The organism is Selenomonas sp. oral taxon 137 str. F0430 (assembly GCF_000183625.1).
Lineage (GTDB): Bacteria > Bacillota > Negativicutes > Selenomonadales > Selenomonadaceae > Centipeda > Centipeda artemidis.
Genome location: NZ_AENV01000014.1, coordinates 57,672 through 115,342 on the forward strand (window position 1 = coordinate 57,672; position 57,671 = coordinate 115,342).

A 57,671-nucleotide genomic window follows, 5' to 3' on the forward strand; every position below is an offset into this window, starting at 1 on the left:
CGCTGTGCTCGTTGACTCCGTGCACATGGCGGGGCTTTGTACGTTCCTTGCGGAGGAGCTGGGCATGGAGGTCGCCCTTTCGAGCGACGGGCGCGGCGATATGCGGGAGGTGTACGACGCGGTGCGGGCGTCCGACGCGGTCGTCATATTTGGAAGTTCCTATGAAAAGGAGCTCTGCGCCGACGAGGGGCGCGTCCTCGTCCGCATTTGCTATCCCGTATTTGACCGACTGCAGCTCGTACCGCGCGGATATTTGGGCGCGGAAGGACTTGCGCATCTCATTGAGGAGATCGTCAGCGCCGTTCTGCAGCATGAGTACAGCCCGACGGAGTACGGAGAGATTCGTGTTCGCTAAAATTTATTTTTGCAGAAAAAAAGATATGCCGCATCGGTATGGATGCAGCACACCTTCTTACGTTAGAATGTTCACTCCTCTGCGGGCGTCGTTTGGAAATGAGAGACAATGAACCCGACGAGTGCACCGACGATTGCGGGGCAGACCCAGCCCATCGTGATGTCGTAGAACGGCAGATGCGCCGCGAGCAGCGCATCGAGTGCCGTGCTGCTGATGCCTGCGACACGCAGACCGTCGATGACGGAGAACACGAGCGTGAAGCCGACGGCATATTGGTAGATCACTTTGTGCCGCCCGGTATAGAAATCAAACAGCGAGATGATGACAAAGACGATGACGAGCGGATAGATGGCAATGAGGAACGGAATCGTGATGGCGATGATCTGCGTCAGACCGATGTTCGAGATTGCAAAGCTGACGAAATTGAAGAGAAGGAGCAGACGCTCGTAGGTGATGCGCCCGTCAAAGAGCCGGTTGAAGTACATCGCCGCGCTCGAGTTGATGCCGCAGGTGGTCGTCAGACAAGCGAGGCCGATGATGACGGCGAGGAGCAGATTGCCGCCCGCACCGAAGAAGATGCCGACGGCATTGGACAGCAGCTGACCGCCGTTCTCCGAGTGACTGAGGACGGCGGTGCTCGTCGCACCGAGGTAGGCGAGTGAGCCGTAGACAGTAGTCATGAGGATGACTGTCATGAGACCTGAGCACAGGCACGTCAGTCCGATGGCACGGCTGTCGGTGACCCTGCGCAGCCGGATGGCATTCGCTACGAGTGCGCCGATGCCGATGGAGGCGAGCAGATCCATGGTCTGATAGCCGTCCTGAAAGCCCTGCGCGAACGGCGCATCAATATAATTGCCTGTTGCAGGAAGAATGTCGCCGAGCGGCATTTGGAATGCGCGGACGAATAGGATCAGGAGGACGATGAGGAGTGCGGGCGTGAGGATCTTGCCGACGCGGTCGACGATCTTGCTCGGCGTCAGCGCAAGATAATGCGCCGCAGAGAAAAAGATGGTCGTGTAGATCAGTTGCCCAAGCGCGATATTGTCTGCGCTGAGGAAGGGACGAATACCGATCTCAAAGGAAACCGCGCCCGAACGCGGCATCGCAAAGAGCGGCCCGATGATGAGATAGAGGAGGACGAGCAGCATTGCCGCGAACCACGGCGAAGTGCGCTTGCGAATGAGGGGGGCATAGTCGCCGCCGCACAGAGCAATCGCGGTGATGCCGAGCAGCGGCAGACCGATGCCCGTTGTCATGAACCCGAGCATAGCAACGAACGTATTCTCGCCGGCAGCCTGACCGAGTACAGGCGCGAAGATGAGATTGCCCGCACCGAAGTAGATCGAGAACATCATCAGTCCGAACGTAATCAGATCTTTTTTTGTCAGAGGGTGTATACTGAGTCCCCTCATAGAACATTTCTCCTTTGTATGTGAAGTGTGCTTCTTCGCCGATACCATGCGGCAAAAAAGCAGGTAAACTGCATTATTGCAGACTTGGCGCCTCATGTCAAATCAATCTGCAATATTTATGGTAGTATTTTCAAAAAATATTTTCTTTCCGGCGTAAAAAATGTCAGTTCATACCATATTTTTATGAAGGAGGGGCGCAAATATAGATGCGGTGTATTTTGGGGTTGACAGGTGCAGGGATTGTGGCTATAATAACTCATGTCGCGTATCGCGGCGTGAAGCATCATGCGGAAGTAGCTCAGTGGTAGAGCACCACCTTGCCAAGGTGGGGGTCGCGAGTTCGAGCCTCGTTTTCCGCTCCATGATTCGGCGACATAGCCAAGTGGTAAGGCCGAGGTCTGCAAAACCTTTATCCCCAGTTCGATTCTGGGTGTCGCCTCCAATATGAAACGCGGTCCGGAAGAGTTCTTCCGGACTTTTTTACTATCTGTGTTAGGGTGAACGAAACGAATGTCCACAGGTCGCTATAAGATACTCGTCTACGGCTGCCAAATGAATATTGCCGATGCTGAACGCATGGAGGGGCAGCTCCAATCGGTCGGCTACACGCGGACGGAGGAGACGGCGGATGCCGACGTGATCCTCATCAATACCTGCTGCGTGCGCGAGTCGGCGGAGGACAAGGTCTACGGCAAAATCGGCGAGATCAAAAAGCTCAAGGAGCGCAATCCGCACCTCATCTTCGGCATCGCAGGCTGCATGGCGCAAAAAGAAGGGGACAACCTCATGCAGCGCGCACCGCACATCGACTTCGTGCTCGGCACGGGCAAGGTGCAGGAGCTGACGCGCATCATCGCAGAGATCCGTGCGGAGCACTCGCCCGTCGTCGATACGGTCATCGGTAATACGATCGCGGAGAATCTGCCCATCGCACGCGGGGGAAAATTCTCGGCATGGGTGCCGATCATGTACGGATGCAATAATTTCTGCACGTTCTGCATCGTTCCCTATGTGCGCGGGCGAGAGCGCAGCCGCACGCCCGAGGACGTCGTGGCGGAGGTGCGCCGCGCGGTCGCAGAGGGCTATACCGAGGTGACGCTCCTCGGGCAGAATGTCAATTCGTATGGAAAGGATCACAAGGCGGCGGATTTCGCCGACCTCCTCCGGATGGTGGACGAGGTAGAGGGCATCCGCCGCGTGCGGTTTATGACCTCGCACCCGAAGGACATCAGCGATAAGCTCATCGACACCATTAGAAACGGACGGCATCTCTGCGAGCACATCCACCTCCCCGTGCAGTACGGCAGCAACCGCATCCTGAAGGCGATGAACCGCGTCTACACAGTGGAGTCCTACCGTGAGCGCGTCCGCCGCGTGCGTGAGGCGCTGCCCGAGGCGAGCCTGACGACCGATCTCATCGTGGGGTTCCCGGGGGAAACGGAGGAGGACTTCGCCGCGACTCTCGATTTCCTCCGCGAGATCCGCTACGACTCGGCATATACGTTCCTCTACTCGAAGCGCTCCGGCACGCCTGCCGCGCGCATGGAGGATCAGGTGCCGGACGATGTGAAGCACGCGCGCCTGAATCTCCTCATGGAGGAGCAAAATAAGATCAGCCGCGACATTAACGAAAAACTCGCGGGCACGGAGCTGGAGGTCATGGTGGAGGGCGAGAGCAAGAACGATCCCGCCGTGTGGAGCGGGCGCACGCGCACGAACAAGATCGTGCTCTTTCCGCACGGGACGGAGCAGGCGGGCGACTTCGTCCATGTCCGCATCGACCGCGCGCAGACGTGGGTGCTGAAGGGCGAAATCTGTTGACCTCGCCGTAATATGCACATAGAATATATAGTACGGTTCGATGTGCGGTGTCGTACCGTCTCTGTGTGGAATGCACAAATCATGCGTGCCGAACCTCGCGGGCAGTCGCAGACAATTATTTCCCAAAGAAACTTACGAACAATACAAGGAGGATCGCCGTGGAGCCACAGAATATCACACCGATGATGCAGCAATATCTCTCTGCAAAGAAGGCGCATCCGGGCGAACTGCTCTTTTTCCGCCTCGGCGATTTCTACGAAATGTTCTTCGACGACGCAAAGATTGCGGCAAAGGAACTCGGGCTGACGCTCACGAGCCGCAGCGGTGACCTCGACAAGAACCCCATGTGCGGCGTCCCCTATCACGCCGCGGACAGCTACATCGCGCGGCTCGTGGCAAAGGGATTCAAGGTCGCCATCGCCGAGCAGATCGGCGATCCGAAGGCAAAGGGGCTGACCCCGCGCGAGGTGGTCAAGGTCGTAACGCCCGGCACCGCTCTCCTCGGCGAGGAGCTCAAGGACGCTGCCAACGTCTACATCGTCCTTATCCATGAGACGGCACCGGGGTGCTATGCACTCGCGGGGGCGGACATCTCGACGGGCGAGTGCTTCTACGCTGTCTATACGGGGGACGCCGCCGTGCAGCAGATACAGGACGAGCTGTACCGGCGGACGGCGGCGGAGCTTCTCTTTACCGAACCGCTATCCGTCGCGGACGATGTGCGCACCTTTGCCGTACAGAGGCTGCCGCACTGTGCCATTACCGTTGTTGCACCGGACGCCGATGACGAACTGCTTGCGCGCCATTTCCCGCCCGAGGAGATTCCCGCGGACGCGGGCGCGCGCACGGCGATTGCCGCGCTCCTGCGCTATCTGCACGCGACGGTGATGGCGGATCTCTCGCAGATCAACCGCCTCTCGTTCCTCGATGCGGCGGCGGGAATGCAGCTCGACACCTACACACTGCGCAACCTCGAAATCACGCGCAGTCTGCGCGACGGCGGCAAGAAGCATACGCTCTTCGACGTACTCGACTTCACGCGCACGCCGATGGGGACGCGTCTCTTAAAGTCGTGGCTCGAGCACCCGCTGCTCGCACCGCACCGCATCGATGCGCGTCTCGACGCGGTGGCGGAGCTCGTGAGCGCGTCGTCCCTGCGCGCCAAACTGCGGGAGCTCCTGCGCTCGATCTACGACTTTGAGCGCCTGCTCACGCGCATCGAAACGCAGGCCGCGAATGCGCGCGACCTCGTCGCCCTGCGCGTGTCGCTCGCGGCGCTACCCGGCGTGCGTGCGGCGCTCTCGGGGGCAAAGAGCCGCCTGCTGACGCGTGCGGCAGAGGGGATAGAGACCTTTGACGACCTGCGTGAACTGCTTATGGCGGCGATCGTCGACGAGCCGGGACTCTCCGTGCGCGACGGCGGCATTATCCGCATGGGATACAGTGACGAGCTTGACGAGCTGCATCGCTTTTCACACGACAGCAAGTCGCTCCTGCAGGAGATGGAGGAGCACGAGCGGGATCGCACGGGCATCAAGACGCTCAAAATCGGCTACAACAAGGTGTTCGGCTACTACATCGAGGTGCGCCACAGCGGCAGCGACCGCGTACCTGCGGACTACATTCGGAAACAAACCCTCGCGAATGCGGAGCGGTTCATCACCGAGGAACTCAAAGAGTTCGAGACGAAGATCCTCAGCGCGCAGGAGAAGATCGTTGCGCTCGAGTACAGCCTTTTCGCAGAGCTGCGCGATCGGGTCAAGGAGCGGCTTGTTCCCATTCAGAACGTCGCCCGCATGATCGCGCGCGTGGACGTCCTTCAAAGCATGGCGGAGGCGGCGGCATCGTACCGCTATGTGCGCCCCGTGATCCGCCCCGCATCGGACGGCGAGATCATCATCAAGGACGGGCGGCACCCCCTCGTGGAGCGTCTGCTCGAACGCGATCTCTTCGTGCCGAACGACACGCACCTCAGTCACGGCGGAACGGAGACGATGCTCATCACGGGGCCGAACATGGCGGGCAAATCCACCTACATGCGGCAGGTCGCGCTCCTCACGCTCATGGCACAGGTCGGCAGCTTTGTCCCCGCACGGTCGGCGGAGATCGCGCCCGTCGACCGCATCTTTACGCGCATCGGGGCGAGCGACGACCTCGTGAGCGGGCAGAGCACGTTCATGGTTGAGATGAACGAGGTCGCGCAGATTCTGCGCGAGGCGACGCGGGACAGCCTCGTCATTCTCGACGAGATCGGGCGCGGCACGAGCACATTCGACGGCATGAGCATCGCGCGTGCCGTCGTGGAGCACATCGACACGCGCATCCATGCAAAGACGCTCTTTGCAACGCATTACCACGAGCTGACCGAGATGGCAAATGAGCGCATCCGCAACTACTGCATCGCCGTGAGGGAAAAGGGGCGCGGCGTCATGTTCCTGCGCCGCATCGTCGCGGGCGCGGCAGACAAATCATACGGCATCCACGTCGCACGGCTCGCGGGACTCCCGCCAAAGGTCACGGAGCGCGCTGAGGAGATTCTGGGCACGCTTGAGGCGTGCGCCGTCACGCAGCGCGCCGCAGCCGCGGCGGGGCAGCCGGAGACGGATCTGCCGATCGCGGCGGAGGAGCCGGGCATGGCGTCCCTTTTTGCGGGCGGTACGCTCGAGGAGCTGCGCGGGCTAGACGTGATGACCATGACGCCGCTCGAAGCGATGAACACGCTCTATCGTCTGCAGGAGCAGGCACGGAAGGAGGCGGGAGAGAGATGAAACGGATTCATGTCCTCGACGATACGACCATCAACAAGATCGCGGCGGGTGAGGTCGTCGAGCGTCCCGCCTCCGTGGTGAAAGAACTCGTGGAGAACGCCATCGACGCGGGCGCGACCGCCATAGAGATAGAGATCATGGGCGGCGGCACGAGCTTTATCCGCGTCACGGACAACGGGCGCGGCATGGAACGCCCCGATGCCGAGACCGCGATCCTGCGCCATGCGACGAGCAAGATTTCGACCGTCGCGGATTTGCAGACCGTCGGCACGCTCGGATTTCGCGGCGAAGCGCTTCCGACGATCGCGTCCGTGTCGCGCTTTTCCCTCATTACACGCACGGCGGATGCCGACCTCGGGACGCGCGTCGAGATCCTTGGCGGCAAGACGACCGAGATCGAGGATGCGGGCTGCGACGTCGGGACGACCGTGCGCGTGGAGGATCTGTTCTTTAACACACCCGCGCGGAAAAAATTTCTCAAGATGGATCGCACGGAGGCAGGCAAGATCAGCGACTATGTGATCATGCTCGCGCTCTCGCGCCCCGACATCGCGTTCCGCTTCGTCAACAACAACCGGCTCACGCTTATGACGGCGGGCGACGACAGCCTGCGCCGCGCAATCGAGAGCATCTACGGCGGCGACGCCGCGGGGGCGCTCATCCCGCTCGACTTTACGGACGAGGCGGGAGACATCCGCATCACGGGCTATATCTCAAAACCCTCCATGATTCGCAGCAGCCGCGCGTGGCAGACCTACATCGTCAACGGGCGCACGATCCAAAACCGCGCGATTGCCAAGGCAATCGACAACGTATACCGCGCCCTCGTGCCGAAGATGGGCTTTCCGCTCGCCGTGCTGCGCATCGAGGTGCCGCAGCGCACGATCGACGTGAACGTGCACCCGCAGAAAACGGAGATGAAATTCGAGGACGAGGGGCGCATCTTTAAGGCGGTCTACAAGACTGTCCAGGGCGCCGTGCGCGGCGCGGCGGGCGAAACGGCATCGATTGCCGCCGCCGTCGAAAAGCCGAAATTTCACTATGAATCCATGCCGCTACGGATGCCCGTCACACCGCCCCCCGCGTCCGTACCGCACACTTACGCACCGACCGCGATGCCCGCGCAGACCGTTCACGAGGCGGCACAGCGCGCGGCGAGCGCTGACCTGCGCAGCGTACAGGATATTGTCGGCAGAGCGCGCAGTGAGGAACGTGCCGCGCTGATGGCGGAGGAATCCCCGGGCGCGTACCGTGCGGAACCTGCGCCCGCGGGGACGATCGAGAGCGGGCTCATCCCCATCGGACAGGTCGATCTCACCTACATCGTTGCGCAGAGCACACGCGCACTCTACATCATCGACCAGCACGCCGCGCACGAGCGCATCCTCTTTGACCGGTTTTGTGCGCTTGCAGAGGGGATTCCCTCGCAGCAGATGCTCGTGCACGCGATTCTCTCCTTTGACGCGCGCGAGATGCAATATATTGAAGAGAACGCGGAGCTCTTTTCCCGGCTCGGCTTTCGGATGGAACCTGCGGGCGATCGCGAGTACCGCCTGACCGAGTCGCCCGCCGACGTGCCGACGGACGAGGCGGAGGACGTCATTCGAGAGATCCTCGTCTCCCTCGGCGAGCTGCACGCGGCGACGCCCGCGGAGCTGCGGCAGGCGGGGCTTGCGACTATGGCGTGCCGCGCCGCGATCAAGGCGGGCGAGGAGCTGAGTTTTCGCCAAATGGAGATTTTGCTCGAAGAACTCCGCACGACCCCGTTCCCCTTCACCTGCCCGCACGGACGCCCGACGATTCTCACATTCGATACGACCGACCTCGCGAAGATGTTCAAACGCACGGGGTTCAACCTATGATGGCGCGCGTCGACGCCGTTGTGACGACCGTGCGGCGGGGACATAAATATACCGAGGCGAACAGGCGGCTCGCGGCGGAGACGGCAGAGCGGCTTGGCATCCCGAACGTACCGCGCGGGAGCGATTCCTTGGGCGATCTGCGCGTCCGCTACGGCGTCGGAAACGTCCTCGTCGCGCGGAGCGGACGCCTTACCCTCGACACGGCGTCGGGGGAATTATTTTTTCACCCCGGAATGTCGCATCTGCGCATCAAGAACCTCATGCGCGGGCAGGGGGATCACCTCGTTGCCGCGCTCGATCTCCGCGCTGGAATGCATGTGCTCGACTGCACGCTCGGCACGGGCGCGGATGCCATTGTCGAGAGCTATGCCGCCGGCGAGACGGGGCGCGTCACCGCACTCGAATCGAGCCCCCTCATCGCCGCGGTCATCGGCGACGGGCTTGCCCATGCCACCGGGGACAACTATGACATGCACGCCGCCATGCGGCGCATCACAGTCTGCGCCACGGACGCATTGACCTATTTGCGGGAACAGGCGGCGGGCAGCTATGACGTCGTTTATTTTGACCCCATGTTCCGTTGTCCCCTGCATGAAAGCGCGGGCATGAACGCCCTGCGCGCGCGCGCCGACATGCGCGCCCTCACACCTGAGACCGTCGCCGAAGCGCGCCGTGTCGCCCGCCGCCGTGTCGTTATGAAGGAGCGTAGGGAGAGCGGAGAGTTTGAGCGGTTGGGCTTTTTTGAAGTCGTGGGAGGGAAGTATAGCCGAGTTTCGTACGGCGTAATGAAGTGACAGCTTCTAGCTATGCATCTATACACACAAGAGAGATAATTCCGCTCACTTCGATCAAGGGGTTCCTAGAGGAAGTGACTCTATATAAAGGGGGATCTTATGGATTTTCAGCGGATTTTAGCTGTTGGTGATATTCATGGCGATATACAGCGGCTGCGTGAGCTGTGGAAGAAAGTAGATTTTGATGATACGCGGGATTTGCTTGTTTTTCTAGGAGACTATATTGACCGCGGTCCAAAACCCCTTGATGTACTGACCTTCGTGCAAAGGGTTACCGAACGTTATGAGAATGTCTATGCATTGCTTGGTAATCACGAAGCGATGATGCTGCACTATTTGACTCAGAATGGGCGAGACGGATTTGATCCGACAGATATATGGCTTTCAAATGGTGGGGGAACGACCTATCACCAACTCCGTACGATGCGGGAAGAGCCTGCAGAGCAACTCATCCAATTTGTGAAATCACGTCCTCTCTATTTTCGTGCACTCTATGAAGAACAGCGCATCCTCTTTGTCCATGCGGGCATTAATCCTGCGCAGAAAAAGCAGACGGCACGCGATCTCCTCTGGATACGCGACTCGTTTTATGAAAACTACCGCGGCAAAGAGCTTGTCGTCGTCGGGCATACCCCCACACAGTCCATGCCGCGCGGCGGCAATACACCACTTTTTCTCCCCAACAACATCATCGCCTGCGACACGGGGAGCTTTCTCCCCGGCGGACGCATCAGCTGTGTCGATGTCCGGCGGTATCTCAATCTCTGCGCACGCGGGGAAGCACCGTCCGCCGAGGAACTTGCTTCTTGTTATGTGCAGAGCAGTATGCTCAGAGTTGTAAGATAAAAACACAGGAAAAACGGCCGTACGAAAGCACAAAATGCATTCGTACGGCCGTTTTTTTGCGATCCCACTAATCCCGCAGCAGCATGAGATGTTCGGCGGGGAGGCGGAACGGGACGATGTCGCCGAGGCTCAGCGGGTGCTCTGCCCAAATGGGTTTGTCCACTTCCCAGCGGATGCTCTTCATGTCCGAGGCGAATCGGAGCATGACGATGTAGGAGAATGTGCTCTCGATGATCTCGGTGACGGCGGCGGGGAATGTGTTCCCCGCGCCGGTTTCGGCGATGCTCATATAGTGCGCGCGGATGGCGACGGATCGGATGTCCTCGAGGTGATCCGCGGTCTCCTGCGGCACGGCGAGCGTGACGCCCCAGTCGATCGCGCCGATGTGTCTGTCGTCCAAACGGCACGCGGCGGAGATGTTCTTGCATCCCGTGAGGGTGGTCGCGGCACGCGTGCCCGGACTTTTGAAAAGGGCGTGCTTATCCATCGGCGGGGTGAGTGTCCCGCGGTCGACGGTTGCGATCTCCTGCGCGATGCGGAACGCTTCGTCGCGGTCGTGCGTGACGAGGATGGCGGAGATGTCCTGCGCGGTAAGTATCTCGCGCAGGGCGGTCTCGATCTGCCATTTGAGATGCGTGTCGAGCGCGGAGAGTGGCTCGTCGAGGAGCAGGATCTCCGCGCCGCGCGCGAGGATGCGCGCGAATGCGACGCGCTGCTGCTGTCCGCCGGAGAGCCCAGCGGGATAGGCGTTTTCAAGCCCGTGCAGGGAGAAACGCGCGACGTTTTCGGTGAAGATGCGCTCCTTTTCCGCGTCCGTGCCCGTGAGCGCGAAGACGATGTTCTCGCGCACGGTCATGTTCGGAAAGAGGGCGTAGTTCTGAAAGAGGTAGCCGACGTTCCGCTGCTGCGGCGGGAGGTCGATGCCCTGCGCGCTGTCAAAGAGCGTGCGCCCGCTCAGGACGATGCGTCCGCTGTCCGGGTGTTCAAGTCCCGCGATGCATTTGAGCGTCATGCTCTTGCCGCTGCCCGATGCGCCGAGGAGGGCGAGGGTCGTGTCCCCGAGTGTGAAATCCGTTCGCAGCGTGAAATCACGCAGCTTTTTCTCGATGTTTACAATCAGCTCCATCAGCGCACCTCACTCTTGAGATAGAGGTTCATGGCGCCGATAAAGACGAGTGAAAAGAGCGAGATGACGATCGCCCAGCGAAACGCGAGGTCGTAGTCGTTTGCCTGCACCGCCGCGTAGATCGCGGTCGACATCGTCTGCGTGTGCCGCGGAATGTTGCCGGCGAACATGATGGTCGCGCCGAACTCGCCGAGCGCACGGGCAAACGAGAGGACGAGCCCCGCGAGGATGCCGTGGCGCGCGTTCGGCAGGACGATGCGCCAAAAGATGCGCCAATTGCTGACGCTGAGCGTCTGTGCCGCGTGGATCATGTTCCGGTCGATCGCCTCGAAGGCGCCGCGCGCCGTGCGGTACATGAGCGGCAGGCTCACGATGACCGCCGCGATGACCGCCGCGCGCCATGTAAAGACGAGCGGCAGGTCAAGCGAGAGGAGGAAACTCCCGATGGTACTGCGCTTTCCGAGAAAGAGCAGGAGGAAGAATCCGACGACGGTCGGCGGCAAGACGAGCGGGAGTGTGATGATCGCGTCGGCGGCGGTGCTCGCAAAGCGGCTGCGAATCTGCAGGACGCCCCATGCGAGCGCGATGCCGACGAAGAATGTGATCACGGTCGCCAGCCCCGAGACCTGGAGCGATATGACGAGCGGTGAGAGTGTTTCGTCCGTCATTATTTCACGGTGAAGCCGTATTTCTTAAAGACTTCCTTCGCTGCATCCGATTGAATGAATGTGAGGAATTCTTTCGCGGCTTCCATATGCGGCGCATCCTTGAGGACGGCTGCGGGGTAGACGATGGGCTTGTGCGTGTCGGCGGGGGCGACGGCGGCGACCTTTACCTTATCGGAGACGGCTGCATCCGTTGCGTAGACGACGCCGCAGTCCGCGTCGCCCGTCTCGACCCATGCGAGCACCTGACGGACGTCGGAGCCGTAGACGGCACGCTCTTTGACCTGATCGAGGATGCCGAGCTTCGTAAAGACCTCTTCGCTGTACTGCCCGACGGGGACGCCCTTCGGCTCGCCGAGCGCGATGTGCTTGACTGCGGGATCGAGCACTGCCTTAAAGTCGGGCAGGTTCAGCTTGCTGTCCTTCGCCGTGATGAGGACGACGTCGTTGATGAGGAGGTCGACACGCGTGCCGTCGGCGAGGAGCTTCTTCTCATCGAGCGCGTTCATCTGCTTTTGTGCGGCGGAGACGAATACGTCGGCGGCGCCGCCGTTTTCGATCGCCTGCTGGAGCGCGCCGCTGCTGCCGAAGTTATAGACGAGCTTCACGTTCGAGTGATCCTTCTCGTACATCGTGGCGAGGTCCTTCATGGCGTCTGTGAGGCTCGCCGCCGCGGAGACCTGCAGCTCGACGTTCTCGGCGGCTTTCTTCGGCGCGTCGGCGGCTTTGTTGCCTCCGCCGCCGCAGCCTGCGGCGAGCAGTGCCGTCGAAGCGACGGCGACGGTCAGCATTTTCTTGATGTTCAGGTTCATTTGGTATACTCCTTTACAAAAATAGGTAGGCATGAGGGTTTCCTCCCATACCCCGTGACGCGCGTGCGTCAGGCAGGAGCTCGTAGCCGTGCCGTAGAGCCGTCCTGCTCGGAGTTCCCCGTGGGGACTGTAGTCAGCGGATGAATGTGCCGCTCTTGCCGCCGGACTTGCGTTCGAGGCGGATGTCCGTGATCTCCATGCGCTTGTCGATCGCCTTGCACATGTCGTAGACGGTCAGCAGCGCGACGCTGACGGCGTGCAGGGCTTCCATCTCGACGCCCGTCTCGCCCGTGACCTTGACGGTCGCGGCGGCGCGGACGATCGGCTGCGGATCGCGCGTGAGCGTGAAGTCGACGGTGCATTTCGAGATCGGCAGCGGGTGGCAGAGCGGGATCGTGTCCGACGTGCGCTTTGCCGCCATGATGCCCGCGATGCGCGCGACGCCGAGGACGTCGCCCTTTGCCGCCGTGCCGCCCTCGATGGCGGCATAGACCGCCTCGCTCACGCGGATGATGCCCGTCGCGAGGGCTTCGCGGTGCGTCGTTTCCTTGCCGCTCACGTCGACCATGACGGCGGCGCCGTGCTCGTCGAAATGCGTTAGATTCGGCATGATGCTCCTCCTTTCCGTTCTAATGTGTTCATCATATCCTAGTGGTGGGAGAAAATCAATGCCTTTTGTCACTTTCATGGAAAAGAAACACTGTGAGAGCCGGCTCAGAGGCAAAATTATTCTAGTTATTTTGCACGGTTGCTGTGAAAAAAGTCATAGAGAAAATTTATTTGATGTGCTATAATCAATAAAAAGAATGTATAAGTGAGAATGAGTTTTAACTAGATATTAATTTGAAACGAGTCGCTCTAGATTCGTTCGAACTGTGTATTATATTGCGGCATTTGTGCGAATAGGGGCGCGCGGATGCCGGCACCGACGGAACGGGGGGAGACTATGCGTGAGGTGCGTGTGCAGGATGCGGTCGGTATGACGCTTTGCCATGACATTACCGAGATTGTGCGCGGCAGGACGAAGGGCGCGCGGTTCCGCAAGGGCGATGTGATCCGGCTGGACGACATTCCCGTGCTCCTGCGGCTGGGCAAGGAGCATCTCTATGTGTGGGAAGAGAACGAGCGGATGCTGCACGAGAACGATGCGGCGGCGATCCTGCGCGATCTTTGTCAAAACGAGCACATGACGGCGAGCGAGCCGAAAGAGGGCAAGATCGAGCTGAAGGCGACGGTCGACGGCGTTTTTGAGCTCGACGAGGAGCGTCTTGACGCGGTGAACGACATCGACGACGTGATGATCGCGACGATCGCGCAGCATTACCCGGTGAAGGCGGGGGCAAAGCTCGCAGGGATGCGCGTCATCCCTCTTGTGATTGAAAAAGGAATTATGGAACAGGTACGCGTTGCGGCGGGCAATGAGCCGCTGCTGCGCCTTTTGCCATACAGAAAAATGAAAGTCGGCGTCGTGACGACAGGCTCCGAGGTGTTCCATGGGCGCATCAAGGATACGTTTACGCCCGTGCTTGACAGTAAGCTGCGCGCGTTCGGGCTGCGTGTGGACGAGCACCGTCTCTCGGACGACGGAACGGAGCACACGCGCGCGGCGATCGCGGAGCTGCTCGACATGGGCATGGACATGGTGCTCTGCACGGGCGGCATGAGCGTCGATCCCGATGACCGCACGCCCGCCGCGATCAAGGCGACGGGGGCGCGCGTCGTGACCTACGGCGCACCCGTACTCCCGGGCGCGATGTTCATGCTCTCGTATTATGAAAAAGAGGGGCGGCAGGTGCCCATCATGGGACTGCCGGGCTGCGTGATGTACTCGCCCGCGACCATCTTTGACATCGTATTGCCGCGCGTTGTGGCAGGGAGCGAGTGGACGCGGCGTCAGATTCGCCGGCTCGGCATCGGCGGGCTGTGCATGGAGTGCAAGGTCTGTCACTATCCCGTCTGTCCGTTTGGAAAGTAGGCGCTGCAATGGAACTTTTGGAACTCGAGCACGCCGTTGAGGTGCTGCTCTCGTATGTAAAGACACCGCAGACCGAGCGTGTGCCACTCATGGAGGCGGCGGGACGCACGGCGGCGGAGGACGTCTATGCGGCGATCTCCAATCCGCCGTTCGACCGCTCGCCGCTCGACGGCTATACCTTTGCCGCGGCGTGCGTCGCGGGGGCGACGGCGGAGCGCCCTGTGCGTCTGCGCGTCGTGGGCGAGGAGTGTGCGGGCGAGTTCTACGCGGGCACGGTCGGTGCGGGCGAGACTGTCCGCATCATGACGGGCGGCGCGATTCCTGCGGGCTGTGACTGCGTGATCCGACAGGAGGATGTAAGGGAGGGCGGGGACGCGATTCTCGTGCCGTTCCCCCTGCGCGCGCATGAGAATTACTGCGACGCGGGCGAGGATGTGCGCGCAGGCACGCATATTATTCGGAAGGGACAGACGCTCCGCGCGGCGGATCTCGCGGTGCTCGCGAGCCAAGGGCATACGGAGGCGGCGGTCTATCGCCGTCCGCGTGTGGCGGTGGCGAGCACGGGCGACGAGCTCCTGCCGCCCGGTGAGCCGCTGCGCCCCGGGAAAATTTACAACAGCAATCTCTTCCTCATCGCGGCGCGGCTGAAGGAACTCGGGCTCGATCCGGTCGTGCTCGGCATCCTGCCAGACGACGTGGAGGAGGCGGCGCGCGAAATCGCGGCGCACGCGGAGGGGATCGATCTGTTCCTCACGACGGGGGGCGTCTCCGTCGGCAAGAAGGACATCATGCACGGTGTCGTGCCGGCGATGGGGGCGGAGCGCATCTTTTGGCGGGTCAATATGAAGCCGGGCGCGCCCGCGATCGCCTACACGCGCGGCGAGATGCTCGGCATCGCGCTCTCGGGCAACCCGTTCGCGGCGTATGCGACGTTCGAGCTGCTTGCGCGCCCCGTGCTCGCGCGGATGCAGGGGCGCACAGAGGTACAGCTGCGTCGCATACGGGCAAAGCTCGCCGACGCGTTCCCAAAGGAATGCCTTGGGCGGCGCTTCCTGCGCGCGCGCATGGGAGACGACGGGCTGGTCTATCTGCCCGACCAGCATGAGTCGGGGACACTCTATTCCGCGGCAGGCTGCGACGCGTTCGTCGACGTGCCGGAGGGGACACCGCCGCTCGCCGTCGGGACAACGGTGGACGTCGTGCTCCTTTGAGCTTAGATACAGGGGATTATTATGCGGGATCGATTTGAACGCAAAATTGAATATCTGCGCATCTCTGTGACGGACTGCTGCAATCTGCGCTGCCGTTACTGTATGCCCGCACATGGAGTGAAGAAACTCGCGCATGAGGACATTCTTTCCTATGAAGAGATCCTGCGCGACGTGCGCGCGCTCGCGGCGCTCGGCATCCGCAAGGTGCGCCTGACGGGCGGCGAGCCGCTCGTGCGGCGCGACATCGTGACGCTCGTGCGGGGCTTAAAGGAAATCCCCGGCATCGAGACGGTCGCGGTGACGACGAACGGCGTGCTCCTCGGCGCGATGCTGGACGATCTCGTCGCGGCGGGACTGGACGCGGTGAACCTCAGTCTCGACACGCTCGACGGGGGCAAGTTCTTCTCCATCACGCGGCGTCCGCTGTTCGGCAGCGTGATGGAGTCGCTCGAGCGGCTGGCGGCGGAGCGGCGCATTACGGTGAAGCTCAACTGCGTGCCGATCGCGGACGTTAACGATGACGAGATCGCGGCGATCGCCGCGATTGCGCGCGACCATGCCGTGAGCGTCCGCTTCATCGAGCTGATGCCGATCGGCTGTGCGCGCACGGCGGGCTACCGCGGCGTGCCGATGGACGAGGTGCGGGCGCGGCTGAGATCCGCGTTCGGCGCGCTCCTTCCCGTGGGAGACGGCGCACACGGCGCGCGCGCGGTGCCGATGGGTCCCGCCGCCTATGTGCGCCCTGCGGGATTTACGGGGAGCATCGGCTTCATCGACGCGATGGAGCACAAATTTTGCAGTACCTGCAATCGTGTGCGCCTGACGGCGGAGGGATTCCTAAAACTCTGCCTCTACAGCAATGCGGGGCTCGACACACGCGCGCTCCTGCGCGGCGGAGCGACGGATACGGAGCTTGCGGCGGCGGTTCGAAACGCCGTTTGGCAAAAGCCCGAAGAACATTATTTTGAAAGCGACACGGCGACGCGCGATCGGCGCGCCATGTATCAGGTGGGAGGTTAATATGGGAAAAATCCGGGCGCTCTGCATCAGTGAGAAGCGCGGCACGCAGAAACACGCGCTCGACCGCGTGTTCTTCGTCACGGAGCACGGCATGGACGGCGACGCGCACGCGGGGGACTGGCATCGTCAGGTGAGCCTCCTCGGGCTCGGCGAGATCGATGATTTCCGCGCGCGCGGGGCGGATGTGGACTTCGGCGCGTTCGGGGAGAACCTCGTCGCCGAGGGATTCCGGTTCAAGGAACTGCCGATCGGGACGCGCCTGCGCGTGGGCGATGTATTCCTCGAGATCACGCAGATTGGCAAGGAGTGCCATAGCCACTGCCAAATATTTCATCAGGTCGGCGACTGTATCATGCCGCGTGAAGGTGTCTTTGCACGCGTCCTGCACGGCGGCTGGGTGACGGTCGGCGACGAGCTCGAGCTGACGACGGATAAAATTCTGCTCGACGCGGCGGTGCTCACAGCGAGCGACAAGGGATCGCGCGGCGAGCGCGAGGATAAGAGCGGCGCCGCCATCCGCGAGATGCTGACGGAGGCGGGCTACGCTGTCGCGGGACACGGCATCGTGCCGGATGAAAAGGAAGCGATCGCGCGCGAACTCACGCTCTGGTCGGATCGCGGCGTCGCGCTCGTCCTCACGACGGGCGGCACGGGATTTTCCGTGCGCGACGTGACGCCCGAGGCGACGCGCTCGGTCATCGAGCGCGAGACGCCCGGCATCCCCGAGGCGATGCGGGCGCTCTCCATGCAGATCACGCATCGCGCCATGCTCACGCGCGCGGCGGCGGGCATCCGCAAGCGCACGCTCATCGTCAACCTGCCCGGCAGTGAGAAGGCGGTGCGTGAATGCCTCGGGTTCATCCTGCCGGAACTCCGGCACGGCATTGAGATCCTGCGCGGCGATACGGGCGAGTGTGCGCGATGAATCTCTCGGATATTACGCTCATCGTCGCGGCGGGCGGCAGGAGCACGCGTATGGGACGCGACAAGCGATTTCTCGATCTAGCGGGTGAGACCCTGCTCGCGCGCATGCTCCGCAAGGGACGCGCGGCGGGATTCCGTGAGATCATCCTCGCGGCGGAGGGCGAGACGGAGGAGCTGCGTGCCGTCGCGGCGGCGTTCGGCGCGCGGCTCGCCGTCGACGAACGCCCCGCGCAGGGACCCGCCGCCGCGATTGCGGCGGGGCTTGCGGTGATGACGGCGGAGTGGGCGCTCGTCCTCTCGGGCGATATGCCGTTTTACGATTTTGATCTCGTGCGCGCACTGCTGTCCGAGGCGCACGGGGATCGCCAAGTCGTTTTGCCGACGCTGCTCGGCTATTGGCAGCCGCTCGCCGCGCTCTACCGCAGGGAAGCGGGGACGGCGTTTGCGGCAGGCATCGCACGCGGCGACCGCAAGCTCGGCATCATCCTCCGGGAACTCGCCATCAAGGAACTGCCGCTTACGGTCGATGCGGGGCTGTTCTTCAACGTGAACACGCCCGCCGCCTACCGGCTCGCGCTCGGACGCATTGCGAACGAGCGGCGCGCCGTGCCGATGCTCTCGGTCGCCGCGCCCGCCTCGGGGACGGGCAAGACAACCTTCATCGAGCGGCTCATCCCGCGGCTCGCCGCGCACGACATCCGCATTGCGGTCATCAAGAGCGACGCACACGGATTCCAACTCGATACGAAGGGAAAGGACACCGACCGATTTACGGCGGCGGGCGCGTCTGCGGTCGCGGTCAGCGCGCCGGACGGATACTTCATTTTACAGAAGACGCAAGTACGAGAAAATCTGGGGGATATTGCCGCCAAAATCCATAGTGTAGAACTATATATCACGGAAAGCCGATCACGCGGGACTTTTCCTATAGTCAGTCTCTATCGTGGGAAGGGAGAACCGCTCGTCGACGCGCAGACAGCGGTGCTTTTTGTGAAAAATGCGGCGGACGGCAGAGCTTTTTCAGCGGCGGAGCTGCCGCCGGAGCAGGAGATCCTGCGTGCGGATCTCGACGACCCGGAGACGGCGGAGCGGCTCGCACTGTTCCTCATGGGGCGTCCGCTCTACGGTGCGGACGGAGCAATGTTTCTAACGATGTGACAAGACGACAATGGGGGAGATGGACATGGAACTGCAGCGCAGCGAATATATCGACGTACCCGTGATCCGTTATGTATCGGAGGACAACGACTTTGTCCCCGACCATAAATACACCTCGGAGGAAGTGTTCTTCGACATCACACTGAACGGCGCGCCGTTTACGACGGCGTTCTGCTCGCCCGTCGACTACGAGGATCTCGTGATCGGTATGCTCGCGCAGACGGGGCGCATCCGCACAGCGGACGACGTGACTGCGCTCACCGTCGACGCAGAGGGGCTGCACGCCTCCGTAGAGACGACAGCGGACGCGCAGGCATGGGCGGCGGAGGCGGTCAAGCATCCGCGCTACTTCTCCGCACGAAAGATACTCAAACTGCGTCCGGAGGAAATCTTCGAGCGTCCGCGTGATGTGCATTTTCGCGCGCGCGACATCCTAAAGACGGCGGACACGCTCCTCTCGGAGCTGTCCAAAACCCACGACACGACGAACGGCGTCCACAGCGGCGTCATCTACGATCAAAAGAATGAGAAAATCCTTGTCTTCCGTGAGGACATCGGCAGGCACAACGTCTTTGATAAACTCTACGGCTGGGCTTTACGTAATCATGTGGAAATTTCCGATAAAATCATCATCTTCAGCGGGCGGTGCTCGTCCGAGATGATGTTAAAGCTCGGGCGCATGGGCATCTCAACGGTCGCGGCAAAATCCGTCCCGACGACGCTCTCGCTCTCGATTGCAAAGAAACTCGGCATCACGCTTGCCGCGCGCATGGCGCCCGGTTCGTTCTGTGTATATGCGAACCCGGAGCGCGTTGCGCTTGCCTAACATTGGTGAAAACGGGCAAGCCCCGATTTCATAGATAGATTCATTCAGGTTTAGGGGAGCCTATCGGCGGCACATCCGCCGATGAGAAAGGAGAATCACGATGAACTTTAGCAGACGTGACTTTTTAAAAGCCACCGGGCTAAGCGGCGTCGGGCTGGCTCTGGCGAGTCTCGGACTCGACGTTGCCCCTGTGAAAGCGGCTGCACAGACGTATAAGCTGTCGGGGGGACGCGAATTTACCTCCGTCTGTCACTTCTGCGGCTGCGGCTGCGGTACGCTCGGCTACGTCAAAGAGGGGAAACTCATCAATCTCGAAGGGGCGCCGGATCATCCGGTGAACCGCGGGGGACTATGCCCGAAGGGGCTTGGTTACGGACACATCCCAAACTCGGCGGAGCGGCCGAAGAGTCCGATGTACCGCGCGCCCGGCAGCGACCGGTGGGTGGAGATCAGCTGGGAGGAGGCCATCGACCGCGCGGCACGCGCGCTGAAGAAGGCGCGTGACGAGCACTGGGTCGGTCAAGACGAAGCGAACGGCTACAAGTTCATGAGCAACCGCACGGACGCCATCGCCTTCATCGGCGGCTCGCAGGTCAACAATGAGGAGTGCTATCAGCTCATCAAGATGGCGCGCGCGCTCGGCGTCGTCTACATCGACAATCAGACGCGCGTTTGCCACGCGACCACGCCGCCCGCGCTGAACGCCGCGTTTGGCCGCGGCGCGATGACCGGCTCGTGGTACAATCTGAAACACGCGAAGCTGATCTGGATCGAAGGGTCAAACATGGCGGAATGCCATCCGATGGCGATGAAGAACGTCATGGAGGCGCGCGACAACGGCGCCATCGTCGTCCATGTCGACGTCCGCTATACGCGCACATCCCGCGTTGCGGATCACTTCTTCCAGCTTCGTCCGGGGACGGATATCGTCTTCCTCGGCGCTATCATCAACTACATCATCCAGAACAAAAAATACGATGCCGATTATCTGCGGCGGAACACGAACGCCTTCTGTCTCCTGCGCGACGATTACGAATTTGACGCCGGTATTTTCTCCGGCTACGACGAAAAAACACGGACTTATAACAAAGAGACATGGGGCTATCAAGTCGATGCGAACGGCAAACCGATGAAGGCGAGCAGCATGGCGGCAAAGAACACCGTCATGGATCGTCTCGCAGAACATTTCCAACGCTATACGTTCGAAAAGGCGGCGGCGATCACGGGGATGCCCGAGGCGGACATTAAGAAAGCCGCGGAGCTGTTCTCCACCATTACGCCGACGGTTATGATGTATGCGCTTGGCATGACGCAGCACACGGTCGGTGTGGAGAATCTGCGCTGCTTCACCATCATCCAGCTCCTCATGGGCAACATCGGCGTCTCGGGCGGCGGCATCGACGCGATGCGCGGGCAGCCGAACGTACAATCCTCGACCGATTACGGCATCATGTTCCAGTATTATCCCGCGTACCTTTCGTACCCAACGCACACGGACGATACGCTCGCGAAGTGGACGCACCACAACGGTACGTTCCGCGCGAAATTTCTCAAGAACCTCCTCAAAGCGTGGTTCGGCGACGCGGCGACGGCGGCGAACGACTATATGTTCAACGCGCTCCCGATCCGCAACGGCACGCATAACGATTCCATGTACGTCATGTTCGAGAAGGCGATGGAGGGAAAGGTCAAGACGATCTACGTCTGCGGTCAGAACCCGCAGATGACGAATGCGAACCTCACCATCGTCAACAAGGGGCTCAAGGGCATCGACACGCTCATCGTGCAGGACGTCTTCGTCAACGAGACGGCGGCGTTCTGGGAGCGTCCAGGCGATAATCCCGCGGACATCAACACCGAGGTCATCTTCCTGCCGGCGGGCTCCTATCTCGAGCGCTGCGGCACGATGACGAACTCCATGCGCATGATCCAATGGCGCATGAAAGGTCCCGACCTCGCGAACGATTCGCGTCCCGATTACTGGATCTGCGACAAACTGTGGAAACGCATCGTCGAACTCTACAAGGATTCGACCGATCCGAAAGACAACGTGATCAAAATGATGACGTGGAACTACGGCGACCCCGAGGACGGACAGACCTACGTCGAAAACGTCATGAAGGAATGCAACGGCTACGATCTAAAGGACGGCCATCTCCTGCGCGGCATTCGCGAGATCCGCGACGACGGCACGACGATGGCGGGCATGTGGATCTTCACCGGTGTCTACGGCGACGGCGTCCATATGGCGCGGCGCCGCGGGCAGGAGGACGAGGGCGGCATGGGCATCTATCCGAACTTCGCCTGGGTCTGGCCGGACAACATTCACATGCTGTATAACCGAGCCTCCTGTGACGAGAACGGCAAACCGGTGCGGCCGGGGCAGAAACTCGTCTGGTGGGACGAGAAAAAGGGCATGTGGGACGGCTACGATGTCCCCGATGTCGGCGACCGCACGCAGGGACCGAACACCCCGGGCGGACAGAAGCCGTTCCGCATGAACGGCGAGGGCATCGCCCGCCTCTTTGCCGCTGAGTACAGCGACGTTGAGAACGGCGAGACGCGCGATCACTCCTACGTTCCCGTTGACGGTCCTCTGCCTGAGTTTTACGAACCGGTTGAGAGCCCGACGAAGAACATGATGAACGAAGGACAGCGCACACAATTCAACCCCTGCGTCATCTATCCGCGCGTGCCCGAACTGCAAAAGATCGGAACGCCCGACGAGTACCCGTACGTGCTCTGCACATCGAGTCTCACCGAGCACTGGTGTTCCGGCACGATCACGCGCAATATCCCCTATCTCAACGAGCTGGTCAAAGAGCCGTTCGTCGAGATCTCAGATAAACTCGCCGCGAAGCTCGGCGTTCGCGGCGGTGACCGCGTCCGCGTCAGCACGACACGCGCGAGCATCGAGGTCAAGGCAATGGTCACCAAGCGCGCCCGACCGCTCATGGTCAACGGCAAAGAGACGCATATGATTTGGCTCCCCTACAACTGGGGGTTCAAGGGGCTGTCGACAGGCCCCTCCGGCAACTATCTGACGATCGATGCGCTCGATCCGAACGTGCAGGAGCAGGAGTTTAAGGCCTGCCTCGCCAACGTCGAAAGGATATAGCTTTCCGACCGCGGCAACGGTCAAAGGATGGAGAACAAACGTCCGACAGGACGAGGAGACCCTTTGTATGAAAGCTAAGAAAACAGATCCGATGAAACGCTTCCTAAAAAAATATCCCTTCCTCAAGGAAACAGAACGTGTTTACCGCACGGTCGATGCCGCAGTCGGCGCGCCGGAGCCGATACAGCTCCCCGCGCGCGCGGCGGCTAAGACCCTCGCGGAGAAGCTGCCGATTCTCCAGCAGGAGACCTATCGCCGCCGTATGGTGCGCGCGGTCTATATGATCCAGGAGGAAGTATACGACCGCATCGCGCGGGCGGACGTGCCGCCCCTCATGCGGGAATCGGCACGCGCATACCTCGCCGTGCTGAAACCGCTGCGAAAGACGGCAAAGGAAGAATTCATCACCGCAGTTCTATTGCAGGACGCCCCCGCATTCGCGGCACTGTGCGCACGGCACAACCTCAACGAGGGGTTCGTCCGCAGTACGACGTGGCGCATCATCGCCGCACTTGTACCGCTTGCACTCAAAGAGCCGGAGGCATGGGATGCGGATCCGGACAGGCCGCAGTTCCGGCAGAACTACTGTCCCGTCTGCGGACGTCGGCCGGTACTCGCGGATCTGCATAAATTCCGTGACGGCAGGGCGCGCTACCTCATTTGCGGTGGCTGCGGAACTCAATGGCTCTACGCACGCGTCGGCTGCGTTTACTGCGGCAACGCGGATCTCGAGAAGATGCGCACGCTTGAGCCCGAGAACGACGACCGCATACGGCTCGACATCTGCGACGCGTGCGACAGCTACATCAAGACGTGCCGCGGCCCCGCTGAGGGCAGCGACGACGACTATATCTATCGGCAGGACTGGGCGAGCGTACATCTCGACCTCCTCGCCGAGGAAAAGGGCCTTCATAAAAAGGGGAACCCAATATTAGAATAGAGGATTCGATTCCATATAGAGAAGGAGAGGAGCGAACATCATGACACAGGAAATCGCAATGCTGCATGACATGTCGCGTTGTACCGCGTGTCGCGGCTGCATGGTCGCGTGTAAACAATGGCACGACCTGCCGCCGGATATGGACACCCCGTTCGAAGGGCAGTACCAATCGCATAAAGATCTCAGCTCGCGCGTCTACACGCTCATCCAGATGAAAGAGCGCGTGGACGACAAGGGGAAATTCCACTGGGATTTCTTCAAGAAAAATTGCTTCCATTGCGGCAATCCCGCCTGCGCCGCGGGCTGCCCCGCGAACGCCATCGACCGCAATCCGAACGGCACCGTCGTCATCAATGAGGACAAATGCATCGGGTGCCATTACTGCGAACACAACTGTCCGTGGCATATTCCAAAAATCGACGAGGTGCGGCATAAATCGACGAAATGCGATCTTTGCTACGACCGCATCGCGCACGGCTATGAGACGACAGGTGAGATCCTTAAGCCCTCGTGCGCGAAGACCTGCACGTCGCACGCACTCGAATTCGGTACCATCGAGGAGATGAAACAGCTCGCGGTGGAACGCCTTGCGATGATTCAAGAGAAGCATCCCGACGCGAACATCTACAGCCCCGAGGGCGTCGGCGGAACGCATATGATCTATGTGCTGCCCGAGAAGCCTGCCGTATTCGGTCTGCCGGAGAACCCCGTCACGCCGCTTTCCATCGATCTTTGGAAAGCGGGACGCGCGTTCACGAAGCTCGCCATCGGCGGCGCCGCCGCCGGTATCGCGGGCGCCATCGTGCTCAGCAAGATCGTCAAGTCGCGTGCAAAAGCGCAGGCAAAAGAGCAGGAGAAGGGGTGAGCAGCATGTTGATCAACAAAGAATATGTGCCGCGCCATAAGATGGCATTCGCCGTCTGTCACTGGATGAACGCGTTTGCATTCTTCATGCTGTTCCTGACGGCACTGCCGCTCTACTCGGACAGCTTCCGCTTCATGTATCACATTTTCGGCGATAAGACACTCATGTACGCGCACCGTGTGTTCGGCGTCGTGTTCATCATGACCCCGATCATCGGGTTCTTCATGGCGCGCGAGGGCTACATGACCATGATCAAAGAAGTGTTCCGCTTTGGCAAGAAGGACATGGAGTTCATGCAGAAGTTCCCAATCGAGCTGATGGGAAAGGATCCCCACATGCCGCCGCAGGGCTTCTACAACGGCGGCGAGAAGATGAACATCGCCCTCCAGCTCGCGCTCTCCGTCGTCATCGCCGTGACGGGCGTCATTCTTTGGATGGGCGACAGCATCCTCCCGGCGACGATCACCGCGTATGCGATTCCCGTGCACAGCATCGCCGCGGCCGTCTGTTTTGCCGCCGCGCTCGGCCACATCTATCTCGCCGCAGGCGTCAATCCCGACTCCCTGCACGGCATGACGAGCGGCACCATCAAGGCGTCGTACGCCGCGCATCATCACGGCGCATGGGTCGAAGAACTCATCGCCGAGGGCGTCGTCACGCGCGAGGAGATCGCACAGGCGGAAAAGGAACATCACTGACTTCGGTGCTTTTACAGGAAAAACTGCCGCAGTGCACGCAGTGTGCTGCGGCAGTTTTCTTTTTCTCTCTTTTTATGCTATGATAGCGGAGGAATACTGTGTATGGGGGCGGCAAAGAGCGTATGAAAAATCTTCGGGGGCTTGTGCAGCGCCGCATTGGATGTGTGGCGATATTGATGTTTGCGATCCTCGTCATCCTGACGGGGCGATACGCCTACCTGCAAATCGCGCAGGGGGATGAGCTCGCACAGCGGATGCGCGATCAGAGCGGCTATGAGTTCCGTATCCAGTCGCTGCGCGGCGCGATCCTCGACCGGAACGGAAAAGAACTCGCCGTCAGCAGCATGACAAAGTCTCTCTTCATCGACCCCAACCACGTCTACGACGGGCACAAACCGGAGGAAATTGCCGCCGATATCGCGCCGCTCATCGGACTTACGGAGCAGGACATCCTCGACGACATCGCCGTCGGCGGCGGATTCGTGTGGGTAAAACGCCGCCTTGAGCATGACGAGTACGAGGCGGTGCGCGCCGTCATCCGCGCCAAGGGCTACAGCGACTGCCTCGGCTTTCAGAACGAAGCAAAACGCTACTATCCGAACGACGCGCTCGCCGCGAACGTACTCGGCTTCGTCGGCATCGACGACAAGGGGCTCGACGGCATCGAGCAGGCGCTTGATCCCCTGCTCAAGGGGGAGGTGCGCGAGGAACGTCTCACCGTCGACGGACAGCGGCGTCCCATCTTTGACTCCATCTTTTTCAGCCGCCGCACTTACCGCGGCGACTACTGCAAAACCGCGGTATTGACGCTCGACAGTACGATTCAGTTCATGGTCGAACAGGAACTCGACCGCGCCATGGCGGAGAACAATCCCGCGTCCATCACCGCCGTCGTCATGAATCCCAAGACGGGTGAGGTGCTCGCGATGGCATCGCGCCCCTCATATAACCCTAATAAATTTTGGGACTATCCTCCCGAGAGCTGGAAGAACCGCGCCGTCTCCTTCATCTACGAGCCCGGCTCGACATTTAAGGCGATCGTTGCGGGTGCCGCGCTCGAAGAGGGGATCGTTACGCCGTATCAGGTCTTTATGGATCCCGGCTATGTCATGGTTTCAGGGAAGCGCATCCAAAACTGGAACAACGAGAGCTACGGCGCCGTTACGTTCACCGACATCGTGAAGAACTCGCTCAATACGGGATTCGCGCAGGTCGGGCTCTCGCTCGGCGCGCAGCGGCTCATGCATTACACGCGTCTCTTCGGATTTGGCGAGGCGACGGGCATCGACCTGCCGGGCGAGGAGGAAGGCATCCTCTTCAAGCCCGAATCGATGCTCGACTCTGACATCGCGACGACCGCCATTGGGCAGAGCATCGCCGTGACGCCGCTCCAGCTCGTGACCGCCATGTCCGCCATCGCGAACGGCGGCACACTCATGCGCCCGTACATCGTGCGTGAGATCCGCAACCCGGACGGCTCTATTTACGAAGAACGCCAGCCGCAGGAGATTCGCACCACGCTCCAGCATACGGTTGACCGCACTCTCATCGGTCTCCTTGAACAGGTTGTCGCCACGGGCGGCGGCGCCAAGGCGGCGGTGAAGGGCTACCGCATCGCGGGCAAGACCGGCACGGCGCAGAAGATCCGTCTCGATGCCGGCGGTTATATGGAAGGGCACTACATCGCGTCCTTCTGCGGCTTTGCCCCCGTCGAGGATCCCATCTTTACGGTGCTCGTCATGATCGACGACCCGCACGGCGGCAATTTCTACGGCGGGCAGATCGCGGCGCCCGTCGCCTCGCGCATCTTTACACAGCTCCTGCGCTACGCGCATGTGGAGCCGTCGAGCAATCCCTTCACCGAGCCGGCACAGGAGCAAAAAAACGCGCGCAGCGCCGCGGAGGAACAGCGGCTCGAATCCGCCGCCGCGCCGCCCGAAGGAAAGGCGATTGTCCCCGACTTTACGGGGCTTTCGATCCGCGAGGCGGCACGTCTGGCACAGCAGCGCGGACTCTCCTTTGAGAGCGAGGGCACGGGCGCGGCGGTCAGGCAGTCGCTCAGCGTGAACGACATCGTCGACCAAGGGGAACGCGTCAAAGTGTATTTTGAACCTACCTAAATATTAGAGGATGTCCTGTTGTTTAATGGCGAGATTCAGCGGCAGGACTTCATTATGATTGCCGTACATGGTATGAGATGCCATGTGCGGCTTTTTGTACTGTAAAATTATTTCCGTGCCCTATTGACATCATGCTTGAATCGGTATATATTATAAACATACTTTTTAGATATGTTTACTTTATGAAATCAAAAATAAAGGAGAATGAATCATGGCAAAAATCTACGGGAGCGTTACGGAACTCATCGGGCGGACACCGCTGCTCGCAGCAAAGTCGTTTGCGGCGGCGCACGGACTGAAGGCAAACCTCCTCGTCAAACTGGAGTATTTCAACCCTGCCGGTTCCGTTAAGGATCGCATCGCCATCGCCATGATCGAGCAGGCGGAGAAGGACGGCAAGATTGCCCCGGGTGCAACCCTCATCGAGCCGACCAGCGGCAACACGGGCATCGGCATCGCCTCCGTTGCGGCGGCGCGCGGCTATCGTGCCATCCTCACCATGCCGGAGACGATGAGCGTTGAGCGCCGCAACCTCCTCAAGGCATATGGCGCAGAGATCGTTCTCACGGACGGATCGCAGGGCATGAAGGGTGCGATCGCAAAGGCGGAGGAACTACACGCCGCGACCCCGAACTCCTTTATCCCGTCGCAGTTTGAGAACAGCGCGAATCCCGCCGTACACGAGCGCACAACGGGACCCGAAATTTGGGCGGATACCGACGGCACAGTTGATGCGTTCGTCTCAGGTGTCGGTACGGGCGGTACCGTTTCCGGGGTCGGGCACTATCTGAAAAGTCAAAAGCCCTCCGTCCATATCGTTGCCGTCGAGCCTGTCGATTCTCCTGTTCTCACGGGCGGCAAGCCGGGACCTCACAAGATTCAGGGGATTGGCGCGGGCTTTATCCCAAAGACACTGGATACGAGCGTATATAACGAAGTCCTCCGCGTAACGAATGACGATGCATTTGCCTACGGCAAAGAGTTCGCGCGGCGCGAGGGCGTCCTCATCGGCATTTCGTCAGGGGCGGCACTCGCGGCAGCCGTCGCGCTCGCAAAGCGTCCCGAGTTCGAGGGGAAGACCATCGTCGCCCTTCTCCCGGACGGCGGCGACCGCTATCTCTCCACAGATCTTTTCCAAGATAAGTAAACCTGTACGGGATTCGTATAGAAACGAGACTGCCCCGTCTGCATGGTAAATGCAGCCGGGGCAGTCTCGTTTTGCAGCTGGTTATTATTATGCCGTTCTCTTACCGATGATGGCGTCGGGGTTATCCCCTTGTCGGAATTCGGAACACAAACACAATCAAGTGCGCGATCCATACCAAACTAATTATCGCGCGCGCATGCGGATGATCCGTGAACGTAAAAGAGATCCCCATGAGGATGGTCACGGGAATCATGATGCGAAGTTTTTGCCGTACCGTCATCCCGTTGCGGCTGTCCCGTGCGATAGCCATTGTCTCTTTGTAGATGCGCGTTCCGCGCAGCCATGCGTCGAGACGGCGTGAGCTGCGCGTAAAACAGTATGCCGAGAGGAGAATGAACGGCACCGTCGGGAGCACCGGGAGGAATGCACCGATGACACCCAGTGCGAAACTGAGGATACCGAGCGCACCGAAGAAAAGTTTTTTAGAGGCATTAAAGATCCTTTTCTGATTATCTCAAGACACGTCGTCTTGCGCCCAATTCTCGATTCGGAGACCGGGGACACGCTCAAACTCTCTGACGTTATTCGTAATCAAAATGAGCCCCGCCGCACGCGCGTGAGCGGCAATTAATGTATCCATTGTGCCAATAGGAGTTCCCCGCTTTTGAAGCCGGGCACATATATCGCCATATTCTACAGCGGCGGTATCATCGAATGGGAAAACATCAGGCATCGCTAGAAAATGTATGAGGGCGATTCTATTCTTTTCAGGATATGCACTTTTTGAGACACCTAGTTCCAGCTCAGCAAGCGTAATTGATGAAATACAGATTCCTCTTGAAAGATTTTGCTTTAGTCGTGCCAACACATGACGGGGCTTATTTTTTATCGCGTAGATGCAAATATTGGTGTCTAACATATAAGTCATAGCGCATCTCTATTAGAAGGAACATCTTGCCCCCGTCCGTCGGCAAAAAAATCATCTGTGAACTCTTCCAAACCGGATAAAAAAGTTTCCCAAGCATCTTCTTTTGGAACAAGGATCACAGCTTTTCCTAGCCTCTGTATGAATACTTCCTTCCCATGAAAACGAAAATTTTTCGGGAGTTGGACTGCTTGACTTCTTCCGGTTTCGAATAATGCTGCACATTCCATGACGGATACCCCCTATCATCATATTTCCAACGTGCATATTATACCATATATCCAGGAAAAAATTCACACCGTGCGGTTAAGTCACTGCGCTTTTTTTTCGATATAACACACAGAAGACGTATAATATCTCTCGGCATTGATCGGGGGATAAATAAAAAAGGAAAAGTTCGTTCAGGGAGGCAGTCTTTATGGCGATGGTGGTTAAAAACAATATATCGGCGGTGAACACGCTGAACACGCTCAATAAAAATCAGAGCGGACTGTCCAAAAGCCTTGAAAAAGTCTCCTCCGGGATGAAGATCAACAGCGCAGGTGACGATGCGTCCGGGATGGCGATCTCCGAGCGGATGCGCGTGCAGGTGCGTGCGCTCGATCAGGACAACGCCAATACGAACAACGGCAACGCGCTGATGCGCACGGCGCAGGGCGCCGTGCAGTCCACGATCGAGATCCTAAAGACGCTCAAGGAAAAAGCGATTAACGCTGCGAACGATACGAATACGGACGAGGATCGTGCGCTGATCCAAAAAGAAGTCGACAAACTTATTGATCAAATCGATGATAACGCGCTCACGACATACAACGGGAAATATCTCATCGACGGGTCACACAATATGAGTGTGAACGGTGATGCAGGTCAGGGGACATACTCGAGCTTTACGAATATGAGTTTGGCAACAAATACAACAAGCATCACGCGTCTAACGAATTTGGTTCGGAGAGACGGAAATCCTGTCGGCATCCATCCGACGGACAGTCTTACAGCTTCATGGACACGAAACGGTGTGACCTATACGGGCACGTTGAACCCCGTTGGAACAAACGATCTTGCAGCGGCAATTAATATTATTACAAATACCGATGCCTCTTACTATAGCCGAACATCTAAAGTAGGCATAGATGAGTATGGCAAAGAAGTTCATACGCCGGATAATCAACCGGCAATTACCATTCGTGCATCTAATCCGGGCGTTAATGGGCAGATTTCGGGCGTTACCTTTGCCGTGAAGGATCGCAACGGGCATATGCGCAACGAAGTTAATGCGGTGCTTGATGCGTTCAAAGAAACAGTACGTGCTCAGAATCCGTCACCGGATAATGCTTTGACGCTCCAGACGGGAACACGGGCGAATCAGGCAACGAAAGTCGGTTTTACAGATATGCGTTCAGTCGCACTTGGGCTTCAGTCAGATAACGGTGCAGGCTGGCATGGCGGCACACTTCCTGCCGGTGTTGATGTCGTTGGCAGGGGACCAAAAATTCAAGTCACAACGAAGGAAGCTGCAAATGCTGCCATTAACGTGTTTGAGAATGCCTTAATTAAGGCGACAGATCAGGCGGTCGCTATCGGTGCGGTGCAGACGCGTCTCGGTTACACGAGCAGCAATCTGACCGTGGCATCCGAGAACGTACAGGCATCCGAGTCTACGATTCGTGACTCCGATATGGCGAAAGAAATGACGGCATATACGAAGCATAACGTGTTGACACAAGCATCACAGGCGATGCTGGCACAGGCAAATCAAAACTCGAGTTCAGTGTTGAGCCTTCTCAAGTAAAATTATAGAAACTCGAAGGACGTGGCATGAGTCGCGTCCTTTTTATGTGCATCGGCTATGACAATTAAGTAAGAAATCGTAACGATATACGCATGCCCTGCGATATGCATCCGATAGCGTCGATGTACGCGCGCCCTGTAGGGGCACGGCGTTGCCGTGCCCTTGATGCACTATGCGCGCCTAATGATAGCAATAATATGATTTTGGGAATATTGTCCTAGCTTTTCTTGCCTTTTTTAAGGTTTCTATGATATTATAATATCATCTATATCATACGATAAAATATATATAAGCAAAGTAAGTATTGATCGAGTTGGGGAGTTAAGGGGAGAGAAACATGAGCGCGTATCGGATGATGAAATTGCGGAAAAATATACGCTATGCACTGTTTGCAGGAATGGCGGGGGCGTTTCTGATCCCGCAGATTTCTTTTGCCGCGCCGACGGGGGAGCAGAACCTCGCGGGGAGTGCCGTGGTTTCTCGTTCAGGAGCAACGACCAGTATCACGGCGTCCGATGCCAATAATGTCATCAGTTGGGCGGATTACTCTGTGGGAAATGGAGAAATTGTTCAATATGACGGCGGGGCGCAGACCAACAACTACTTGAATATTGTCCGCGGCGGAAACAGCTCTGTAATTGATGGAAATATTACGGGGGGAAATAACGTCTATATCGTCAATCCGAACGGCGTTATTTTCGGTAAGACGGCGAGTGTGAATGTCGGAACCCTTCATGTCTCCACACAGGATACTGCCGCGCTCAGCGCCATGACGTCATGGGACGGTTCTAACCCTCTTGGAGCATCGCCTGTTGGGAAAGCCGATGTTGTCAATATGGGCACAATCAACGCGACGAGTGTTGAAGTTGTGGGGAAAAGCATTCGCTTCCTGAACGCGGCAGATGTGCATAGTTCCTCCGTTGTGATGCGTACGGATACTGCAAACGATGGTACGGCACATATCGGTTATAAGACGACGGCGCCGACGTCGGGATATACGGTAAATGGCTCTGCGGCGACCGCGGCAAACAATTACTACCGGCTCGTCAGTAATGCAACTGAAATGAGTAATATCAATACGACGAATTTGGCGGGCAACTATATGCTCGAGAATGATATTGATATGACGGGCGTTACGGCGCCAATCGGCGGCAATACCTATGCGGCTTTTACAGGAAAATTTGACGGGAATTTTTATAAGATACGAAATCTAAATATCACAGGGGTTGACCATGCGGCGCTGTTTGGCAGGGTCAGCGGCGCTCGAATTGAAAATCTTGGGGTCGTTGCCCCGACAATTGCGGGGAATAATACAGGTGGGGAGGTCAATACGGCAGGTGGAATCGCCGGGGAGGCGACCGGCAATACCGTACTGAAAAATGTCTATGTAGAGGGCGGCTCTATTACGGGGGAGAGCGGTCGATTTGGGGGAATCGTAGGACGCACACAAAACACGAAGATTGACGGATCCTATAATACCTCAGCGATTAGTTCAATCGGCGGCGGTATTATTGGTTTTTCAGATACCGGAACAGAGGTAACGAACACATATAATAAACCGGAAAGTGTGGTAGCGGGAGATTCTTATTTCATTCGCGTCATTGATCCGGATGATGGGACGACGATCAGAAATTCTTATACGACATCAAATAAGTTTTCCACGACGCAATCGTTCACGTCAGCGAAGGTATCGGGGAATTATATTATTGACTCCACAACAGGGAAAGCGAAACCTGTTATCACCGGTCCAACTCCCTCATCTGACGAGTATGACGCACAGTCCTCGTCCACCTACAGCGGCTGGGACATCAACAACAACGGTGATCCGGGGGCGAAGTGGCGCATTTATGAGGGGCGCACGACGCCGCTTTTGACTGCGTTTATGGACGGGACTGCGACGGCAACGTACAATTACAGATATTTCAATCAGGACGGATCCGTTGTCGGCGATACGGAAAATACGCCGAAGTCCAACAACAGCGCGGATGTTACGGGGCTGACCTATAACAGCAAATATCTTCGCATTGTGGATGCGGATACGCCCGATACGCCGGGCGGCAAATCAAAGATTCAATATGAGCCGTCCGTCGATACGAATAAAATTGAGGAATATGCCTATACGAACTCGGCGGCCGATAAAGCGAACGGCATCCGCAACGCGGGAACGAAGGCGATCGTCTGGTCGGATCAGCACGGCCCGAACCTGCGCGGCGTGAATGTCACCATCGGACAGAGAAAAGTCAGCCTCGCCCCCAACGATATAGGGACGCTTACGCGCGTTTACAACGGCAAGACGGATGTCAAAGCCAAATTTGAGGAAGCGCTGAAGGGCAGTGGAAAATCCGGAATTACCGCAGACGACCTGGCGGATCATTCCGTTGGACTTGATACATCGCATTTGACGGCAAGAATGGCGGATAAGAACGTCGGAAAAAATAAGGAAGTTACCTTTGGCGGTTCCATCGACTTCGACAGTACGAAAGAGGACTCCAAAAACTATACGTTCGACAGCGCTTCGCTCACTAATATTAAGGGCAAGATTACCATTACCAAGGCGCCTCTTTATCTCACCATCCAAAAGAAAAAGGCGGACGCTAAGGTTTACGACGGCACGAGTACGGTTGTGGATGCGGCGATGCTCCAGTCCGGTGGGACACCGAATATCGCGTTGAATAAAACGATTGCCGCCGGGACAACAGGCGAGATTATGACAGATGACGGGGGGACGCGGGATAATGTCGACCTCGCCGCGACGACCGACCCAACCTATACGGATGCGTCGGGGAATAAGCAAATCCATGCGGGTGATCATAAGCTCAAATATTCCGGCGTCACTTTACAGGGGACAGATGCGCAAAATTATAAGTTGTTCTATACACCCGAAGGCGGCAGTGAAACGGAGGTCACGGGCGGAGACGTTTATCTTGACGGAACAATCGAGCGACGTAAGATAACGACAGACAGCTTCAAAGTCTATAAGAAGAGCGATAACTCAGCTGCAGACGCCGCCAAGGTGTATGACGGCAATAACACCTATACATTTGACAAGGATAGCCTCTATCTCTCTACGAATGCAGGAGCAACGGGAGATACGGGGATTGTTTCGCGTGACCAAGGGCATATTACGTTTGACCTAACGGGAGACGGCATAGGGCATTTCAAAAAGGCTGACGGAACGACCGATTCGAAGGACGTTAAGACGGCAAAGAAGATCGCCTATGACGTTGTCGGAAAAGCCGATAGTCACGTGGATGCCGATGGCATAGGTCATTTGCTCTCCGACTACTATATCACCGATAAGACCCGTGCCAATGAATTAGCGACCGGTTTTAGCGCTACGGGCGAAGGGAAAATTACGCCGAAGATGCTCACGGCGACGAAGAAGAGCAGTGATCCGATTACAAAAGTATATGACGCGCTGGCAGATCATACGGACGAAAACCGAAACAAGATCACGGGTGATGCACTCGTCACGCTGAGCGGCGTTGTCTCGGGCGATACTATAACGAATACCACAACAGCGACGTATGCTTCAAAGGATGTCGCCTATTCGGGTGGTGTTCCTACAACACAGAATGTTACCTATAATGCCTCCTTTACCATTGCGAATGCAGATGAGGCGGACAACTATACGTTCGATACAACACCTAACACGACGACGGTTTCACGCTCGACATCGCTGACAGGACTCGGCAAGATTACGCCGCGTTCCGTGACGGTAACATTCGGCAAGACGAAGAAGGTTTACGACGGTACGGTATCCAACTCCCAAATAGCAGTATCGTCTCTCGATGACGGTCTTTCGGGTGCGGTGTTTAATACTGATCATATTACGGCAGCAAGCTTCTCAACGACAGGCGTTACCAGTCAATTTGGCGACAACACGGGAGCCTCATTTACAGCGAATAAAAATGCGGGGAGCCGCACGGTAAAGTATACAGGTATCGGTAATTCGCTCGGTACAAATTATTCCATTGAGAATACACAGTACGGTGAAGGGGAGATTACGCGGCGCCGCATCGACCCGTCGGGATTTAAGGTTTATAACTCAGATAATACAGTTGCAACCGCAACGAAGGTCTATGACGGGAATATCTATCACACACTTGCACCCGGGGCATATCTCACTGCCGAGCATGCATCGGGGGATACGGGAATCGTTGCTGATGACTATGGGAAAGTGACGTTTGCCCTAAAAAACAACACAAAAGGGAAATTCTCCGGCGATGCTGCCGGAGATCATACGACATCGCATGTGTCCGAAGCACACTATGTTGCCTATGATGTTGAGGCGCGGACGTCGGATGCTGCGAACAGCCCCCTGTCAAATTATACCTTTGGTACAACAGCACAGGAGACCGCCGGGACACTCAAAAATCTCGAAGATGTCCATGGTGATAACTCTGCCCATGTCACGGCGGCGGGGTCTATTACCCCTGCGAATCTCCGGGCAACGGAGCAGCGGATCAGTAAAAGATACGACGGTAAGGCTGAGCATACGGACGGCAACCGGAATGATGAGACAGGAGGGGCTGTTGTCCGCCTTGCAGGGCTGATCACGGATTCCACTGGCAGCACGGTGACCAATACCTCCTCTGCGCTCTATGCGGACAAGAATGTCGCCTATGACGGTTCGGGGAGCGTAACAACGAAGGATGTCACCTATACGGCACAGCTGACAGGAAAATATGCGGACGACTATCAGATCGTAGATGCTGCAAATTCTGTTATTAGTACGATCGGTGGCTCCGGTGACAACAAGACCGTGACGGCGGCTCTCGGTCTGAAAAACAACATGGGGACGATCACAAGGCGTAAACTGAATATGGAAATGCGCCGCGCTGAAAAGACCTATGACGGCACCTCGACAAATGCGGATATCACGGTCGACCGTATTACGGATGATCCAAAGAGTTCTGTCATTAATGCGATCCTCGCGGGCGACAACATCTCGGCAACGGATCTGTCTGCGAAATGGCAAGCGGCACGTACGGCAACACCTGCAGCGGCCACGAGTGATTACGGACGCGGGACAGGGTCGGAGTTTACGGCAGACAGTAATGCGAGCAACGGAACAGACCATACTGTCCGTTACACCGGACTAAAGAGTGCATTTGATGCATACGGCTCGGATGCGAAGAACTACGAAGTGGACGATACCGTCTATGGAACAGGGACGATCAACCGCCGCAATATTAATCCGAACAATTTCCAGGTTGTGGATACGCAAGGGAATGCCTCGAATGCGACGAAGACCTATGACGGTACGAGCGACTATAAAATAGACTCAGGTTGGTCTCTGAGTCCTTCGAGTGGTCCGGGTACGGGACTGATCACGCAGGATCAAGGGAAAATACTCTTTACGCTTGGTACCGGTGGGGCAAAGTTTACGAAGTCTGATGGGACAACATATACGTCGAATGTCGCCGACGCTGCGAAGGTAGCTTATAACGTCCTTGCGCTGACCGCTCCCGGAAACGAATATCTTCTTAAAAATTATACGCTCAATGGACAGAACCTTGAGAGCGGTACGGCAAAGGTGACGGGGAATGGTTCCATTACGCGCCGTGTGTTGACGCTCGGGCTTGTACAGAACTCCGGCATCAACAAAGTGTACGACGGCAGTGAGAATCTTGTCGATACTGCGGATAGGCATTGGAACGCCTTTGCGGAGACTGACACATCGGGCAATGTGCGATATGCGGACGGCTCGAAGGCAGAGGACAAGCTCGTAACGACAGATGGAACGAGCTTTACAATCACGTCTCGGTATACGGATAAGAACGTCGCCCGCGATGCCGGTAACCATGTGATTGATAAGAATGTTACTTACAATATCACGATTACAGGCGGTAATGCGAGCAACTATGCCTTTAACAAAGCCGGTACCAAGATAAACGCAGAGGACGGATTGACCCTTACCGCAACAGGCAAGATCACGCCGAAGGATCTTTCGGGGGCATTCAAAAAGATTACAAAGGTCTACGACGGGACGAGAAATGTCAAGCCCGGGGACGTTGGATTTACCGCGGGCGCGGTGATCGGGAGCGATATTGTAACGCTCGACAGACATGCCGAATCGTTCCAAAGTAAAAATGTCCGCGGCGACGGAACAACAGCGGTCATTGACGGTACCGCACAGAAGAACTGGGTCAACTACTCGAATCTCAAGCTCGGCGGTGCGGATGCAGGCAACTACAACCTCGCCGAGACGGCAAAGGGACTTGGCGAGATCACGCCGTTTACCATCAATGCAGGCAATATGCGTTTTAACGCATCGCAGGCGACGAAGGTTTACGACGGCACGAAAACGGTCAAACACAACGAATCTGCCGCCGCATCGGATATCAAGAATTATATTACGAATGCAGAGGTCAATCTCGGCACGATTGCCGTACCGCACTGGGTAAGCGTCGGCACGGATCACGTGACGGTCAAGAGTGCGGATTATGATACCACGGCGAATGTTAATAACGGGACATCACAGGGCGTTACCTACAAACTCGCCTATGATACAGGCAGTGACAACGGCAACTTTGTCGTTGCTTCCGGCACGGAACTCCAGGCGACCGGAACGGGCATCATCACGCCGAAGACTGTGAATGCGACAATCAACGGATCTCTCACAAAGACCTACGACGCAACGACGAATGTCATCGGTGCCGCTAAGAACGGTGCAGGCAAGGTTGTTGCAGGTGCAGATGAGCTCGTAACGCTCGAGGGACTTGTCGGCAGCGATAAGAATACAACGACGGCAGTCTACTCGGATAAGAATGCCGGCACGGGCAATCGAACCGTAAACTATACCATCCAAACCAATACGGAGGATGCGAGCAACTACACGATCAAGGTCAATGGCACGGCGGTTACAGCGCCTTATGCGACGAATAACAACACAATCACAAAACGTAAGGTGAATCTCAAATTTGCCGATGTGTCACGGCAGTATAACGGCGTATCGGGGAATACTGAGATCACACCGTCTCTTTCAAATGCAGGCGACGCGGCTGTGCTCAATACCGACAATGCGGGGCTTGTGGACGGAGCTAATAAGCTTGTAGGTCTGACGGGCATCACAAGCGACTATGGAACAGGCACGACGGACGCGACATTTACCGCCGACCCGAATGCAGGAACGAATAAGAATGTTCAATATCGCGGCATTCAGCGAGCAATGGGAACGGCTCTCGGTACGAATGCGGGCAACTATGAGTTCGCGGATACCGGTTACGGCAAAGGGCGTATTGACAAGGCACAGATTAACGGCAACAATGTGACCTTTACGGCACATGACGCACATAAAGTATACGATGGTACGACCGTGGTCAAGTATAATGGATCGAGCGATGCGAACGCTGTAAAAAATTATATTTCGAATATTGGCGTCACCTCAGTGGACGGACATTACATCCCTCTGGGCAACGATGTCGAGATGGATGTAGCGAATACACATTATTCCAGTCCGAACGCGACGAACGGAACACCCGACACTGTGACATATCGGTTCCGCATCAAGAGCAATAACTTTACCAACAACGGGAAAGATATCTTCGATGCGACGACGCACGGCACGATCGACCGCCGCACGATCAACCTTGATCTCAAGCAAAAGACGGGCATCGACAAAATCTATGATGCGAACGCCGATCTCGTCGATACGAATACGAACCACTATAGTAAGTTCACCGATGACGATCGTCTCGGCAACGTCACCTATGCAGCGGGCACGACGAACGACGGCAAACTCGTACGCATGTCGAACGGCACAGCCGTGAACGACGGTGCGCAGATGAATATCACGGCGCGCTACGCGGATCAGAATGTCGTGCGTGATGCGCATGGCGATGTGACAGCGAAGAATATCAACTATAACGTCAAGATTGCCGGTTCGGCGGGACAGAACTATCGGCTCCAATATGGGATGACAACGGTCAACGCTGAGAGCGGACTGAACATCGGCGCACAGGGAACAATCTCCCCGCGCAAGCTTACACTTACCTTTGCTAATGTAAGAAAGCAGTATGATACGACGGCGAATAACGCGGATAAGAATATATCGGATGTTATCGCGGACAACAGCGACGGACGCGGGAAGTCAACCCTTGACGCAGACGGCGTTGTGGAGAGCTCGTTTGATACGACGAGTGTCACCAGCGAATATGGTACGGGCAATACGGACGACTCATTCCAAGCGAATCCGAACGTCGTATCGGACACCGCAAAGAAAGTCATCGAGAACGGAAAAGATGTCCGGTACAGCAGCCTAAAAAATACTCTTGCCGCTCAAACCTATGCGGGGAACTATGAGGTTGAGGACACTGCATATGGGAAGGGCACCATCACAAAGGCACAGCTTTCGGCTGATCAATTCCATTTTGATGCCGGCGCCGCAATAAAGGAATATGACGGCACACGAAAGGTAAAGTATAACGGCAGTGACACTCTGGAGGATGTCAAACGGTACTTCGGCGCAAACAGTACCGTAGAAATCGGCGGTGTTCACCATCGGATTAATCTTGCGGACTTTACGCTGAAGAGCGCTGAGTATAACGATGAGAATGTTGCGTTCGCAAACAATGTAAAATACGGGATCCAGATCAAAACGGATAATTTTGAACTGATTGGCGGCGGAGATATTGTACCTAAAGAATATGCGGGTAATATAACTCAACGCAACCTTACCGCGCAGATTCCCAAGCATATCTATAAAGAGTACGACGGAACGCAGGCGCTCAGCACTGAGAATCAAGCACTCATCAATAAAATGGTGCAGGACGATGAGGGGCTTATTGTTTCTAAAGATAAGGGCAAAGTTCATCTCAATGTGCAGGGAACATATGCGGGCAAGAATGCAACTACAGATACAAAGGAAACAGCCGAAGCTCGTGATGAGCACAGCAGCAATATGGTCAATGTCAATTACACCTTGTCGCTCTCAGGTGATGCAGCGGCGATGGCAAACTATACGGTCGGCGGAGGGACTACGACAGGGAAAGGCGATATTTACAGAAAAACGCTGACGGTGGATGTCGCACGCAAGGTCAAGGATTATGACGGCACGGCTGCTGTCAAGGATATCTTAGCGAGCGATATAACGTTCTATGGTGTTGTGAACGGGGATACGTTGAGTCTTGATCAGACCGCAGCGGATAAAATCCAAGGCGCATATGCCGATTCGAATGTGAGCCGTGATGCAAATAGGGACGTCACGGACAAGGCGGTCTCCTATACGGGGGTTGATGCTGCACTATCGGATTATGAGAGCCGCGATACTACAAATACGGCGAAGAACTATCGTCTTGAAAGCGGCACCGTAAGCTATACCGCAGCACAAGGAAAGGGGCGTATCAATCCGCGCAGTATCAATAAGAATGATATCACTTTTGATTTCAAGAACGCCACGAAGGAGTATGACGGAGATACGTCCGTCAAGTATAATGGCAAAGCAGAAGCCGATTCAGTCAAAAACTATCTGAACAGGGCGACCTATCAAATCGGAACACAAACGATTGATCTGAAAAAAGATCTGACTGTCAATACGGCAAGTACCCGCTACGACAATGCGAATGTCAACGGTGGTGCTTCGCACGATGTCACCTATGCGCTGACCTATACGGGCGGAAATTTTGAGATCATCGGAGGCCATACCTTTACGAAGACGGCGGCGAACAGCGGATACATTACACCGCGCAAACTGATTGCCGATTTGAAGTCGCTTGCACCGATCAAGACTTATGACGGGACATCCAATATTGCCGCACAAGGGAAGGATTTGGTCAACTTCAAGCACTACAGCGCCGACGGAAAACATGGAGCCGACGGTATTGTGGACAGCGATATCAAGAATGACAGTACGGCGGAGTTTGTCGATAAAAATGTTGCATGGGAAGACTATGCTTCAGGGAAAGTCAAGAACAAGGATGTGATCTATAAGCTGCTCCTCTCGGGGGACAAGACTGCCAACTATGAGCTGATTGATGAAAATGGTCATGCGGTTTCGCCGCAGACCTCGGCGGGGAAAACAACGATCCGTCATGACGTGACGGCAGCCACCGGGCGCATCAACCCCGTGGACATCATGCTGAAGTCTCATCCTAAGACCATCTGGATCAACGAAGGACTTCCGCCTCGTGACAGCTATACGGGCAGTCCGAGCGGCACAGGCTATGCCGGTGACGGTATGGTCAACAATGAGGTTCTTCCGGGAGAAATCTATTATGACTCTCCGGACGCACGTCTGCGTATGGGTGACTATGCGATTAACGGATACTATCGTCCCGGCGTTGGTGATACGGTCTATCGGAACTATCGCTTTGTGCAGGATCCCGCGAACGCGGCGGCACTGCATGTAGGACCCTATATCCCTGATGCAAACTACTACAATATCATGACGCAGAATAAGATGCTTCCCGACGAGTATGTGTATGAGAACGCTTCGCTCGACCGCCGCGGCAATTTCGGGCGGCGTGCCGAGGCAGCGGTGGAGTATACCGATCCTGCGCTTAACTCAATGCAGGACGGCAAAAATGTCCGTACGCCGGACATCTATGCAACGGATGATGCCGTGTTTGCGCTGATGGATCAGGTTTTTGGATAAAATTAAATTTACATGGAACAGCGGAGCTTCTGCCCATATGTGTGCAGCAGCTCCGCTTTGCTTTACAAAGACCGATTTTCCAACTATAATGGAGATAATTATTCTCTTTTGGGTATAGATTTTCTTATCCCCGCGATTTGGAAAGGAGCGGTCTATGCTGACGCGTGATATATTGGAGCCGTATACGGAAATTTTGATGAAGCACGATCTGTTTGAGGGGATTCCCGCAGAGGCACTTCCCAATTTGCTGAATGCGCTTGGTGGGGAGATCAAGCGATATGCCGCGGGGCAGAACATCATGCGGATGGGGCGTGCGCCGATCGTGACGGGCATCATCCTCGCGGGGGCGATTGAGGTGTCCTTCCTCAACGAAAATGCAGATCAGATCGATATGAATATATTCGAGGCGGGTAAAAGTTTCGGCGAGACGATGGAGGGCGCCGACCTCTCCGAGAGCCGCATGTTCGTCAAGGCGATTCAAGATGCAGTCATTCTGCGCCTGCAGTTCCGCCGCCTCTATGAAAAGCCTGCCTGCGAGGATCCGCACCTTTGGCGATTCACGCTCAATATGCTGCGGCGCATCTCGGCAAAGGGGATCTTCTATCAGCATAAAATTCGAATCATGGGGCAAAAGAGCATCCGCGCAAAACTCAGCGTCTATTTGCAGGAAGCGCCGCGCGATGCGGACGGCGCGGTGCAGCGCGATATGAATCAGACGCAGCTCGCACGTTACCTCGGCGTGGAGCGGAGTGCACTCAGTCGTGAGATGAGCCATCTGCGCGAGGAGGGAGCCATCGATTACGATCGAAAGACGGTGTGGGTGCGGGATGAAGACTTTTTAGCGTTGTGAGAAAGAGACCAAATAGTTCTATGGATATGAAAGCTGAATTTCTGCGTATTATGCGTGCACAGACTGATATGGCGATTGCAACAAGCGTTGAGGGGCAGCCGAACGTACGGATCGTGAATTTTTATTTTGACGACGCTGTGGGCATCCTATATTTTTCAACATTTAAGGACAATGACAAAGTACGAGAAATGTCTGAGAATCCACATGTTGCATTCACAACCGTACCGCATGAAGGGAACGCGCATGTAAAGGCAAAGGGACTTGCAAAGATAAGTGCACGCAGTATTTTTGATGTTGCCGAGCGTTTTATAGAAAAGATTCCTGATTATGCATCGACGATAGAATATGCCGGAGATTCACTTATCGTCTATGAAGTGAAATTTGACGAAGCACTAGTGACGTTGGACTTCGAGCATATTGAGACCATTCGGCTATAAAAAAATCCCGACGGAGATTCTGCCGTCGGGATTTTCTATCTGATTCTTAAATTATTTTACACCATCTCTTCGGGATGGAATACTTCGTCGAATTTTTCGGCGGTGAGGAAGCCGAGGGCGACACAGGCTTCTTTGAGGCTGATGTTCTCGTCGAATGCCTTGTGCGCGGTCTTGGCGGCGTTCTCATAGCCGATGTACGGGTTGAGGGCGGTGACAAGCATGAGAGAGCGATGAAGGTTTTCGTGCATCTTCTCACGGTTCGCCTTGATGCCGACGGCACAGCGGTCGTTAAACGACTTCACGGAGTCGGTAAGGAGGCGCGTCGACTGCAGGAAGTTGTAGATGATGACGGGCATGAACACATTGAGTTCGAAATTGCCCTGCGATGCGGCAAAACCGATCGCGGCGTCGTTGCCCATGACCTGCACGGCGACCATGGTGACGGATTCGCACTGTGTTGGGTTGACCTTGCCCGGCATGATGGAACTGCCCGGTTCGTTTGCGGGGATCGTGATCTCGCCGAGTCCGCAGCGCGGGCCTGCCGCGAGCCAGCGGATGTCGTTCGCGATCTTCATCATGTTGGCGGCAAGCCCTTTGAGTGCGCCGTGGGCAAAGACGACGGCATCCTTGCTCGTGAGGGCGTGGTATTTGTTCGGTGCGGTGACGAATTTCTTGCCCGTCAGCTCGCTTGCCGCCTGTGCGACGGCGGTGTCAAATCCCTTTGGCGCGTTGAGTCCCGTGCCGACGGCAGTGCCGCCGAGGGCGAGTTCGTGGAGGAAGGGAAGCGATGCCTTCAGCTGCTTTTTCGACTCTTCGAGCATGGCGAGCCAGCCGCTGATCTCCTGCGAGAAAGAGATGGGCACGGCGTCCTGCAAATGGGTGCGCCCCGTCTTGACGATGCCTTCGTTCTCCTTCATCAGGCGGCGGAAGGTTTCGGCGAGGAGGTCGATGCTCGGGAAGAGGTGATCCTCGATGGCAATGACCGCGGCGATGTGCATGGCGGTCGGGAATGTGTCGTTCGAGCTCTGCGACATGTTGGAGTGGTCGTTCGGGTGAAGGATTTTCTCGCCCGCGATTTCGTTGCCGCGGTTCGCGATGACCTCGTTGACGTTCATGTTCGACTGCGTGCCGCTGCCCGTCTGCCACACGGCGAGGGGGAAGTGCTCTGCGAGTTTGCCGGCGATGATTTCATCGCACGCCGCTTTGATGGCACCCAGACGCTTGTCGTCGAGTTTGCCGAGCTTGTTGTTCGCGATGGCGGCGGATTTTTTCAGGATGCCGAACGCGTGGATGATTTCGGCAGGCATCTTTTCAATGCCGATGGGGAAATTTTCAAAACTTCGCTCAGTCTGCGCCGCCCAATATTTGTCGGCAGGGACCTTGACTTCTCCGAGGGAATCGTGTTCGATACGGTACTCCATTTGGATTGTCCTCCTTATCAGAACGTGAGAGAAAACTGTACTGTGAAAATTATAACACAATCGGCAGAAAATGAGAATATTTATCCTGTTGAAATTTTTTGGAGGATCTGTTTTGTGAGGAGACCGACGGCGAGTCCGGTGAGGATGCCTGCGATGCCGAGCACGGGGGCGTAGATCAAGAGAGCGTCCGTTTGCATTACGGCGGCGGCGACGGCGAGCTGTCCCATGTTGTGCAGGAAGCCGCCCACTGCGCTGATGCCGACGATGGAGAGCTGCGTGCGCGCCTTCAGCAGTGCCATTGCGGCAAAACTCAGGACTCCTCCCGCGAGACTGTAAAGCATCGGTGCGATACCGCCGCCGAAGAAGGAGGCGAGCAGGATGCGCAGGAGGAGGACGAGGAATGCGTCGCGCATGTGCGGCAGGGTATAGAGCGCGACGAGCGTGACGAGGGCGGCGAGCCCGAGCTTTGCGCCCGGGACGGGCAGCGGCAGGGAAATCAATCCCTCAAGGAGAAATAGGATGAGGGAGAGCGCGGTGAGAAGGGCAATGCGTGCGGCGATGCGGAGATCCATCATATTATTTCACTTCGATGAGGAGTTTGTGCGGGAGGCAGGCGATGACGTCGCCCTTTTTTTCAGCTTTGCCGGTCTTGACACAGACGAGGTCGGGGCAGTCCGCGTCCACGACGGCGATTGTTTCGTCCTCAATGCGGATCGTATTCGTGCCGTGTTCGTCCGCGACGACGATTTCCTCCGTGCCGCGGTGCCCTGTCAGCGGGATGTCGTAGAGCTGTTTTCCGTCCTGCGTGACGACAGCATGAAGCGGCGCACTGTTCTCACGCGGCGTAAGCAGAGCTGCGGCGCCGGCGCAGACGAGGAGAAGTGCGGCGATGAGGATGAAGTCTCTTTTCTGCATAAAATTGCCTTGCCTTGACGAATGTTTTCAATCACAGTACAATAGAGTGATATTCTATCAGGTTAAATGCCTTTGCTCAGCTCCCGCTGCCAATAGGCGAGATCGGGTTCGCTGAGCGGAAGATCAATCGTCTGCCCGTTGTCGTAGTAAAAGCGCAGCCGTACGCCCGCAGCTTTTCGTATGGCGGGGAGCGCAGCGCGCGGCAGCTCGGCGAAGAGCTTGTTCTCATTTTTATAGGGGCTGTCCGCGCCGGGGGCGGGGCGCGGCGTGTATTTCGTCGCGGCTTTCATCTCCCATGTGCTGCCGTCGGTGTAGAGCACGACGTCCGGCAGCAGCTGCGCTGTGTCGTAACGGTAATCCCATAGTGCGAGCGTCGCACCCTCAAGACGCCCCTCGCCGGTGTAGGAGGCTTGAAAGTCAATGCGGGCATAGGCGGAGAGGCTGCGCGCCGTGCGGTGGTCGACGCGGTACGTGTAGGAAAGCCCAAAGATGCCGATGAGGATGGCGAGCAGTGCGACGAGAGTCACGAGACGAAAGAATACGGTCTGCACGACTTCCGAGCCTCCTTTTGAAAATGAGTTCGGAGTATTATAACATAGGGAGCGGCGCTTTGTCAGCAGAGTGCGGAGAAAGAAAGAGGGATACAGTGATGGCGGTCAAATTATTTGTATCGGATCTCGACGGGACGATGCTGCCGAGCAGGAGTGCGGTGTCGCCGGAGAATGTCGCGGCGGTGCGCCGCGCGGCGGAGGCGGGCGTCGTTGTGACGATCGCGACGGGGCGCATGTTCGAGGCGGCGCTGCCCGTTGCCGAGGCGCTTGGTCTCGATGTGCCCATCATCTCCTACAACGGTGCGCTGATTAAAAGCCCGAGCGGACGCGTCTATGAGGAGCACACGCTCGACGCGCAGCTCGCGCGCGACATCATCTCGTTCTGCCATGCGCGCGACTGGTATATCCAAGAGTACAGCGGCGGCCGGCTCCGCTATGAAAAGGCGTGCGATGAGTCGCGTGCCTATGAGGCATCGCAGGGCGTGCCGGGGATTGCCGTGGGGCGCGCCGGGATGCTCGAGCACGCGGCGGGCAACTGCAAGCTGCTTCTTGCTACGCAGGGGCGCGAGATTACGATCGCACGCGCGGAGGAGATTGCGGAGGCGTTCGGCGCGCAGGTCGACGTGACGCGCTCGGCGGATACACTCATCGAGATTGTGCCGAAGGGCATCTCCAAGGCGACGGCGCTCCGCGCACTCGCGGCAAAGCTCGGCATCCCCGCCGAGGAGACCATGGCGATCGGCGACGCGTACAACGATCTGCCGATGCTCGAGGCAGCGGGCAAGAGCATTGCGATGGGCAACGCGTTCCCCGAGGTGAAGGAAGCCACAGACTACGAGACACTGACCTGTGCGGAGAACGGGCTTGCCGCCGCGATCTACGCCTATGTGCTCGGCATGGGGGCAGATGCGCCCGTACCGCTGCCAAAGAGGGATATATAACGGCGTACGAACGATTTGAAGAACGCAGTTCAATTTGATATGTGAGGTGATACGAGATGCGTGAGAAGAAGGCAAAGTCCACAGAGAAGTTCCGCCCCGTGATCATTACGGGCATGTCGGGCGGGGGGAAAACGCTCGCAGCGCGCTATATGGAGGATCTCGGCTATTTTTGCGTAGATAATCTGCCGCCGGTCTTTATTCCGAAATTCATCGATCTCTGCCGCGAAACGCACGGGCAGATCAGTCGTGCCGCTATCGTTGTGGATACGCGCAGCCGCGAGTTTTTTGATGCGTTCGTACAGATCCTCGACGAACTCGACGCAGGGGATATTTCCTATGAGCTCCTCTTCATTGAGGCGTCGGACGACGTGATCATTCGCCGCTATAAGGAGACGCGCCGCCCGCATCCCTTGGCACCCGAGGCACGCATCTCCGAGGGGGTCACGCGGGAACGGCAGCAGCTCGCCCCCGTGCGCGAACGTGCCACACAGATAGTCAATACGTCGAAGCTGCGCAAGACCGAACTGCGCGAGATCATCAGAGAGCATTACGATACGCCGGGCGGCGATACGGAGCTGACGGTGACGGTGCTCTCGTTCGGGTTCAAATACGGCGTGCCGCTCGATGCGGATCTCGTCTTTGACGTGCGCTTCCTGCCGAACCCGTTCTATGTGGACAATCTGCGGAGCAAGAGCGGCACCGTGCCGCAGGTCGCATCCTACATCGAGTCATGGGACGTGACGCAGAAATTCGAGCGGCACCTCGACGATATGATCGATTTCCTCCTTCCTCAGTATGAGAAGGAGGGGAAAAGTCAGCTCGTTATCGCTGTCGGCTGCACGGGCGGGATGCACCGCAGCGTGTTCATCGCAAAACATCTCTACGACCGCATCAAGAGCCGGTACGACGTGCGCCTGGAGCACCGCGATCTGATGAAAAACGAGGTGCAGGAACACGTGAGCGAGGGGTAAGTCATGCATCTCATGAAATGGCTGTACCCCGGCATCGGGTTCAAACGCTGGCTGTTCGCATTCGCGCTCGGTACGATCTGCGTCAGTCTCGGCGTCGCCCTCGTCTTTAACTATCAGTATCTCGACGCGATTGAAGAGGCGATTTTCCGATTCGTCTACACATGGCAGGGCAGCTACGACTATATGTTCACGGCGATTGCGGGTGCCGGGCTTTTTGTCGTCGGCAGCATCCTCATGCTCGTCGCGATGCGGCGCGTCATCCGCGCCATCATCACTGCGCTCATGCCCGAGGGGGCGTCCGCACGGCTCGTGGATCTCGTCTATGAAAAGACGCGCCTGAGCCGCGGCCCCACTGTTGCTGTCATCGGCGGCGGGCACGGACTCTCCGTGCTCCTGCGCGGCATCAAGGAGCTGACGAGCAATGTGACTGCCATTGTCACGGTCGCCGACGACGGCGGTTCCTCGGGGCGTCTGCGCGAGGAGCTCGGCATCATCCCGCCCGGCGATCTCAGGAACTGTCTCGTCGCGCTCGCGGACACCGAGCCGCTGATGGAAAAACTCTTTCAGCACCGCTTTGAGGGACGCAGCGACCTCGCGGGACATAGTTTCGGCAATCTCTTCCTCGCGGCGATGGCCGAGGTTACGGGCGACATGGAGACGGCGCTCAAGGAGTCGTCGAAGGTTCTCGCGGTCAAGGGGCGTGTGCTCCCCGCATCCAAGGAGTCCGTGCGTCTCGACGCGATCCTCGAGGACGGGACGGTCGTCGAGGGCGAATCGCACATCCCCGAGGTACCGGGGCGCATTCGCAGCGTGCGGCTTTTTCCGGCGGATGCCGCGCCTGTGGCATCCGCGCTCGAGGCGATCCGCACGGCGGACGCCATCGTACTCGGTCCCGGCAGTCTCTACACGAGCATCATGCCGAATTTACTCATCCATGGCGTGGCGGAGGAGCTGCGGAAAAGCCGCGCGCTCAAAATCTACATCTGCAACGTTATGACGCAGCCCGGCGAAACGGACGGATATACCGCGTCCATGCACGCGGAGGCGATATTAAAGCACGCGGGGCGCGGATCCATCGACTTTATGCTGGTCAACAATGCGCCCATCTCGCCCGCGCTCCGGGAAAAATACGCGGCGCAGGGCATCTATCCCGTCCGTGTGGACGAGGATGCGATCAATGCCCTCGGCATCGGTTTTGTCGGGGCGGACATTGTAAACCAGTCGGATGCCGTGCGGCACGATCCGGATAAGCTCAGCCGGAACATCATGCGCATGATCTACGACTTCCGGGTGCAGTGATATGCCGTCGTTCGCATCGGATGTCAAAAATGCACTCGCGCGCACGGATGAGGAGCGCACCTGCTGCCGGACGGCGGAACTTGCCGCGCTCCTGCGCATGGGCGCGACCGCCCGGACGGAGGAGGGACAGGGGCGCGGGCTGCGGTTCGAAGCGGCAAGTGCCGCCGTGGCGCGCCGCGTGATCCGTCTCCTGCACAATATAGATACTGAAATTGAGACCACGGTGGCACAGGAACGCACGCCGCAGCTCCGCCGCCGCACCTATATCGTCAACATCGCCGCAGGCGCATCCGTGACGCCGCTGCTCACGCAGCTCGGCTTCCTCGAGGAGGGAGAATTGCGCGCGGGGACGGACATGGCGCTCCTGCGGAAAAAATGCTGCCGCGCCGCCTATCTCCGCGGTGCGTTTCTCGGCGGCGGGAGCGTGAACCGCCCCGAGGCGAGCTGCAATCTTGAACTCAAGGCGCGGGGCGAGACGATGGGACGTGCGCTTCATACGCTGCTGCGCCGCATGGGCTTTCCTGTTAGAATGACGGATCGGCGCGGACTTTACGTTGTCTATCTCAAAGAGGGTGACGCCGTGATGGACTTCCTCTCGCTCATCGGAGCGGAGGAGGCGGCGGAGGAGATCGAGGTCGCGCGCAACGTGAAAGAGGTGCGCGCGCAGGTCAATCGCCTCGTCAACGTCGAGATGGCGAATGTCCGACGTGCCGTGGACGCCGCTGCCGAACAGCGCGCGGCGATTGAGCGTCTTGCGGCGGCGGGGCGCATCGAAACACTGCCCGAGGAGCTGCGCGAGACCGCCGAGATGCGACGCGCGCATCCGGAGATCAGCATGGCGGAGCTGGCGGCGCTCTGCCACATCAGTAAACCGGGGATGAACCATCGCCTGCGCAAACTGCGCGCGATGGCAGAGGAGGTATAAAATTTGGGAAAGATAATTCGGCGGCTGCTGATGCTGCCGCTGTGGGCGCTGCTCGGACTCTTTGCGTGGCTCATCACAGCGCCGCCGCCCGCAGGATTTCCCATCCTCGAGTACCATATGGTGACCGAGGAGGTGCGCCCCGGCGCGGAGCCGTACGTCGTGCCGCCCGCGGAGTTTGCCGCACAGCTCGACTATCTCCGCCGCGAGGGATATACGACAATCACCCCGCAGGACTATGCGCGCGCGCGCAAGGGCAAGCAGGTACTGCCTGAAAAGCCCGTCATCCTCTCCTTTGATGACGGCTACGAGGACAATCATCGCGTGATCCTGCCGATGCTCGATGAGCGCGGTATGAAGGGCGTGTTCTACATCGTGACGAACGACATCGGGCAGCCCGGCTATATGACGTGGGACAATCTGCGCGCACTCGAGTCGCACGGCATGGAGATCGGCAGCCACACGGCGAACCATATCCCGCTGACGACGCTGACGCGCGAGCAGCAACTCGATGAGATACGCCTCTCAAAGCTCCTGCTCGAGTGGAACGGCATGAAGACAATCTATAGCTTTTCCTATCCGAACGGATCGTATGACGATGTGATCGTCGATATGCTCGCCGAGGAAAACTATCTGACGGCGGTCACGGGCGAGGCGGGACTCAATACGACGGAGACGGATCCGTACCGCCTGCGCCGCATCAATATTCCACCGCCGCACTTTGGATTGTGGGAGTTCCGCCTGCGGCTCTTTAAGGGGGAGCTGGCGGCACGATTGGAGACGCGCATGGCAGAGCTGCCGGAGGGCGTTCGGCAGAATGTGCAGGACGCGATCTATTTGCTGAGGAGATCATAAAAGGGAATCATTGGAGGAAGGAAATCAAGAGAGTATGAATAAGGGAATTGTGTGGAAGGGAATCTTAGGGATCTCGGCGCTTTGTGCCGCGCTGCTCTTCCCGGCGGCGCGAAGCGCACAGGCGCATCCAACCGGAGGGACAACGGTTGTGCGGGAGCGCGGCGCGGCGGAAGGGGGCATTCGCAGCCGTGTTGCCGCAATCCTCGGCGATAACGGGATCCCTGCGCAGCGGATTTCGCAGCAGGCGTCGCGCATGATGCACCGGTGGGAAGTGGAGTCGCACGATACGGGCGGGACGCTGCTCTTTTCGGACAGTCCCGAGTATGTCAAAGAGACGGGGATTCTCTACCGTGATACGGTGACGGGAGCGGCGCGCGTTCTTTACTATCATCTGAACGATACTGCAACGCCGAAGAAAGTGGCGGTCGTGCTCGAGACGGAGGCGGATCTCGCTGTCGTTTCGGTGACACGCGGTGCAGCGAGTGCGCCGAGCATCGACTATCTGCGCGTGGGCAAGGCGACACAGATCGGCTATTTTGATACGCACGAGATGAGCGAGCGTATCCATGTGACGAAGGAACGCCCGCGTCTCCTCGTACCCGCGATGGATGAGACGATTTTGAACCCCGGAGAATTGGTTTACGGGGTATATGATTTTGATGCGAGTGCGCCCGTGCGCGTCTCTGTGATCATGTACGGCGCGGACATTGATCCCTTTGCCTTCCTGCGCACGGCGCGTGTGCTGCCGCGTGACGAGGTGGCGCTGCGCGGAACGTTCCAAGGAATGAACCGCATCGTCACCTCGCAGCGGATCTATCACCCCGGACGTGACGGCGCAGTGTATTTCCCCATCGGGGACAATCTGCACGATACGTACCTTGCCGGGGTCGACGCGACGGACGGCGCGCCTGTCGTGAACTACGGCAACTATGGTCTGCTCTATCAAATCAATATCCCGACGATGGGCAGGGAACGTACGCGGTATTTCCTCAGCCCGCTCGGCGGTGTTTACGCGGGCGCGATGCGCGCACAGAGCGGCAGGCGGATGCGCCTCATCGAGACGCCCGCGCACCGTGCGTATTTTGGCGATCAAACCGTTCCCGAGCCGGAGAATGTGGCGCGCGCCCGCGAGGAGGGGCTGCTCTTTCTGACGCAGCACACGGAGCTTGCCGATCTCGGTTCGTACGAGAGCGACCGCCCCGTGCAGTTCGAATACTCGCCGCCGGGCGCGTCAAATCTGCCCGTCAACATTATCTTAATGCCGGAAAAATAGGCGGAGAAAATTTCGCAGGCAGGAAGGTTTTTTTCACTTTGCGTTGAATTAAAACCATAGCAAGCTATACCGCAGGGAATCATTCATACCGGGTGATCAGGGAGGAAGTAAAATATGGCAGAAGAGACGAAGATTGACCATGAGCGGCTGCTGACGGCGATCGAACAGATTGCGACGTCGACACAGACCGTCTATGAGGCGATCGAGCAGGTTGCAAAGAGCGCGACGGAGCTCGCGACGGCAGGGCAGGAGTCGGTGAAGCAGGCAAAGTTCCTGCAGGAGCGCAATGCCGATACGATCAAGGTCATTGATTTCATCACGAACATCGCCGGACAAACGAACCTCCTCGGCCTGAATGCCGCGATTGAGGCAGCGCGTGCGGGCGAGCAGGGACGCGGGTTCGCCGTCGTCGCCGAAGAGGTGCGCAAGCTCGCGGAGCAGTCGCGCGAAGCGACCGAGCGTATCCAGGTTACGCTGAACGAGATGAACCGTGCCGTTGAGGACATTTCGAAATCCATCGAGACGACCGGCTCCATCAGCGAAGAGCAGGCGGCATCCACGCAGGAGATTACGGCAAATCTCTCACAAGTGACGAAAGCCGCGGACGAGCTCAAGGCATACATTAAGACGCTGGCGTAAAGTGCATATAAAAACCTCCCGATGCGGACGTACCGCACGGGAGGTTTTTTGCGCATATTATTTTTCGTCTTATTTTTTCTTGCGCTCTTTGACGCGTTCTTTTGCTGCCTTTTCGCGTGCCTTTACCTTGTCGTCAAGTTTTTTCTGCTGCTGATGCTTGGCATAGTCGACGCCCATGCCCGCGAGCTTGTGCTTGATGGTCATGATGGGATGGCGCAGGAGCATTCCGCGCTGCGTGCCCTGCATGATGGTCAGGAATTCCTGCGTCGCCTTCGCGCCGAAACATGGGCGGTCGCAGCGGTCGCAGATCGGCTTTGTAATGCCGTAGGGGCAGCGGTCGATCTTCGTAAAGATGGTCGCGAGCAGCGCCGTGCAGCGCGGGCAGAGCTTGCTGCCGTTCTTCTCGTGATGCTTGCCGCAGTAAATGCCGAAGGTTTTGCGGATGTTTTCCTTTTCCTTCGGGATGTTGTTCTTAATTTCGGGCGGTTTGCGCTTCGGGAGGAAGCGTGAGAATATGCTCATTCGGAATCACCTATGCTTTCGTTTATCTTCTGCGCATGCGCGCTTTTCTCCCCATTTTGTCATTTTACAGATTTTTTTAGAAAAAAGCAAGAGCGACAAATCTGTTTCCATTGTGTGAGTATGATTGACAAGTGTTCACACATTTGTTAGGATAAACCGTATTCTATTTGGATTTGTGTATTTGGGGAAACGCGTGACGCGGGAGGGCTGCATGGAAAATGTCTACGCTTTGGTCAAGCGTTTCTACGGCGAACATGGGCGTGTGAACATCTTTGTGCCGAGACCGCTGGTCGAGCGCTATTTGCGTGCGTCGGCGTGGAAAGGGAGGAGCAGCGAAGAGCTGTGCATTGACTGGTACTGCATCGAGGATTTCCTGATATGCATTGCACGGCGCAGCGACGAACTTGCGCGTCTGTTTATCCGCATTGACTATCTTGCGCTTTTTTTTCGCTATGCTGAAAAACATATTGACCGGCGTCCCTTAAAGTGCCATGTGGAGGATTATTTTGCGCGTATGCGTGCATTCCTCACTTACCTTGAGGAAAACGGGGACTATGAGATCGATATGGCGGAGCCGGATGCGGATCTTGAGGAGTTCTATATCACAGGGCGATTTCGCCTGCCGCCGCGTGTCGAATGGGAGGAGATCGAAGGGCTGACGCTCGATGATATCGAAGAGGATGAGCGTATGGAGATGGACGAGCTGAATCTCCAGCTCAATGACCTCCTGCACAAGATCGGCGAGTATTTTAGGCGTCCTCCGTATCAGCTTGATATCGGACGCGCCGCCATGATCTATACGGGCGATCTCTACGATATGAGCGCTTATGAACACGCTTCCGAGGAGGAAAAGGAAACTTTCTGGCTGCGGTTTTGGGATTTTTTCTTCTTCGACTACCATTTGATCGCTACCGATGAGACGCCTATTGAGCATTACAGTGAGCAGGAATGGGATAAGCTCGATTACGACGAGCGTGAGATTATACAGGATCTTCTTGCCGCGCGATTTGCAGTACTTGCCGTAACGGAAGAGTACGATGAATACATTGTCTGCCGTGACATGCTTCGCAATGAGGAGATCATCCTGCCGCATCCGGGGATCCCGGGGGCGCTCAGTCGAACGATTTTGTTCGGGCATATTTGTGACGAGGGGGTGATGATGCTCAACTACATCACGTCGATTCCTGCGAGCAAGCGGCTTCAGCGGCGTATCAGCGAGACGATTCAACGCGAATTTGAGCTCTTTTGTATGCAGAAAAAGTCTGCCGATATAGATGAATTTCTCCTGCGAGAGGCTGCACTCGTGCGGCATACCATCCACGTACTCTCTTCAAGGGCACAGCTCGATGTGCTTCCGCAGCGTGCATTGCCACCACAGATCGACCGTCCTGCTGCTGAACGGGATCGTTGGAGCGAGGAGCTCACCGTGCTTCGTGCCGTGTCGGAAAAACTTGGGTTCAGTCGTTATGCACAGGAGCTGATGGGGAATCTGTTCCGTGACTATGCGCATATTGTCGGGAGGCATGCGGAAAAACCGGAAGTCTTGACGGCGGTTATTTTCCTTTTTGCCGACATCAACAGCATCGACCTGACGCATATAGAAGAACTGTACCGCGTATTTGGTTCAAATAAGAAGAGCGTCAATGCGGCAATCACTCGTATCCGGGAGACGATAGGGTGCGTCTCGTTTGATCCGCGGTATCTCGGTGAGGAAGGGTTCGTTACGATGCTCTACAGTGTAGTGGATCGGAAATCAAGGGATCATAGATCATGAGTTGAGTCGTGATCACCGATTGCGCTGTGAGAGAACGAAAGCAAAGCTATATTCGCCTTGTGGATCATGCCGGCAGTCTTGCTTTGTTCGGGACAAAAGTGTGGATGCTTCCAAATTTACGCGTGCGTATTCACAAAATTGTATTGAAACGGATTCGATATGTATTGTATATCGGATCCGTTTGTTGTTATGGAGTCCATGCAGCTGCTTTCACACATATCATTAAAGATGTCCGGAAAATTATTCAAGATGTCGGAGATGCTTGTAAAAAAAAGGAGAAACCCCTATAATAGAAGAGTATTATAATGGGGATGGCTATATTTTAGGAGGGAATCCGATTTGATGATGAACGGCGCACGTGCGCTTTTAGAGAGTTTGAAACAGGAGGGCGTCGAGGTCGTCTTTGGATATCCGGGCGGCGCGGTGCTGACACTGTACGACGAAGTTTATAAAATGGGCTTCCGGCATGTGCTGACGCGTCATGAGCAGGGCGCGGCACATGCGGCGGACGGCTACGCTCGCGCGTCGGGGAAGGTCGGCGTCGTATTCGCGACGTCGGGACCCGGAGCGACGAATCTCGTGACGGGGATTGCGACGGCGCATATGGACTCCGTGCCGATGGTCTGCATTACGGGGCAGGTGGCAAATCCCTATATCGGCAAAGATTCGTTTCAAGAGGCGGACATCGTGGGTATTACGACGCCGATTACGAAGCATAATTATCTTGTGAAGGATGCGGCAGATCTGCCGCGCATCGTCAAAGAGGCGTTTTATATCGCGCGGACGGGGCGCCCGGGCGTCGTTGTCATCGACGTGGCAAAGGATGTGTTCGATGCGCAGATCGACTATCGCTATCCGAGTGCTGTAAAGCTGCACGGCTATACGGGCGAGGCCTCCTTTGATCCCGCAGCGGTGCGGGCGGCAGCGGAGGCTCTTGCCGCGGCGGAGCAGCCGCTGCTCTTCGTCGGCGGCGGTGTTGTGCTCTCGGATACTGCGGAGGAGATTCGTGAACTCCTCAGACTGACGGGGATGCCGTCGGTCGCGACGCTCATGGGCATCGGCGGCATCGCCGCAGAGACCGAGGGATTCACCGGGATGGCGGGGATGCACGGCTCCTACGCGTCGAACATGGCAATACAGGAGTGCGACCTCCTCCTCGCGGTCGGCACGCGGTTCAGCGACCGCGTGACGGGGAACACGGCGGCGTTTGCGCCAAAGGCACGCATCGTGCATTTTGACATCGATCCTGCGGAGCTGAACAAAAATGTGCGCGCCGATCTCCCCGTGCTCGGCGATCTGCGGGGGACATTGCCCGCGTTCGTCGCGGCGGTGCGCGCCCTGGAGGGAGACTTAACGACGCGATTCCGCCCGTGGCTCGGCGAGGTGCTGTCGATGGAGCGTGCGCATCCCTTGACGTGGAAGGAGGCGGAGGCGATTCGCCCCGAGGCACTCGTCAGCCGGGTGCGCGCACTGATGGATGAGGATACGATCTGCGTCACGGATGTGGGACAGCATCAGATGTGGGCGGCGCAGTTCTTCCATGCACATGCGCCGCGGACGTTCCTCACGTCGGGCGGGCTCGGCACGATGGGGTACGGTCTGCCGGCAGCACTCGGTGCGAAACTCGCCTGCCCGGAGAAAAAGGTCGTGCTCATCACGGGCGACGGCAGCATCATGATGAATTGTCAAGAGTTCGCGACGATTGCGGACAACGACATCGACATCAAGGTCGTCATCGTGCACAATTCCATCCTCGGCATGGTAGGACAGTGGCAGCGGCTTTTCTACAGCCGTCATTATTCCGCGTCGGAGCTCAAAGGAAAAACGGATTATGTAAAGCTCGCCGCAGCGATGGGCGTTGCGGGGGCGCGCATCGAGACGAAGGAGCAGCTCACGGAGGAGCTGCCGCGTCTCCTCGCGGAGGATGGGGCGCGGCTCATCGACGTCATTGTCCCCGAGGAGGCGGACGTTGTGCCGATGGTGCCGGGCGGCAAGCGGCTCGATCAGATGGTGCTGGGAGGCAGGTAATATGGACAAATATTTACTCGCGGTGCTGGTCGACAACAAGCCGGGTGTTCTCACACACATCGCCAGTCTCATCAGTCGCCGCGCGTTCAACATCGAGAGTATCTCTGCCGGCTACACGGAGGAAAAGGCGGTCACGCGCATCAACATCGTTGTCTCGGTTGCCTCGGAGAATGAGCTGAACCAAGTAGTGACACAGCTTTCAAAGCTCATCGATGTTGTGAAAATTGTCAATCTTACGCAGTTTGACTCCATCACGCGTGAACTTGTGCTCATTAAGGTGCGTGCGACGAAGGAGTCGCGCGCGCAGATCATTGACGTCGTGAACATCTTCCGCGCACGCATTGTGGATGTCGGGGTGGAGAATGTCGTTGTGGAGCTGACGGGCGACACGAAGAAAATCGACGCGCTCTCTGAGCTGCTGTCGGACTACGGCATCATCGAGATCGCGCGGACGGGAGCAATCGCACTCTCGCGCGGTCCCGTACCCGTGAAACAT

45 protein-coding genes, 2 tRNA genes and 1 riboswitch (2 of these 48 cut by a window edge) are annotated in these 57,671 nt (G+C 57.5%); of the genes, 34 read left to right on the forward strand and 13 right to left on the reverse strand.

The features are described 5' to 3' along the window. A protein-coding gene (locus HMPREF9162_RS09725) for a nitrogenase component 1 (protein ID WP_254655388.1) crosses the window boundary here: on the forward strand, positions 1–355 show its 3' end. 866 nt of this gene lie to the left of the window's left edge; the window shows 355 of its 1,221 coding nt (coding positions 867–1,221); its start codon lies off the left edge, out of view; the stop codon is at positions 353–355. Between the two features lie 71 nt (positions 356–426). Here the strand turns inward: HMPREF9162_RS09725 and brnQ are convergent, their stop codons facing one another. Further along, entirely contained in the window at positions 427–1,770 is a 1,344-nt protein-coding gene (gene brnQ, locus HMPREF9162_RS09730) for a branched-chain amino acid transport system II carrier protein (protein ID WP_009439274.1), read from the reverse strand. Positions 1,771–2,057: 287 nt separating this feature from the next. On the opposite strand from brnQ, the gene HMPREF9162_RS09735 reads away from it, so the two are divergent. From HMPREF9162_RS09735 to HMPREF9162_RS09765, 7 genes are all read left to right on the forward strand, one after another. After that, positions 2,058–2,132 (forward strand) — tRNA-Gly (locus HMPREF9162_RS09735). 6 nt (positions 2,133–2,138) lie between these two features. After that, a tRNA-Cys gene (locus HMPREF9162_RS09740) sits at positions 2,139–2,212 on the forward strand. Between the two features lie 68 nt (positions 2,213–2,280). After that, on the forward strand, positions 2,281–3,591 hold the full coding sequence (miaB, locus tag HMPREF9162_RS09745) for a tRNA (N6-isopentenyl adenosine(37)-C2)-methylthiotransferase MiaB (RefSeq protein ID WP_009349813.1): 1,311 nt from the start codon (positions 2,281–2,283) through the stop codon (positions 3,589–3,591). A 158-nt stretch (positions 3,592–3,749) separates the two neighbouring features. Then, a complete protein-coding gene (gene mutS, locus HMPREF9162_RS09750) occupies positions 3,750–6,359 on the forward strand; it encodes a DNA mismatch repair protein MutS (protein WP_009439164.1) in 2,610 nt (869 codons plus the stop codon). Beyond that, complete coding sequence (mutL, locus tag HMPREF9162_RS09755; RefSeq protein ID WP_009439154.1) at positions 6,356–8,221, forward strand: DNA mismatch repair endonuclease MutL; 1,866 nt, start codon at positions 6,356–6,358, stop codon at positions 8,219–8,221. Before mutS ends, mutL begins: the two co-directional genes overlap by 4 nt. Beyond that, positions 8,218–9,015 carry a class I SAM-dependent methyltransferase gene (locus tag HMPREF9162_RS09760; protein WP_009439228.1) on the forward strand — a complete coding sequence of 266 codons (798 nt, stop codon included), beginning with the start codon at positions 8,218–8,220 and terminating at the stop codon, positions 9,013–9,015. Before mutL ends, HMPREF9162_RS09760 begins: the two co-directional genes overlap by 4 nt. A 99-nt stretch (positions 9,016–9,114) precedes the next feature. Further along, the gene (locus HMPREF9162_RS09765) at positions 9,115–9,861 is read left to right on the forward strand and encodes a metallophosphoesterase family protein (protein ID WP_009439219.1); all 747 of its coding nucleotides are present in this window, start codon (positions 9,115–9,117) and stop codon (positions 9,859–9,861) included. Positions 9,862–9,928: 67 nt separating this feature from the next. Here the strand turns inward: HMPREF9162_RS09765 and HMPREF9162_RS09770 are convergent, their stop codons facing one another. From HMPREF9162_RS09770 to moaC, 4 genes are all read right to left on the reverse strand, one after another. Then, positions 9,929–10,987 carry a sulfate/molybdate ABC transporter ATP-binding protein gene (locus tag HMPREF9162_RS09770; protein WP_009439220.1) on the reverse strand — a complete coding sequence of 353 codons (1,059 nt, stop codon included), beginning with the start codon at positions 10,985–10,987 and terminating at the stop codon, positions 9,929–9,931. Continuing rightward, entirely contained in the window at positions 10,987–11,655 is a 669-nt protein-coding gene (modB, locus tag HMPREF9162_RS09775; RefSeq protein ID WP_009439147.1) for a molybdate ABC transporter permease subunit, read from the reverse strand. The genes HMPREF9162_RS09770 and modB overlap by 1 nt, the downstream gene beginning before the upstream one ends. Beyond that, a complete protein-coding gene (gene modA, locus HMPREF9162_RS09780) occupies positions 11,655–12,464 on the reverse strand; it encodes a molybdate ABC transporter substrate-binding protein (protein ID WP_009439207.1) in 810 nt (269 codons plus the stop codon). The genes modB and modA overlap by 1 nt, the downstream gene beginning before the upstream one ends. Further along, positions 12,461–12,586, reverse strand: a riboswitch (molybdenum cofactor riboswitch). (Overlaps the previous gene by 4 nt.) Positions 12,587–12,597: 11 nt before the next feature. After that, a complete protein-coding gene (gene moaC / locus HMPREF9162_RS09785) occupies positions 12,598–13,074 on the reverse strand; it encodes a cyclic pyranopterin monophosphate synthase MoaC (protein WP_009439134.1) in 477 nt (158 codons plus the stop codon). A gap of 336 nt (positions 13,075–13,410) precedes the next feature. Between moaC and HMPREF9162_RS09790 the strand changes: the two genes are divergently transcribed. The 12 genes from HMPREF9162_RS09790 to cysK all read left to right on the forward strand — a co-directional run bounded on the left by HMPREF9162_RS09790 (position 13,411) and on the right by cysK (position 28,466). Continuing rightward, positions 13,411–14,439, forward strand: a complete 1,029-nt coding sequence (locus tag HMPREF9162_RS09790) for a molybdopterin-binding protein (RefSeq protein ID WP_009439261.1) — start codon at positions 13,411–13,413, stop codon at positions 14,437–14,439. An 8-nt stretch (positions 14,440–14,447) separates the two neighbouring features. Beyond that, positions 14,448–15,650 carry a gephyrin-like molybdotransferase Glp gene (gene glp, locus HMPREF9162_RS09795; protein ID WP_009439224.1) on the forward strand — a complete coding sequence of 401 codons (1,203 nt, stop codon included), beginning with the start codon at positions 14,448–14,450 and terminating at the stop codon, positions 15,648–15,650. A 21-nt stretch (positions 15,651–15,671) separates the two neighbouring features. Further along, complete coding sequence (gene moaA, locus HMPREF9162_RS09800) at positions 15,672–16,670, forward strand: GTP 3',8-cyclase MoaA (protein ID WP_009439266.1); 999 nt, start codon at positions 15,672–15,674, stop codon at positions 16,668–16,670. A gap of 1 nt (position 16,671) precedes the next feature. After that, complete coding sequence (locus HMPREF9162_RS09805; RefSeq protein WP_009439171.1) at positions 16,672–17,595, forward strand: MOSC domain-containing protein; 924 nt, start codon at positions 16,672–16,674, stop codon at positions 17,593–17,595. Then, positions 17,592–18,752, forward strand: coding sequence for a molybdopterin-guanine dinucleotide biosynthesis protein MobB (locus tag HMPREF9162_RS09810; protein WP_009439256.1), 1,161 nt, complete (start codon positions 17,592–17,594; stop codon positions 18,750–18,752). The genes HMPREF9162_RS09805 and HMPREF9162_RS09810 overlap by 4 nt, the downstream gene beginning before the upstream one ends. 25 nt (positions 18,753–18,777) lie before the next feature. Next, on the forward strand, positions 18,778–19,578 hold the full coding sequence (locus HMPREF9162_RS09815) for a formate dehydrogenase accessory sulfurtransferase FdhD (protein ID WP_009439193.1): 801 nt from the start codon (positions 18,778–18,780) through the stop codon (positions 19,576–19,578). A 100-nt stretch (positions 19,579–19,678) separates the two neighbouring features. Next, the gene (fdnG, locus tag HMPREF9162_RS09820; protein ID WP_009439270.1) at positions 19,679–22,696 is read left to right on the forward strand and encodes a formate dehydrogenase-N subunit alpha; all 3,018 of its coding nucleotides are present in this window, start codon (positions 19,679–19,681) and stop codon (positions 22,694–22,696) included. A 67-nt stretch (positions 22,697–22,763) separates the two neighbouring features. Beyond that, positions 22,764–23,636: a formate dehydrogenase accessory protein FdhE gene (locus HMPREF9162_RS09825; RefSeq protein WP_009439199.1), complete on the forward strand. Its 873-nt coding sequence runs from the start codon at positions 22,764–22,766 to the stop codon at positions 23,634–23,636. Positions 23,637–23,676: 40 nt separating this feature from the next. Then, positions 23,677–24,501 carry a 4Fe-4S dicluster domain-containing protein gene (locus HMPREF9162_RS09830; RefSeq protein ID WP_009439259.1) on the forward strand — a complete coding sequence of 275 codons (825 nt, stop codon included), beginning with the start codon at positions 23,677–23,679 and terminating at the stop codon, positions 24,499–24,501. A 5-nt stretch (positions 24,502–24,506) separates the two neighbouring features. Further along, complete coding sequence (locus HMPREF9162_RS09835) at positions 24,507–25,199, forward strand: formate dehydrogenase subunit gamma (protein ID WP_009349833.1); 693 nt, start codon at positions 24,507–24,509, stop codon at positions 25,197–25,199. Between the two features lie 122 nt (positions 25,200–25,321). Continuing rightward, complete coding sequence (locus HMPREF9162_RS09840; protein WP_037350605.1) at positions 25,322–27,319, forward strand: penicillin-binding protein; 1,998 nt, start codon at positions 25,322–25,324, stop codon at positions 27,317–27,319. Between the two features lie 211 nt (positions 27,320–27,530). Next, complete coding sequence (gene cysK / locus HMPREF9162_RS09845) at positions 27,531–28,466, forward strand: cysteine synthase A (protein WP_009439236.1); 936 nt, start codon at positions 27,531–27,533, stop codon at positions 28,464–28,466. A gap of 121 nt (positions 28,467–28,587) precedes the next feature. Here the strand turns inward: cysK and HMPREF9162_RS09850 are convergent, their stop codons facing one another. Genes HMPREF9162_RS09850 through HMPREF9162_RS12530 form a run of 3 tightly spaced genes read right to left on the reverse strand, consistent with a single transcriptional unit; the run spans position 28,588 to position 29,621 of the window. Further along, the gene (locus HMPREF9162_RS09850) at positions 28,588–28,965 is read right to left on the reverse strand and encodes a YbaN family protein (RefSeq protein ID WP_037350590.1); all 378 of its coding nucleotides are present in this window, start codon (positions 28,963–28,965) and stop codon (positions 28,588–28,590) included. Between the two features lie 15 nt (positions 28,966–28,980). Further along, on the reverse strand, positions 28,981–29,394 hold the full coding sequence (locus tag HMPREF9162_RS09855; RefSeq protein ID WP_009439226.1) for a type II toxin-antitoxin system VapC family toxin: 414 nt from the start codon (positions 29,392–29,394) through the stop codon (positions 28,981–28,983). After that, positions 29,391–29,621 (reverse strand): antitoxin, encoded by a 231-nt coding sequence (locus tag HMPREF9162_RS12530; RefSeq protein ID WP_037350592.1) that lies wholly within the window; start codon positions 29,619–29,621, stop codon positions 29,391–29,393. Before HMPREF9162_RS12530 ends, HMPREF9162_RS09855 begins: the two co-directional genes overlap by 4 nt. A 188-nt stretch (positions 29,622–29,809) precedes the next feature. Here HMPREF9162_RS12530 and HMPREF9162_RS09865 point away from each other — a divergent pair, with 188 nt between their 5' ends. The 4 genes from HMPREF9162_RS09865 (at position 29,810) to HMPREF9162_RS09880 (ending at position 43,064) form a co-directional block, all read left to right on the forward strand. After that, on the forward strand, positions 29,810–31,180 hold the full coding sequence (locus HMPREF9162_RS09865) for a flagellin (RefSeq protein ID WP_009439214.1): 1,371 nt from the start codon (positions 29,810–29,812) through the stop codon (positions 31,178–31,180). A gap of 337 nt (positions 31,181–31,517) precedes the next feature. Next, the gene (locus HMPREF9162_RS09870; protein WP_009439146.1) at positions 31,518–41,777 is read left to right on the forward strand and encodes a YDG domain-containing protein; all 10,260 of its coding nucleotides are present in this window, start codon (positions 31,518–31,520) and stop codon (positions 41,775–41,777) included. Between the two features lie 154 nt (positions 41,778–41,931). After that, on the forward strand, positions 41,932–42,627 hold the full coding sequence (locus HMPREF9162_RS09875) for a Crp/Fnr family transcriptional regulator (protein ID WP_009439252.1): 696 nt from the start codon (positions 41,932–41,934) through the stop codon (positions 42,625–42,627). Next, positions 42,624–43,064 carry a pyridoxamine 5'-phosphate oxidase family protein gene (locus tag HMPREF9162_RS09880; protein ID WP_371067614.1) on the forward strand — a complete coding sequence of 147 codons (441 nt, stop codon included), beginning with the start codon at positions 42,624–42,626 and terminating at the stop codon, positions 43,062–43,064. Before HMPREF9162_RS09875 ends, HMPREF9162_RS09880 begins: the two co-directional genes overlap by 4 nt. Positions 43,065–43,120: 56 nt before the next feature. Here the strand turns inward: HMPREF9162_RS09880 and fumC are convergent, their stop codons facing one another. From fumC to HMPREF9162_RS09900, 4 genes are all read right to left on the reverse strand, one after another. Beyond that, a complete protein-coding gene (gene fumC / locus HMPREF9162_RS09885; RefSeq protein ID WP_009439272.1) occupies positions 43,121–44,485 on the reverse strand; it encodes a class II fumarate hydratase in 1,365 nt (454 codons plus the stop codon). 80 nt (positions 44,486–44,565) lie between these two features. Next, positions 44,566–45,060 (reverse strand): Gx transporter family protein, encoded by a 495-nt coding sequence (locus tag HMPREF9162_RS09890; RefSeq protein ID WP_009439163.1) that lies wholly within the window; start codon positions 45,058–45,060, stop codon positions 44,566–44,568. A 1-nt stretch (position 45,061) separates the two neighbouring features. Continuing rightward, positions 45,062–45,400 carry a NusG domain II-containing protein gene (locus HMPREF9162_RS09895; RefSeq protein ID WP_009439135.1) on the reverse strand — a complete coding sequence of 113 codons (339 nt, stop codon included), beginning with the start codon at positions 45,398–45,400 and terminating at the stop codon, positions 45,062–45,064. A gap of 62 nt (positions 45,401–45,462) precedes the next feature. Then, positions 45,463–45,951 (reverse strand): hypothetical protein, encoded by a 489-nt coding sequence (locus HMPREF9162_RS09900; RefSeq protein WP_009439202.1) that lies wholly within the window; start codon positions 45,949–45,951, stop codon positions 45,463–45,465. A 98-nt stretch (positions 45,952–46,049) separates the two neighbouring features. On the opposite strand from HMPREF9162_RS09900, the gene HMPREF9162_RS09905 reads away from it, so the two are divergent. The 7 genes from HMPREF9162_RS09905 to HMPREF9162_RS09935 all read left to right on the forward strand — a co-directional run bounded on the left by HMPREF9162_RS09905 (position 46,050) and on the right by HMPREF9162_RS09935 (position 52,851). After that, positions 46,050–46,892 carry a Cof-type HAD-IIB family hydrolase gene (locus HMPREF9162_RS09905; protein WP_009439176.1) on the forward strand — a complete coding sequence of 281 codons (843 nt, stop codon included), beginning with the start codon at positions 46,050–46,052 and terminating at the stop codon, positions 46,890–46,892. A 56-nt stretch (positions 46,893–46,948) separates the two neighbouring features. Beyond that, on the forward strand, positions 46,949–47,863 hold the full coding sequence (rapZ, locus tag HMPREF9162_RS09910) for an RNase adapter RapZ (RefSeq protein WP_009439204.1): 915 nt from the start codon (positions 46,949–46,951) through the stop codon (positions 47,861–47,863). Positions 47,864–47,866: 3 nt separating this feature from the next. Beyond that, a complete protein-coding gene (yvcK, locus tag HMPREF9162_RS09915) occupies positions 47,867–49,162 on the forward strand; it encodes a YvcK family protein (protein WP_009439222.1) in 1,296 nt (431 codons plus the stop codon). Position 49,163: 1 nt separating this feature from the next. Continuing rightward, entirely contained in the window at positions 49,164–50,087 is a 924-nt protein-coding gene (gene whiA, locus HMPREF9162_RS09920) for a DNA-binding protein WhiA (protein ID WP_009439257.1), read from the forward strand. 3 nt (positions 50,088–50,090) lie between these two features. Further along, the gene (locus HMPREF9162_RS09925; RefSeq protein WP_009439197.1) at positions 50,091–50,939 is read left to right on the forward strand and encodes a polysaccharide deacetylase family protein; all 849 of its coding nucleotides are present in this window, start codon (positions 50,091–50,093) and stop codon (positions 50,937–50,939) included. 34 nt (positions 50,940–50,973) lie between these two features. Continuing rightward, the gene (locus HMPREF9162_RS09930) at positions 50,974–52,212 is read left to right on the forward strand and encodes a hypothetical protein (protein WP_037350596.1); all 1,239 of its coding nucleotides are present in this window, start codon (positions 50,974–50,976) and stop codon (positions 52,210–52,212) included. Between the two features lie 114 nt (positions 52,213–52,326). Continuing rightward, positions 52,327–52,851 carry a methyl-accepting chemotaxis protein gene (locus tag HMPREF9162_RS09935; RefSeq protein WP_009349856.1) on the forward strand — a complete coding sequence of 175 codons (525 nt, stop codon included), beginning with the start codon at positions 52,327–52,329 and terminating at the stop codon, positions 52,849–52,851. Between the two features lie 69 nt (positions 52,852–52,920). On the opposite strand, the gene HMPREF9162_RS09940 is transcribed toward HMPREF9162_RS09935, so the two are convergent. Then, positions 52,921–53,373, reverse strand: a complete 453-nt coding sequence (locus tag HMPREF9162_RS09940; RefSeq protein ID WP_009439238.1) for a nitrous oxide-stimulated promoter family protein — start codon at positions 53,371–53,373, stop codon at positions 52,921–52,923. 211 nt (positions 53,374–53,584) lie between these two features. Here HMPREF9162_RS09940 and HMPREF9162_RS09945 point away from each other — a divergent pair, with 211 nt between their 5' ends. The 3 genes from HMPREF9162_RS09945 to ilvN form a co-directional block, all read left to right on the forward strand. Then, positions 53,585–55,147 carry a hypothetical protein gene (locus tag HMPREF9162_RS09945; protein WP_009439191.1) on the forward strand — a complete coding sequence of 521 codons (1,563 nt, stop codon included), beginning with the start codon at positions 53,585–53,587 and terminating at the stop codon, positions 55,145–55,147. A 342-nt stretch (positions 55,148–55,489) separates the two neighbouring features. After that, positions 55,490–57,175, forward strand: coding sequence for a biosynthetic-type acetolactate synthase large subunit (gene ilvB / locus HMPREF9162_RS09950; protein ID WP_175282273.1), 1,686 nt, complete (start codon positions 55,490–55,492; stop codon positions 57,173–57,175). Position 57,176: 1 nt separating this feature from the next. Then, positions 57,177–57,671, forward strand: the 5' portion of a protein-coding gene (gene ilvN, locus HMPREF9162_RS09955; protein ID WP_009349862.1) for an acetolactate synthase small subunit. 6 nt of this gene lie beyond the right edge of the window; only the first 495 of its 501 coding nucleotides appear in the window; the start codon lies at positions 57,177–57,179; its stop codon lies off the right edge, out of view.

Excerpts from the sequence above, each read along its gene's own strand:
- HMPREF9162_RS09815 (WP_009439193.1), top strand. The coding sequence starts at position 18,778 with ATGGAACTGCAGCGCAGCGAATATATCGACGTACCCGTGATCCGTTAT.
- HMPREF9162_RS09830 (WP_009439259.1), top strand. The coding sequence starts at position 23,677 with ATGACACAGGAAATCGCAATGCTGCATGACATGTCGCGTTGTACCGCG.
- HMPREF9162_RS09890 (WP_009439163.1), bottom strand. The coding sequence starts at position 45,060 with ATGATGGATCTCCGCATCGCCGCACGCATTGCCCTTCTCACCGCGCTC.
- glp (WP_009439224.1), top strand. The coding sequence starts at position 14,448 with ATGGAACTTTTGGAACTCGAGCACGCCGTTGAGGTGCTGCTCTCGTAT.
- miaB (WP_009349813.1), top strand. The coding sequence starts at position 2,281 with ATGTCCACAGGTCGCTATAAGATACTCGTCTACGGCTGCCAAATGAAT.
- HMPREF9162_RS09875 (WP_009439252.1), top strand. The coding sequence starts at position 41,932 with ATGCTGACGCGTGATATATTGGAGCCGTATACGGAAATTTTGATGAAG.
- fumC (WP_009439272.1), bottom strand. The coding sequence starts at position 44,485 with ATGGAGTACCGTATCGAACACGATTCCCTCGGAGAAGTCAAGGTCCCT.
- rapZ (WP_009439204.1), top strand. The coding sequence starts at position 46,949 with ATGCGTGAGAAGAAGGCAAAGTCCACAGAGAAGTTCCGCCCCGTGATC.
- HMPREF9162_RS09765 (WP_009439219.1), top strand. The coding sequence starts at position 9,115 with ATGGATTTTCAGCGGATTTTAGCTGTTGGTGATATTCATGGCGATATA.
- brnQ (WP_009439274.1), bottom strand. The coding sequence starts at position 1,770 with ATGAGGGGACTCAGTATACACCCTCTGACAAAAAAAGATCTGATTACG.
- HMPREF9162_RS09945 (WP_009439191.1), top strand. The coding sequence starts at position 53,585 with ATGGAAAATGTCTACGCTTTGGTCAAGCGTTTCTACGGCGAACATGGG.
- HMPREF9162_RS09865 (WP_009439214.1), top strand. The coding sequence starts at position 29,810 with ATGGCGATGGTGGTTAAAAACAATATATCGGCGGTGAACACGCTGAAC.
- HMPREF9162_RS09825 (WP_009439199.1), top strand. The coding sequence starts at position 22,764 with ATGAAAGCTAAGAAAACAGATCCGATGAAACGCTTCCTAAAAAAATAT.
- HMPREF9162_RS09840 (WP_037350605.1), top strand. The coding sequence starts at position 25,322 with ATGAAAAATCTTCGGGGGCTTGTGCAGCGCCGCATTGGATGTGTGGCG.
- cysK (WP_009439236.1), top strand. The coding sequence starts at position 27,531 with ATGGCAAAAATCTACGGGAGCGTTACGGAACTCATCGGGCGGACACCG.
- yvcK (WP_009439222.1), top strand. The coding sequence starts at position 47,867 with ATGCATCTCATGAAATGGCTGTACCCCGGCATCGGGTTCAAACGCTGG.
- HMPREF9162_RS09810 (WP_009439256.1), top strand. The coding sequence starts at position 17,592 with ATGAATCTCTCGGATATTACGCTCATCGTCGCGGCGGGCGGCAGGAGC.
- HMPREF9162_RS09760 (WP_009439228.1), top strand. The coding sequence starts at position 8,218 with ATGATGGCGCGCGTCGACGCCGTTGTGACGACCGTGCGGCGGGGACAT.
- mutL (WP_009439154.1), top strand. The coding sequence starts at position 6,356 with ATGAAACGGATTCATGTCCTCGACGATACGACCATCAACAAGATCGCG.
- modB (WP_009439147.1), bottom strand. The coding sequence starts at position 11,655 with ATGACGGACGAAACACTCTCACCGCTCGTCATATCGCTCCAGGTCTCG.
- fdnG (WP_009439270.1), top strand. The coding sequence starts at position 19,679 with ATGAACTTTAGCAGACGTGACTTTTTAAAAGCCACCGGGCTAAGCGGC.
- ilvB (WP_175282273.1), top strand. The coding sequence starts at position 55,490 with ATGATGAACGGCGCACGTGCGCTTTTAGAGAGTTTGAAACAGGAGGGC.
- HMPREF9162_RS09940 (WP_009439238.1), bottom strand. The coding sequence starts at position 53,373 with ATGAGCATATTCTCACGCTTCCTCCCGAAGCGCAAACCGCCCGAAATT.
- HMPREF9162_RS09870 (WP_009439146.1), top strand. The coding sequence starts at position 31,518 with ATGAGCGCGTATCGGATGATGAAATTGCGGAAAAATATACGCTATGCA.
- HMPREF9162_RS09930 (WP_037350596.1), top strand. The coding sequence starts at position 50,974 with ATGAATAAGGGAATTGTGTGGAAGGGAATCTTAGGGATCTCGGCGCTT.
- HMPREF9162_RS09935 (WP_009349856.1), top strand. The coding sequence starts at position 52,327 with ATGGCAGAAGAGACGAAGATTGACCATGAGCGGCTGCTGACGGCGATC.
- modA (WP_009439207.1), bottom strand. The coding sequence starts at position 12,464 with ATGAACCTGAACATCAAGAAAATGCTGACCGTCGCCGTCGCTTCGACG.
- HMPREF9162_RS09905 (WP_009439176.1), top strand. The coding sequence starts at position 46,050 with ATGGCGGTCAAATTATTTGTATCGGATCTCGACGGGACGATGCTGCCG.
- HMPREF9162_RS12530 (WP_037350592.1), bottom strand. The coding sequence starts at position 29,621 with ATGGAATGTGCAGCATTATTCGAAACCGGAAGAAGTCAAGCAGTCCAA.
- moaA (WP_009439266.1), top strand. The coding sequence starts at position 15,672 with ATGCGGGATCGATTTGAACGCAAAATTGAATATCTGCGCATCTCTGTG.
- HMPREF9162_RS09855 (WP_009439226.1), bottom strand. The coding sequence starts at position 29,394 with ATGACTTATATGTTAGACACCAATATTTGCATCTACGCGATAAAAAAT.
- whiA (WP_009439257.1), top strand. The coding sequence starts at position 49,164 with ATGCCGTCGTTCGCATCGGATGTCAAAAATGCACTCGCGCGCACGGAT.
- HMPREF9162_RS09895 (WP_009439135.1), bottom strand. The coding sequence starts at position 45,400 with ATGCAGAAAAGAGACTTCATCCTCATCGCCGCACTTCTCCTCGTCTGC.
- HMPREF9162_RS09835 (WP_009349833.1), top strand. The coding sequence starts at position 24,507 with ATGTTGATCAACAAAGAATATGTGCCGCGCCATAAGATGGCATTCGCC.
- moaC (WP_009439134.1), bottom strand. The coding sequence starts at position 13,074 with ATGCCGAATCTAACGCATTTCGACGAGCACGGCGCCGCCGTCATGGTC.
- HMPREF9162_RS09805 (WP_009439171.1), top strand. The coding sequence starts at position 16,672 with ATGGGAAAAATCCGGGCGCTCTGCATCAGTGAGAAGCGCGGCACGCAG.
- HMPREF9162_RS09770 (WP_009439220.1), bottom strand. The coding sequence starts at position 10,987 with ATGGAGCTGATTGTAAACATCGAGAAAAAGCTGCGTGATTTCACGCTG.
- HMPREF9162_RS09790 (WP_009439261.1), top strand. The coding sequence starts at position 13,411 with ATGCGTGAGGTGCGTGTGCAGGATGCGGTCGGTATGACGCTTTGCCAT.